We start from the raw sequence: 56,921 nt of genomic DNA, 5'->3' as shown, positions 1-56,921 counted from the left end.
CCGCGGGCATTTCGTGGGCGGGGATCAGATCCACCGTCTGAGCCAGCAGCTCGGCATCCATCTGGCGCAGAGTGGTCTCGACACCGGCGAGCTGCTCGCGTACCTGGGCATCGGGATCCCGCCCCAGCCTGGCCTGCTTGCCCTGGTTTTCCAAGGTCAGGATCTCCAGATCCCGCTGCGCCGCAGCCAGGGCCTGCCGATCCTGGCCCAGCCGGGTATCGGCGTCATCCAGCCAGCCATAGATGCCCATGGCCCCGAGCAGCACGACCCCGGTCAACAGAATGAGGATCCGCTCGCGCAGGCTGAGGGCTGCGATCTGCTGCGCCCATCCCTGCCATTGTGCCTTCATGTCCATCAGGGAGTCTCCCGCGCTATGCCACTGAGCTGGAAGGCAAGCTGGCCCTCCTTGTCCCGACTCAGGGTGAGCTCGCCAAACTGCTTGCCCGCCAGGGAGGGGGTCTGTTTGAAGCGGTTCACCCAGGCGGGCACGTCCTGACTGCGTTCGGCCACACCCGCGAGGTTGATGCGCCCGTCGCTTATCTCGATCCGTTGCAGGGAGAGGCGGGGATCCCGCAGGCGGGCAAGGTCCGCCATCACCCCCGCATAGCCCTGGGATTTTTGCAGGGAGAGGTGGCCAAGCTGCTGCATCAGCGCCTGTTTGGCCCCCAGCTCTTCCCGCTTGTCGGCCAGTTGCCGCTGCAAGTCTGCATTCGCCAGATGGCGCGCCAGCTCCGCATCGAGACGCCTGGCCTCGCCGCGCTGCACGTCGAGCTGTGCCCGCACGCCAGCCAATTCACGATCGAGGCCCTGCTGTTGCCAGCCATAGAAGAGGGTGGCCCCCAGCAGCAGCACCAGGACGCCGCCCCAGACCGACGCCATCTGGGGCAGGCTGGCCCACAGGCGTCTTGGCCGGAATTCGGCGCCATAGAGGTTGATATGGTGTTTCATCAGTCGCTCCTGCCCAGGGCCGCGCCATAGGCACTGAGGTATTCGACTCCCGCCAATACCGCCTTGTTTGCCATGGCCGACACCGGGAAACCGAATGTCTGTTCCAGGTGACGCACCAGTACCCCCATGGCGGAGGAGGCGATGGCCAGTTGCAACTGGCCGGGCTCGGGCAGCTTGAGATGGCCGGCCAGATAATCGATGGATCGCTGGATCTCCAGCGCCAGCGCGTCGAGCTGGTCAGCATCTGGCTCATGGCTGCCGGTGAGGCTCGCAAATCCGCGCAGCTGGCGGGAGAAACAGAGTCCGCCCCGATGGAAGACCAGCAGTTGCAGCTCCTGCCCCCGGGGTTGCCAGAGCAGCATGCGCACCATCTGGTCCGCCTCGTAGAGGGCCGTCATGGCCAGCTCGTCACTGACGATGGCCTCCAGGGTCGCCGCGCCGTTGACCGCATCCGCCACCTGCTGCACCCGGCTCTTGGGCATGCAGACAACGTTGATGCGCGGACGCCCGGCAGGGGGCGTCGGCAGGTCCACATAATCCATGGCGAGCTGCAACACCGGCTCGTTGACGAAATCCTTGATGGCCCAGGGCAGGGCCCCCGCCATCTCGGCATCGGGGACAGCGGGCTTGTCGATCTGGATCTGCTGATAAAGGCTGGCCGCGAGGGCCACCCGCACCTTAGACTTGGCCAGACCGTGCCGGGAAAACAGCTCGGCCAGGGCCTTGGACCAGTCGTGGGGGCCGTTGACAGGCTGGCTGGCAAACACGGGAACGGGGTCCACGCAGGCCAGCAGAATGCGATCGCTGGCCAGCAGGATCCCGACCTGATGGCTGGAGGGAGAACGCCTGAACAGTGACTTCATCTGGATCTTCACCTGGCCGCGTAAAACGGACTAAACCTTAACATAAACAGGCTATTAGCCTCCAACTTTATGACAAACGACGCATCGACGGCCACGCTGGCACCCACGGGAGACGATCCCATGGCGCCCCTTCAGCTCCCCTCCCCCCTGCACCGGATCCGACATCCTCTGCTGGCAGCCCATGACGTCACGCTCTGGTGCAAGCGGGACGATCTGATCCACCCGACCCTCTCCGGCAACAAGTGGCGAAAGCTCAAATACCATCTGCAACAGGCACAGATGCTGGGCAAGGGCCACATCCTCTCCTTTGGCGGCGCCTACTCCAATCACATTCACGCCCTGGCCGCAGCAGGACTCAGACTGGGAGTGCGTACCACGGGCATCATACGCGGTGAAGGGGATACCGTCAGCAATCCCACCCTGAAAGCGGCCAAAGGCTGGGGCATGGATCTCGTTTTTGTCGACCGGCAGGACTATCGCCGGCGCCAGGATCCCGAATGGCTTGCCAGGTTCGAGGATGACGACACCCTGCTGGTACCGGAAGGAGGCAGCAGCCCGCTGGCCATCCCCGGAGTGGCCGAGTTGGTCGACGAGGTGCCCTTCTCGCCGGATCTCTGGGTGCTGCCCTGCGCCAGCGGCGGCACCCTGGCGGGGCTCATCGCGGGCAAGCGGGCGCAGGAGCAGATCCTGGCCATCGCGGTGCTCAAGGGGGCCGACTTCATCACCGGCGAGGTATGCCGGTTGCATCCGGCAGCGGCCACTACTCCGGGCTGGCGCATTGCGCTGGATCACCACGACGGCGGCTATGCCAGGTTCAGTCCGGCACTCTGGCAATGGGTGCAGGCATTCAGTGCCGAAACCGGCTTGCCGCTGGAACCCATCTACAGTGGCAAGGCGATGTGGGGGCTGTTTCGCGAACTGGCGGCAGGCCGCATTGCGCGCGGCAGCAAGATCATCTTCATCCACACCGGTGGCTTGCAGGGGCTGGCGGGCCTGCAGGAGCAGGGCCGCCTGTCACCCCGGCCGGGACGCTAGTCAGGCAGGTTGAGGGGCTCGGGGTCGGCAAACCAGGGACCTTGACCGGCATGCACGCCCAGGTGTCGCAGCATCTTCCACTCGTCGCCACTCTCCACCCCCACCGCGATGACCCGGGCCTGGGTATTGGCACAGCCCCCCACCAGACTGCGTACCGCCATCTGGTTGACCTGGCGAAGGTGGATCTCCCGCACCAGGCTGGGGTGCAGCTTGAGGAAGTGGATCTCGAACTCCTTGATGTACTGGGTGCTCACCACGTCCTGGCCCGCATGATCGATGGCAAGCCTGCACCCCAGCATGCGCATCGCCCGAAGTGGCCGCTTGAGGGCTTCGTAGTGGCGGGTCACCTGGGACTCCGACAACTGCAGGATCAACCCCTCGTTGGTACTGCGCGGCAACTGGAACAGCTCGAAGAAGAGCTCGCGCTGGAACTCGCGGGTGAGCAGGTTCTGGGCGCACAGAGAGAGGCTGATGGGGCAGCTCGATGCCGGTCGCTGGCGCAGCAGTCGCAAGGCTCGGGCCACCACCAGCCTGTCCAGCGGCAGCAGCAGACCGGCCTTCTCCGCCATTGGCATGAAGACCCCCGCCTGCAGTTCCCGGCCCTGCTCGTCGTGAAGTCGGATGAGCAGCTCCTGCTGCAACACCACCTGATCCCGCTCCTGCTGCACAGGCTGAACGTAGAAGTCGATGCCCTGCTCCTCGATGCGACGGCTGATCAGGGTGCGCCAGCGCACCGTTCCCTTGCTGCTCGCCTCCTCGTTGAGGGATTTCTCGAACAGGAACCAGCCGCTGTGTCCTTGCAGGCGTGCGCTCTTGAGCGCCAGCTCCGCCTCTTCCTGCACCTTGAGCAGGGAATCCTGTGCCTGATAGCAGACCGCACCGAGATAGATGGCGGTGTCGGCATTGACCGCTTCGGGCCAGTGCAGTCGTTGCAGACTCTTGAGCAACTGGCTGGCGCCGTCGACCATCTCGCTCTCTGACATGTTCGGCAGCAGCACGGCAAAGACCTGACCGGCATAGCGCGCCTGCAGGGCTCCGCTGTGCTTTCGCACGAAGGCGGCGATGGTGGCGCTCGCCTCCATCAGGAGTTCCTGGCTCGGGCGCCCGCTCAGCTCGGGATCCAGCTCTTCCAGACCGGCCAGCTCGATCAGCAACACGCCGCCGCTGATCACGCTTGCCTCCATGATGGCGCTCTCCAGCCGGTTGTCGAAGAAGAGGCGATTGCCGATGCCCGTCGTCTTGTCGACGAAGGCGTTGCTGCGGATGAAGTTGTCGAAGCGGCTGCGCTCCTTGCGGGCGTCGGCCAGCTCGGTCAGCAGATGGGTGAGGGCCTGACTGGCCGAAACAGGCCACTCTTCGGCAGGGTCATGGGCCAGCTTGGTCAGCTTGCCATCCAGGATCAGCTGGGCACGCTCCGCCAGCAGCTCGGCACCGCGCAACTGCTGACGGAGCCAGCGGATGGAGTACCAGAGCCCGAACACCACGATGAAGATACCCAGAGAGATGCCGAACATCGCCTTCATGGAGTACTCGAACTCCTTGAACGGCCTGTCCAGCTTGAAGTCGGCCCGCATCCCGACCTGATTGGGGATCGCCTCGCTGTAGGCGATCAGCAGGCTCTCGTCCGTCTGCTGCTGCACATCGCGAAACCAGTAGACCCGCTGCTTGTCCTGACGGATCTCCAGCTCCACCACATGGGAGGCCCGCAACAGGGAGGGCAGCCAGCGGGCAAGGGCTTGCTGGTCATCGGTCACCCCGAGCTGCTTGTCGATGATCTCCACCAGGGAGTCGACCCGGTTCTGTTGCAGCTCCATTCCCATCTGGCGGAAACTGAAGACCCCGCCGAGCATCACCATGGCCATGGCCGAGATCACGCACAGCGTAATAAAAGAGACGAGTTGAGTGGTCAGTTTCATGTGCCTTTCCGTAGCCGACAGCATCCATAGGGCATCATGGTATCAGCCCAGACCAAACGCCGCCTATGGATGAAGATCCCGCTTCTGCAAATAAGCGGGCGGATGCGTCATGCGGCGCCGTTGTGCGGGCCGCAAAACAGGCATCAAGGGAGAGAACGAGGGGACACAGGCTGAGGAGCGGACAGAAAAATGGTCCCACAACGGGGACCAAAAGAAACACTCATATCAAAACTAACACTCTGTGCTACTGACAAAAATAGATACAGGAGTATTGAACACACGGTGAGTCAAACCGCACCGCTACTTTAGCCACTTCAGATAAGCTGGACAATTGTCATTTATGACAGGTCAGCGATTGAATCTTGTTCAGGTGTTTAGCCATATCCTTTATTTATCAATTAATTATCGTTTTTGTTCCAAGTGTGACCAACTTGGCTCAAATCGATGCAGCTAATGCTATGATGCTTGAGTCTCAATCGAGTTGTTTCATTTCAGGGAAGAAGGGGGCCCACCATGTCTGCACGATCTCCGTTATGGATTCCTCTGGGCCTCTTCTGTTTGCCCCCGCTGCTGATGCTGTTGCTCACCCCCCTGTTGAGCGACAAGCTGGCTCACCACCTGTTGCAGACAAAGGAAAGGGCTCTGCTCGACTACCAGCAGGAGCGCAACCAGCTCCTGGATCACGATGTCCCCGCTCAACTCGCCCACTTTGCCTTCGATTGCGGCCCCAAAGACATGGCGCTGCTGCGCTCACCCCAGTATTACAACCGCCATATTCGCCTGGCCGGCCTGCAGCTTGCCAACGGGAGCGGCTGCTCCACCCTGGGCCCCGCCCTGCCCCAGCTTGCCGACGCCGGCATACCGGTCTCCCCCGACTTTCATATTTCCAGCACGGCCCCCATGTTCGATACCGAACGCGAAACCCTGGTCTATGCGAGACGCAACGGCAATCTGGCCTATTGGGTGCTCGACAGCAGCTGGAGCCATGAGCTGCTGCGCACCCCCTGCAACGACTGTTTCTACCTGGAGTTCAACCACAAGCACCCGACCCAGTCCGGGCTCTTTTTCCCCCGTGGCAACAAGCACATTCGAGAAGAGGCAAACCCGATGCGGCTGCTCAGTTTCGACCCCCAGCATCAGGTGGAACAGACCCTCTGGGCTGGCGAGGCACTGAAACGCTACGCCCGCTCACAGATACACCGTGATGGCCTCTGGTCGGCCGGGGCGCTGGGGGCGCTGCTGGCGGCCCTCTACTGGAGCCTTAGAAACTACCGGCGCTCCCTCAAAGGATTGCTGCAAAGAGGGCTGGCTCGGCGGGAGTTCATCCCCTTCTATCAGCCCATAGTGGACAGCAGAAACCGAAGGGTGGTGGGATTCGAGGCATTGCTGCGCTGGCAGCGAGGACGGGATTTGGTGTCGCCAGGCACCTTCATCGCCTATGCGGAGGAACAGGGGCTGATCCTGCCGATGACGGATCAACTGCTGGAACGCATCCTGGCGGATCTCCCCGTCCTGGCCCCGCACCAGTGGGTCAGCGTCAATCTGGTGGCGGGCCATATCGAGCAACCTCGTCTGCGCACCCAGTTGCAGCGCCATGGCTGGCCCTCGCCGGCCCGCCTCACCTTCGAACTCACCGAGCGGGATCCCATCAAGCACATCCAGGGGGCCATGGCGGAGATCGCAGCTCTGCAGGAGAGGGGCTATCACTTCAAGCTGGATGACTTCGGCACCGGTTATGGCGGCTTTGCCTACCTGCAACGGCTCGGCATTCGCCAGATCAAGATCGACAAGATGTTCGTGGATACCATAGGCACGGACGACCTCAAGCGCAGCGTGCTGGATGCCACCATCGCCTTCGGCCTCAAATCGGGCATGGAGATGATCGCCGAAGGGGTCGAAACCCAGGAGCAGGTGGATTATCTGCATCGCCACGGAGTCCACCTGATCCAGGGCTACGTCTATGCCAAGCCCATGCCCCTGAGCAAACTGAAGATCTGGCTGATGGCATGGCAAGAGGGCGAGACAACCAGCCCCTCCGACCCGCACTGAGGCGGTATCTTCCCCGCCTCTCACCCTTTGCAACAAAATGATGCTCCGCATGAGGAGCATCTCCCCTTATCATGGGTCTGTGCACCTTGGGTGCACCAAGTCGCTCCATACCCCGTCGGCCGAGGCCGCCCCGAGATGAGAACCACTGCCTATGAAGTCTTTTATCCGACAAGAGATTGCTCTGCCTGCCGGTCTGCTGACCCTGCTCTTCTTCAAAACCCTGGGAAGCGACCTGCTGGCAGAGACAACCCCCCTTGCGGTCTACCTGCCGGTGTCGCTGGCCCTGCTTGCCATCGTGACCTGGGCCATCTTCTCCGTCGTGCGTCACTCTGACGCCCTTGCCATCAAGCTCGGGGAACCCTTCGGTACCCTGATCCTGACCCTCTCGGTCATCTCCCTGGAAGTGGTGATGATCTCCTCCGTCATGCTGACCGGCGATCCCAATCCCACCATGGCCCGGGACACCATGTTCGCGGTGGTGATGCTGGTCACCAACGGTCTGGTGGGCTTCACCCTGCTGTTTGGCGGCTGGCGCTATCACACCCAGAACTTCAATCTGGACGGGGTCAAATCCTATCTGGTGGCCATCATTCCCCTGGCACTGCTCTGTCTGGTCCTGCCGAACTTCACCCAGGGCGGCACTCTGGGCAGCCTCTCCAAGGCCATGTCATGGATGCTGATCATCATCTCCATCCTGCTCTATGGTGTCTTCCTGCTGATCCAGACCCGCAGCCACAGCCACTTCTTCGTCGACAGCGATCACGAGGATCTCGAGGATCACCACGGCCCGCTGCAGAGCAACGTCTATCACACCCTCTTGCTGCTCGCCTACCTGGTGGTGGTGATCCTGCTGGCCAAGACCCTGGCCATCCCCATCAACTACGGGGTACACGTGATGGAAGCCCCGATGGCACTGGGTGGCTTCATCGTCGCTTGTATCGTGCTGGCTCCCGAAGCGGTCGGCGCCATCAAGGCGGCCTTCAACAACCAGTTGCAGCGGGCCATGAATCTCTACTTCGGCTCCGTGCTGGCCACCATCGCCCTCACGGTACCCTCCGTACTTTTCATCGGCTCCCTGATGGGGCAGGAAGTGCGCCTGGGCCTCTCCCCTGCCGACATGGTGCTGCTCATCACCACCCTCATGGTCTGTAAAGTGACCTTCAGCAGCGGCCGCACCCACGCCCTGCACGGCGCCACCCATCTTGTGCTGTTTGTCGTTTACCTGTTCCTGATGTTTGAACACGGATAAGGCTGCCAGCACTCACCCCAGTGCTGTTCGTGGTTTATCTGTTCCGGATGTTTGAACACGGATAAAGCCGCCGCCTCTGTCTGCTGCCACTCTGCGCAGCGCACTTCCGATGGCCCCGACGCGAGGCGCGGGAGACGAAAATGAAAAGACCGCCCCATGGGCGGTCTTTTTTATGGTTGCTCAGGCTCCAATTCAGAGGCTGGGCAGGGTCCCTGCCGGGATCAGGTCGTTGTAGCTGGCACGGCCCAGCAGGGCGGCGGCCGCCTCGATGTCCGGTGCAAAGTACCTGTCCTTGTCATAGAAGCTGACCTCTTCCCGCAGACGGCCCTTGGCCAGCTCGATGAGCTCGGTGGAGCGCAGGGGAGCGCGGAAGTCGAGCCCCTGGGCCGCTGCCAGCAGTTCCACCGCCAGGATACCGCGGGTGTTCTCGGCCATGTCCGCCAGCCGGCGACCGGCGAAGGTGGCCATGGAGACGTGGTCCTCCTGGTTGGCCGAGGTGGGCAGGCTGTCCACCGAGGCCGGGTGGGCCAGGGTCTTGTTCTCGGAGGCCAGGGCCGCCGAAGTAACCTGGGCGATCATGAAACCGGAGTTCACCCCGCCGTTGTTCACCAGGAAGGCCGGCAGGCCAGACATGCGCGAGTCGATGAGCAGCGCCATGCGCCGCTCGGACAGCGACCCGATCTCGGCGATGGCCAGGGCCAGGTTGTCGGCGGCAAAGGCCACGGGTTCTGCGTGGAAGTTGCCGCCGGAGATGATCTCCTCATCCTCGGCAAACACCAGGGGGTTGTCGGAGACCGCGTTGGCCTCGCACACCAGCACCTCGGCGGCCTGACGGATTTGGGTCAGGCAGGCGCCCATCACCTGGGGCTGACAGCGCAGGGAGTAAGGATCCTGCACCTTCTCGCAGTTGTGGTGGGACATGCCGATCTCGCTGCCGTCCACCAGCAGGTGGCGGTAGCAGGCGGCCGCATCGATCTGGCCGCGCTGACCGCGCACCTCGTGGATGCGTGCATCGAACGGCCGGCGGCTGCCGAGGGCCGCTTCAACGCTCATGGCACCGATGGTGATGGCGCCGGCGTAGAGATCCTCGGCATGGAACAGCCCTTCCAGCGCGAAGGCGGTGCTCGCCTGGGTGCCGTTGAGCAGGGCCAGCCCCTCTTTCGGCGCCAGGGCGATGGGCTCCAGTCCTGCAATCTTCAGGGCAGTGGCGGCGTCGATCAGCTCACCCTTGTGACGGGCCTTGCCTTCACCGATCAGCAGGCAGCTCATGTGGGCCAGGGGCGCCAGATCGCCGGAAGCGCCGACGGAGCCCTTCTTCGGCACCACGGGGTAGACCTCGGCGTTGATAAGGGTCATCAGGGCCTCGAGCACCGTCAGCCGAATGCCAGAGAAGCCACGGGCGAGCGAGTTGACCTTGAGCACCATCATCAACCGCACGGTGGCGTCATCCATGTACTCGCCAATTCCTGCCGCATGAGAGAGCACGATGGAGCGTTGCAGCTCGTCCAGCTGCTCCACCGGGATCCGGGTATTGGCCAGCAGGCCAAAGCCGGTGTTGATGCCGTACACCACCCGGTTTTGCTCGATCACCTTGGTGACCACGGCGGCGGAGGCGTGGATCCCCGCCAGGGCAGCCGGATCCAGGCTGACGTGTACCGGCTCGCGGCTGACACGGCGCAGGGTGGCGAGGCAGAGTTTGCCCGGTTGCAGATTGAGTTCGAACATCTTATTTCACCCCTTTGCCGGTGGCGTCGATCATCGGCAGATCCAGTTTCGCCTCATGGGCACAGTTGATGGCAATCTCGTAGCCGGCGTCGGCGTGACGCATCACCCCGGTGGCCGGGTCGTTGCGCAGCACGCGGCCGACCCGCTTGGCGGCATCGTCGGTGCCGTCACAGACGATCACCACGCCGGAGTGCTGGGAGAAGCCCATGCCCACACCGCCACCGTGGTGCAGAGAGACCCAGGTCGCGCCGCCAGCGGTGTTGAGCAGGGCGTTGAGCAGCGGCCAGTCGGAAACGGCGTCGGAACCATCCATCATGGATTCGGTCTCGCGGTTCGGGCTCGCCACCGAGCCGGAGTCCAGGTGGTCACGGCCGATGACGACCGGAGCCTTCAGCTCGCCATTCTTCACCATCTCGTTGAAGGCCAGGCCCAGGCGCACCCGATCCTTGACACCGACCCAGCAGATCCGCGCCGGCAGGCCCTGGAAGGCGATGCGCTCGCGGGCCATGTCGAGCCAGTTGTGCAGGTGGGGATCGTCCGGGATCAGCTCTTTCACTTTCTGATCGGTCTTGTAGATGTCTTCCGGGTCGCCGGAGAGCGCCACCCAGCGGAACGGGCCAATGCCCTCGCAGAACAGCGGGCGGATGTAGGCCGGCACGAAGCCCGGGAAGTCGAAGGCATTCTTGACCCCCTCTTCCAGCGCCATCTGGCGGATGTTGTTGCCGTAATCGAGCGTGGCGGCGCCGCGGGATTGCAGGGTCAGCATGGCTTCGACCTGACGGGCCATGGAGCGGCGAGCCGCCACGTTGACCTCGTCCGGTGCGCTCTTTTGCAGATCGCGCCATTGGGCCACGCTCCAGCCCTGGGGCAGGTAGCCGTGTACCGGGTCATGGGCGGAGGTCTGGTCGGTCACCACGTCCGGCGTGATGCCGCGAGCCACCAGCTCGGCGAAGACGTCGGCGGCGTTGCCGAGCAGGCCGACGGAGACGGCGGTGCCGCTGCGTTTGGCCTCCTCGATCATGGCCAGCGCCTCATCCAGGCTGTGGGCCTTCTTGTCGACGTAGCGGGTACGCAGACGGAAATCGATACGGGTCTCGTCGCACTCCACGGCGATCATGGAGAAACCGGCCATGGTGGCGGCAAGGGGCTGGGCACCGCCCATGCCACCCAGGCCCCCGGTCAGGATCCAGCGGCCTTTGGGCTCGCCATTGAAGTGCTGGTTCGCCACCGCGAAGAAGGTCTCGTAGGTGCCCTGCACGATGCCCTGGGTGCCGATGTAGATCCAGGAGCCGGCGGTCATCTGGCCGTACATCATCAGACCCTTTTTATCGAGCTCGTTGAAGTGCTCCCAGTTGGCCCAGTGGGGCACCAGGTTGGAGTTGGCGATGAGCACCCGCGGCGCATCCTTGTGGGTCTGGAACACCCCGACCGGCTTGCCGGATTGCACCAGCAGGGTCTGATCGTCCTCGAGCCGGGTCAGTACCTCGACGATCTTGTCATAGCAGGCCCAGTTGCGGGCGGCGCGGCCGATGCCGCCGTACACCACCAGGGACTGAGGATGCTCGGCAACATCCGGATCCAGGTTGTTCATCAGCATCCGCAGTGGCGCTTCGGTGAGCCAGCTCTTGGCGGTCAGCTGGGTGCCGTGGGGAGCACGGATCACGCGGCTCGGATCGTGGCGGGGATCCTGGTGTTGTACAGACATAGACACTCCTTGTTTAGCGATGCAATCAGGCGGCGCGGTGCGCCACTACTTGGTCAACTGGTGAACCAGGCGCGCGGCCACGCGGGCACTGCGGTTGTCCTGATCCAGGTTCGGGTTGTACTCGGCCAGATCGGCGAGCCTGAGCTTGCCGCTGGCCCGGATATGGGCGATGAGCGGTTCGATGACCGCCAGCTCCACGCCGCGAGCAGCGGGAGCGCTCACTCCCGGCATCACCGCCGCCGGCAGCACGTCGAGATCGATGGTGAGATAGAGGTGGTCGCAACGGGCGATGAAGGCATCCAGCCCGCCTAGCAAGGCTGGCAGCTCGGTCGGCGTCATCGCTTCGTCCAGCACGTGCCAAACTCCCAGCGCCTCGGCGCGGACAAAGAGCGCCGCGGTATTAGCGGTTTCGGCCACCCCGAGACAGGCATAGTGAAAGGGGGTGCCCTGGGCGGCGCACTGCTCGGCAATCTGGAAGAAGGGGGTGCCCGAGCTCGCCTGCTCCTGTTTCATGCGTAGATCGAAGTGGGCGTCGAAATTGATGATCCCGACCCGCCCTTCGCCACCAAGATGGCGGTTCAGGCCGCTCCAGCTACCGAACGCCACCTCGTGGCCGCCTCCCAGCACCAGGGGGAAGTGCCCCTGATCCAGCGCACTCGCGACCCGTTCGGCCAAGCGCCCGTGGGCGGCATCGAGATCGCCGTCCTCACAGGCCAGATCCCCGCCGTCATAGACGGGGGCGCCCAGGTGCCAGGCCGTGTTGGCCAGCAGCTTGCGCAGCGCCAGCGGTGCACCGGCCGCGCCTACTCGTCCCTTGTTGCGGCGCACCCCTTCGTCACAGGCAAAGCCGAGCAGCACCACACCGGGTTCGCGATTCCCCTGCCAGGGTTGCACCCTGTCGTGCCAGCGCAGGGCCAGCTCGCCGTCTTCGGGATCCTGACGCCCCTGCCAGACCGACATGTCGATCCCGTTGAACTTATCCATGAAGGGTTTCCTCCCCGTTGACCACACGGCTCACCAGCTGATCGACGCCGATGAGGTAGCTGAGCTCGGCCGGATGGCCGCAGTTCCAGACAAGGAAATCCGCCAGCATGCCGACCTTGAGCTGCCCCAGCCGTTCCTGCTCGCCAAGCGCCCTGGCGGCGTGGCGGGTCACCCCGGCCATGGCCTCCACCGGGGTCAGGCCAAACAGGGTGCAGGCCATGTTCATGGCCATGCGCAGGGAGACGATGGGAGCCGTGCCAGGGTTGATGTCGGAGGAGACAGCCATGGGTACCCCCGCCTTGCGCAAGGCGGCGATCGGGGGCAGCTTGGTCTCCTTGAGGAAATAGAAAGCGGTGGGCAGCAGGGTGGCGACCACGCCACGGTGGGCCAGCGCCTGGATCCCGTCCTGATCCAGATATTCCAGATGATCCACCGAGAGGGCGCCGAAGTGGGCGGCGAGCGTGCTGCCCCCCAGGTTGGAGAGCTGATCCATGTGCCCTTTCACCGCGAGGTTGTACTGATCCGCCGCCAGATAGACCTGCTCGGTCTGGGCAAGGGAGAAGCCGATGTGCTCGCAGAAGACATCCACCGCATCCGCGAGACCTGCCTCGGCCGCCGCCGGGATGATCTCCTGGCAGATGGTCTCGACCCAGGAGTCGGGATCGTCGCGATACTCCGGCGGCACCGCATGGGCCGCCAGCAGCGTGGTCTTGACCCGGATGGGCTGCGTCTCTCCCAGACGACGGGCCACCCGCAACATCTTGAGCTCGTCTTCCAGGGTGAGGCCGTAACCGGACTTGATTTCGACTGTGGTGACCCCTTCCCGGATCAGGGACTTGATCCGCGGCAACGCCAGCTCATAGAGCCGCTCCTCGCTGGCTGCCCGGGTGGCGCGCACCGTGCTGATGATACCGCCCCCCTTGCGGGCGATCTCCGCATAGGGGACTCCCTTCTGGCGAAGTTCGAACTCTTCGGCGCGGCTGCCGGCGAAGATGAGGTGGGTGTGGCAATCGATGAGACCGGGGGTGACCAGCTTCCCCTTCATGTCCTGCCAGGAGGCGGCATAGGGGCCCTTGAGATCCTGCATGGGGACCAGAGCGTGGATCTTGCCATCCCGCACGCCAAGGGCATGGGGCTCCAGCAGGCCGTAGTCCGCCAGATCGGGGCGCAGGGTGGCGGGTGTCACGTTGAGCCAGACCCGCTCGCAGTTCAACAGTTCCTTGTTCATACCGACCTCTAAATGTATATACAATAATTTATAGCCGATCTCTGAAAAGAAAGGAAGGATCAAGTTCACATCTTGATAACAGCGACTTTATTAGAGTGTAAGCACAAAAAAGCCCACCGAGAGGTGGGCTTTTAAATGCTTAATTTGTATATACAATTATGCGAGACGCGTCTTGGAGCTCAGCTTGTAGCGGGAACCCGGCGACAACAATCTGGCATAGGAGACCAGAAAGCCGTCTGACCAGGTGCGCCGGTGCAGCAGCAGGCAGGGGGTGTCGACCCTCACTTGCAGCAGTCCGGCTTCACCAGCACTCGGCAACACGGCTTCTACCACGTGCTCCATCTCGGAGAGGGGGCAGATCTCCATCAGATAGCTGTTTGGCGTCTGCTGGGTGAAATCCTGCTCGCCATAGCCGGGCAGTCGCTCGGCATCGACGAAGCGCTCCTCCAGTTGCAGCGGCTCCCCATCGGCCTGATGGACGATGAGGCTGTGAAAGGTGGGCGCCCCGACCCGCAGGCCCAGACGCACCGCTACTTTCTCGTCGGCGGCCTGACGTTGCAGCCGGATCACCCGCGCGCTGTACTCGCAGCCCCGCTCGGCGATCTCGTCTGCAATATTGCGAATCGCCAGGAGCGGCGACTCGGTACGCCTGTCGGCCACGAAACTGCCGGATCCGGCGGTGCGCACCAGCCAGCCTTCGGCCACCAGCTCACGCAGCGCCTTGTTCACCGTCATGCGGCTCACGGCAAACTGCTCGCACAGGGCGGCCTCGGTCGGGATCCGGTCGCCCGCCTGATAGTGGCGTTCGCGGATCCCGTCCAGGATGTGCTGCTTTATCTGAAGGTAGAGCGCAGGAGCCACCGGATGGTCCTCAGCGGCGACGGTGGGGCGGACGCATGTCCGGCCAGGCGCGATAGACGTCCGGGATCTGGTCAGGGCCGCTGATGCAGAGATCGAGATCGTGCAGCAGGCCATCCTTGATGCCGTAGATCCAGCCGTGCACCGCCAGCTCCTGCCCCTTGCGCCAGGCATTCTGGATGATGGTGGTGTGGCAGACGTTGGCGACCTGCTCGGCCACGTTCAGCTCGCACAGGTAGTCGAAGCGCTCGTGCTCATCCTCGATGGCTTCGAGCTGTTCGCCGTATTTGAAGTAGACGTCCTTGATGTTTCGCAGCCAGTTGTCGATGAGACCCAGCTCCTGGTTCTGCATCGCAGCCTTGACGCCACCGCAGCCATAGTGGCCGCAGACGATGATGTGCTTCACCTTGAGCACCTCCACCGCGTATTGCAGCACCGAGAGGCAATTGAAGTCGGTGTGCACCACCAGGTTGGCGACGTTGCGGTGGACAAAGACGTCCCCCGGCAAGAGCCCCATCAGCTGGTTGGCTGGAACCCGGCTGTCGGAACAGCCGATCCAGAGGTACTCGGGTGCCTGCTGGGCGGACAGGGTAGCGAAGAAATTGGGATCCTCGGCCTTGATCCGTTCCGCCCACTCGCGGTTGTTGGTAAACAAGTCGTTCAACAGTTTCACTTCTGCTCTCCCTACTGTGGCAGTGGCGGCAACATACCATACACAAGGGTAACCAAGGCAAGGCCGACCAGATCCCCGCAAAACAAAAACAGGGCCATCAGGCCCTGCTTCTTACCGGAGGAGGCCGTCAGGCATCCATGGCATCTTTCAGCTTCTTCAGCGCGTTTTTCTCAAGCTGGCGCACTCGCTCGGCGGAGACGCCGTAAGTATCGGCCAGCTCCTGCAGGGTGGTCTTGCTCTCGTCATCGAGCCAGCGGGCACGAATGATGTGCTGGCTGCGCTCGTCCAGGGTCGCCATGGCCGCACTCAGACGACGGGTGGCATGGCTGTCCCAGTTGTCGTTCTCGATGTTCGCCGCGAGATCGGAAGATTTGTCTTCCAGATAGTGCACCGGAGCGAAGCCACCCTCGTCTTCATCGTCACCGACCAGATCGAAGGCCTGATCGTAATTGCTCATGCGCGCTTCCATCTCGGTGACGTCGGCAGCGGATACTCCGAGGTCGGCAGCCACGGCCTGCACCTCTTCGTGGTTCAGCCAGCCCAGACGCTTCTTGGACTTGCGCAGGTTGAAGAACAGCTTGCGCTGGGCCTTGGTGGTCGCCACCTTGACCATGCGCCAGTTGCGCAACACATATTCGTGGATTTCGGCCTTGATCCAGTGCACGGCGAAGGAGACCAGACGCACGCCCACGCTCGGGTCGAAGCGTTTGACGGCTTTCATCAGGCCGATGTTGCCTTCCTGCACCAGATCGGCCTGAGGCAGGCCATAGCCGGAGTAGCTCTTGGCCACGTGAACGACAAAACGCAGGTGCGACATAACGAGCTGGCGTGCAGCTTCGAGATCGCCATCCTGCTGCAGACGCATCGCCAGTTCGCGCTCTTCCTCTGCGCTCAGCACAGGGATCGAGTTGACGGCCTGGATATAGCCTTCCAGACTACCTTGCGGAATCAGAGCCATAGTGCGTTGCAATGAAGTTCCCATGTTCTACCTCTTACTTTTCAATCGAATCAGTCTAACACCCTGAGAAGACGTGTCTACCGACCAGGTATCATTCTGCGTGCTGCATCATACATCACCCCAGCATGAACCCGGCCTATCTTAGGCTGACGGCATGAATCATAAATGAACAGTCAAAAAAAAGGGGTCACAGTAAAGGACCCCTGAAAAGTAGCATGCTAAGTCCATTGTTGCGGAGCTCGCAACCTTCACATGCTTGCCAAGTCAGACGAGCAAGGCATAGGGGCCATACCCGTATTCATTCTGCTGCAGTCAATAGACCATTGATAAATCAAAAGGTTCAGAGGATCCACATATGATCCTCGGCGCAGACACCATTCAGATTACTCTGAGAAAGTGGCCCGTGCCAGAAACGGGCCACTCTTTTACTTGATCCAGTTCGCAAAATCCAGCGCTTTAAAATGCTGACAAATTAATCAGGACGGTTCTATGTCGCGAATGTGCCTGTGCACCGAGAACCAGGAGGCGATCAACCCCAGCAGGGCGCCCAGCAATATGAGATTGAAGCCGTCGAACGCCCCCATCCCCACCAGACGGAAGTTGCTGTTGTAGAGCCCCGCCAGCTCCTTCACCACCCCCTCGCTCCAGATCACCATCACCTCGGTCAGCCACCAGGCCAGCATGCCGCCAATGACCCCGAACCAGATGCCCGTATAGAGGAAGGGACGGTGGATGAAGGCATCGGTCGCGCCCACCAGCTTGAGCACTTCAATCTCGGAACGCTGGTTCAGAATGTTCAGGCGCAGGGTGTTGCCCACGATCAGCAACACAGCGGAGAGCAGCAACACCGCGATACCTGTAATGGTGTGGCGCAGCAGGTTCATGATCCCCTGCAACCGGGTCAACCACTGCAGATCCAGCTTGCCCTGCTCGATACCGGGCTCGTTCTCCAGCTTGGCGAGCAGCTCGGCGGCCCCTTCCGGATTCTGCCAGCGCGGATCCGGGATCACGCTCAGCACCGGCGGCAGCGGGTTGCTGTCCAGATAATCCAGGGCATCACCGAAACCGGAGATCTCCCGAAATTCCCTGAGCGCCTCGTCACGGTTCATATAAGTGACGGACTCCACCTCCGGATAGAGCAGGATCCGCTGCTTCATGTCGAGGATGCTCTGCTCCGGCAGATCCTTGCGCAGATAGAGAGAGATCTGGGAGCTGGTCTGCCAGCTCCCCTCTACCACTTCGGCATTCTTCAGCAATACGTGGAAACAGGAAGGCAGCGCCAGACTCACGCCAAGTACCGCCAGGGTCATCAGGGAGGCGAGCGGGTTGCGCCACAGCTCACCCAGGCTGGCAAAGGCCTGACGCACATGATCCACACCATACATCATCAAACGACGCAACGGCGGCTGTTTATGACGAACAATAGCCATCAGCGATCCTCCCCGGACGAATACATGCGACCCGCCTTGAGGGTCAGGGTGCGGTAGCGCATCCGGGCGATCAGCCCCAGATCGTGAGTGGCAATCAGCACGGAGACGCCGAAGCGGTTGAACTCCTCGAACAGGCGCATGATGTCCATGGAAAGCTGGGGATCCAGGTTGCCGGTCGGCTCGTCCGCCAGCAGCAGGGGCGGCTTGTTGACGATGGCGCGGGCGATGCCGACCCGTTGCTGCTCACCACCGGAGAGCATGCGCGGCTGGTAGCGCTCCTTGCCGAGCAACCCGACCTTGTCCAGCGCCGCCGCCACCCGCTTGTTGATGTCCCCATGGCTGTAGCCATCGATCACCAGGGGCAGTGCGACGTTGTCGAACACGGTACGATCCATCAACAGGCGGTGATCCTGGAAGATCATGCCGATCTGGCGGCGCACGTAGGGGATCTGACTGCGCTGGATGTGGCTGACGTCATCGCCGTGGAAGAAGACGCGGCCGTCGGTCGGTCGTTCCATCACGCTGATGAGCTTGAGGAGGGTACTCTTGCCCGCCCCCGAATGGCCGGTCAGGAAGGCCATCTCCCCCTTGCGCAGGTGAAAACTGACCTTTTGCAGCGCTTGATGACCGCCACTGTAGACCTTGCTGACCTTGTCAAAACGAATCATAACGGTTCCCTGAGATTGACAAACCCCGACCGGGATAAAGCATGGGGCGCTCACTCCCCCGTACCGGCACAACACCTGGATGACAACACCGCTCACAACCATGCCGCGTGTCATCCTTCCCCGGATGAGCGATGTCTGCGCCCTCATAGTGACATACCCCGACCGGAGTCGGGGTATGGAACACATGCTTGTCACGGCCGGGCCGACTCATGTCAGCCGGATTTATTCTTCGCGGCTGAAGAGCGCCTCGATGAAGTCGTTGGCGACGAACGGGCGCAGATCGTCGATCCCCTCGCCCACCCCGATGTAGCGGATCGGGATCTGGAACTTGTCGGCCACCGCGAAGATGACACCACCCTTGGCAGTGCCGTCCAGCTTGGTGAGGGTGATGCCGGTCAGGCCCACCGCCTCGCTGAACAGCTTGGCCTGGCTCAATGCGTTCTGGCCGGTGCCTGCGTCCAGAGTCAGCATGATCTCGTGGGGTGCCGCATCGTCCAGCTTCTTCATCACCCGCACCACCTTCTTGAGCTCCTCCATCAGGTTGCTCTTGTTCTGCAGGCGGCCGGCGGTATCAACGATCAGCACGTCAGCCCCGCGGGAGCGGGCTGCCTCGATGGCGTCATAGATGACGGAGGCGGAGTCGGCGCCGGTGTGCTGGGCAATCACCGGAATGTTGTTGCGCTGACCCCACACCTGCAGCTGCTCGACCGCAGCGGCACGGAAGGTATCGCCAGCGGCCAGCATCACGCTCTTGCCCTCGGCCTGGAACTGTTTGGCCAGCTTGCCGATGGTGGTGGTCTTGCCGACGCCGTTCACACCGACCATCAGGATGACGTAAGGCTTCTTGCTGGTGTCGATCACCAGGGGCTGCTCGACCTTGGCCAGCATCTCGCCCATGTCCTGTTTGAGCAGACCGTAGAGCGCCTCGGCATCCTTGAGCTGCTTGCGGTCCGCGTGCTGTAACAGCCCCTCGATGATGCGGGTGGTGGTGTCGACGCCAAGATCGGCGGTCAGCAGCTGGGTCTCCAGCTCTTCGAACAGATCGTCATCGATCTTCTTGCCGCTGAACAGGCCGAAGAAACCGGAACCGATATTCTCCCTGGTACGCACCAGGCTGCGCTTGAGGCGGGCAAAGAAGCCCTCCCGCTGCGGCTTCTCCTGAGTGTCGTCGTCCACCTTGGCGGCCAGTGGCAGAGCGGCCAGAGCGGCGGCCTCAGCCTCCATCGCGGCGACCAGACGCAAATCTTCCGCTCGCTGGGCCTCTTTGGCGACACGAGCTTCCTCGGCAGCCTGAGCTTCGGCGGCAATACGAGCCTCTTCCGCAGCGCGAGCTTCGGCGGCAATACGAGCTTCTTCTGCTGCACGGGCTTCGGCAGCGATGCGAGCCTCTTCTGCGGCGCGTGCCTCGGCAGCAATACGAGCTTCTTCCGCAGCGCGGGCTTCGGCGGCCACACGGGCTTCTTCTGCGGCGCGGGCTTCGGCGGCAAGACGAGCTTCTTCCGCAGCGCGAGCCTCGGCGGCAATACGGGCCTCTTCTGCAGCGCGAGCTTCGGCGGCCACACGGGCTTCTTCTGCAGCGCGATCCTCGGCGGCAACACGGGCTTCTTCTGCGACCTGAGCTTCGGTTGATATCAAAGCCTCATTGACGATGACGGGCTCAAGCTCGCCCTCCGGCTCTTCCACAACCAGGGGGCCTTCGTCAGGGCCGCTCAGCAGCGCTTCGGGCTTGGCGGCGGGGGCATCAGCCGGGGCAACATCGGCGACAGGCGCAGGAACAGCGGCGGCCTGCGACTCGACTACCGCCGGGGTAGCGTCGGGCGCCTGCGATGGAACGGCCTCAGCCTCTTCTTTCTTGCGGCCGAAACCCAGCCAGGAAAACAAACCTTTTGCCATCTAAAAATACTCACATCAAAGGCTGACTGCTAAGATAGCCGTCCCTCGGCGGGTCGGCATAAAAATGAACCGCCTTATACTATCACTTTATTTTCTGACGACGAAACGCGATGCCCAGAGTGAAATCCAGCCGTAACAGCCCGAGCAAGAGCCCGGCCCCCCAGGGGCGAGCGGGCGTGGTACGAATCATCAGCGGCCAATGGAAGGGGCGCAAACTCCCCGTCAGGGATGTGGAAGGGCTCAGGCCCACCACGGATCGCGTCAAGGAGACCATCTTCAACTGGCTGGCTCCCCACGTGCGCGGTACCCGCTGCCTGGATCTGTTCGCCGGCAGCGGCGGGCTGGGGCTGGAAGCCTTGTCCCGCTATGCCGAACAGGTCACCCTGATCGAGATGGACAGAGGCGCCGCCGACCAGCTCAAGAAGAACCTGACGACCCTGGGCAGCAGCCAGGGGCAGGTGATCCAGGCCGATGCCGTGAGCTGGCTGCAAGGCCCGGCCACCCCCTTCGACCTGGTCTTTCTGGACCCACCGTTTCGTCGCGAGCTGCTGCCCCAGGTGTGCGAGCTGCTCGAGCAGCGCGGCTGGCTGGCATCCGATGCCCTCATCTATCTGGAGCGGGAAAAAGAGATGGCCGATCTGGCGCTGCCCGCCAGCTGGAAACTACTCAAGGACAAGCAGGCTGGTCAGGTCTGCTATCAGCTCTACATGTACAGGATCTTTAGCTACAACCAATTGAAATAGATAGAAAAAAGGCTTCGTTTGTGATCTGATTTAATCGCAAAAAAAAACCGACACGCCCGAAGCCATGACTATTATCAATGCAACCCAGTACCTCAAGCAACTTCTTAGCTCTTCTGAACTCAACCGGATCGGTAAATTTACCGGTTTTTGTCAGCGACTCCGGGATATCCAGCCTGCGAGACTACTCCCGGCTCTGCTCTCAGGGCTTGGTTGCGACAAGGTGGATGGTATTGCTGGTTTGCATCGCCATTTCAATGCGTTGCAGCTCCATGATACTGACCAAATAGCGTATAAACCCTTTCACAACCAGTTACGCAAGCAGGGTTTTCCCTTGTTCATGCGCGCACTGGTTGAACGAGCCATCGCCTTACGCCTCAAGGAGTGTCTACCGGACGCCCACGGACTGGCAGGCTTTGAGCAGGTACTGCTGCAGGACGGGTCGTCATTCGCGTTACATCCGCAATTGGCAGAACATTTCCCGGGCCGATTCAATAAGCACAGCCCCGCTGCGGTAGAGTGTCATATGACCATGTCCTTGCTGGACCAGTCGCCGATATCGATGAGTATCACGGCGGATACCGAATCGGAGCGCAAGCATCTTCCGGCCGCAAATTCGTTAAATAACAAACTGTTATTGGCGGATGCCGGTTACATCAGCCGCGAGTACTTTGCTGATGTGACCAAAGCCAAAGGAAGCTATCTGGTCAGAGGGAGTCAAAATCTCAATCCCAAAGTACAGGCAGCTTACCGACAGGACGGCAGGGAAATGCCCAAGTTACTCGGAAAAAAGCTCAAGGATATCGATCGGAGAAGCTGCAGAGCCGAGGTTCTGGATCTGGATGTGAGTTCGGGAAAGTATAAATATCGACTCATAAGACGTTGGTTTGCAGAGGAAAAACGGTTCTGTATATGGATGACCAATCTTCCGCGTGAGCGATGGCCAGCCGAGAAGGTGATGGCATTGTATCGTTGCCGTTGGCAGATCGAACTGTTGTTCAAAGAGCTGAAATCACATAACCGGTTGAAGGCGTTCGCGACACGACAAAAAGCGATAGCGGAAGGCTTGATCTGGGCTAGTTTGCTGGCCTTGCTGGTCAAACGTCGGCTGGCGCTGACGCTGATTGGCAGCGCGGAGTTATCGATGCTGAAGATTGCCAAAAACAGCGCGCTTTGGTTAATGCCGATATTGGCGAGCATCATCCATGGTGCGTGGCAGGAAATAACAGAGAAGTTGGAGTGGGCAATGGTGTATTTATCCAAAAACGGCAAAAAGAGTAGGCAGAGAAAATCCAAGCAAAACAACACGTTAGACGGTATTATTAATTCGCTTGCCGCTTAAGGTTCTGTACATGATCAGCTCTATCTACGGGACACCAAGCATGACGCTGCTGTTTAAAGGGGAGTTGGGTACAGTCCCCTTCTCCGTCAATTTGGACAACGGCTCAAGGACAAGTAGGTCGATCACATCAGGTCTGCTATCAACTCTATGTACGGGAGGTAAACGATGAAGCGGGTGTTTAATCTGTTGGCGATGGGGGTGCTGCTGTTCTTCTGGTTCGGTGTGGCACTCGCCCTGCTGGGCACCCTGCCGGGCAAACTGAACGGCTTTCTGCCGGTGTGCGGCGTCATCGTGATATTGATGCACTGGGTACAGGCCAGCATGATCAAGGCGGCCTGCAAACCCTACTTCGCGGTCACTCGTCTCGAATTCACCCAGGTGCTGATCTTCGGGGTGTTCGGCATGATGGATATCCGCACCAAGCTGCAGGCCATCATAGACGCCAGGAAGAAGGGAGAGACTCCCCCCAGGGCCGACTAGGCCACCCCCGGCCCGACCAGAAGGAGTGATTCGTCACTCCTTTTGCGTTTTTCCGAGGCTGATTCCCAGCTTGATGGAGAGGGCGGCGAGCAGCAGCAGCATGGCAATGAGGGAGAAGAAGTTGCTGCCAAGCTCGGGGTACTGCACCTTGACCAGGGCAGAATGGCCGAACACGCCGATAAAGAAGCAGAGCAGGATGCAACTGGGTGTGTTGCCCACCATGGGCTCATGGCGATAGTGCTGATAGAGCTGGCTGGCCGCCAGCAACAGGGCGATGAGGGGGTAGAAGGAGAAGGGGACGACCGACTCCGTCAAGGCCGACAGGAAGGCATCGCCACAGATACCGATCAGCAGGGCCAGCACCAGGGGCTTCTTCGGAATCGCGTTCGGTTCATGCATGAGGCTGTCCATCCTTGCGTTATGTGAGAGATTCGTGGCGCTTGCGGTTCTGCACCTCGGCGCCCATGGCGATCATCCGCAGCTGGCTGATGGTGCGCTCCGACAGTGCCTTGCACTCTTCCGGGGTCATGTCGAGGGCGTCTGCACCGGCGCTGAAGACGATGGTCACCATGGCCTCGGCCTGGATATAGGCCTCTTCCCGTGGCGCCTGCGTGGTGGCTTCCAGATAATCGGTCAGCTCGGCGATGAAGTGCTGGATCTCCCGGGCCACCGCCTGACGGAATGCAGCCGAGGTGCCGGAGCGCTCGCGCAGCAGCAGCCGGAAGATGTTCGGGTTGTTTTCGACGAATTCCATGAAGGTCTGCACCGAGGTGCTGATGACGCTGCCACCACCGGCAATGCGCTGGCGCGCCTGGCGCATCAGTTGGCGCAGGGTCAGCCCTCCCTCGTCCACCAGCGTCAGCCCCAGCTCTTCCATGTCCCGAAAGTGGCGATAGAAGGAGGTCGGCGCTATGCCCGCCTCTCTGGCCACTTCCCGCAGGCTGAGGTTGGAGAAACTGCGGTTGGCGCAGAGTTGACTGAACGCCGCCTCGATCAGCGTACGCCGGGTTTTTTCTTTTTGTTGCGCGCGAATACCCACGAAAACAGTCACCTTGAGATTAGCGAGGCCAGATGATAACCCGAAGGCGGGGCCGGGATCAGGTTTGTCTCCGACTTTTTTACCATTGACCCGCATTCCGGCTCAATGGAGAATAGTGAACAGCTGTTCGCTGAAAGGAGCCGAGTGAAATGGACCGCCCCCGATCATCATGACCAACACCCTGCTGTTCGCCCTCTCCGGGCTGACGGCACTGATAGCGGTCCCCTGGTATGGACTGAGCCAGGGCTACGACCTCTGGCAGTGGCTCTGCTTCCTGCTGCTGTTCTGCTATTGCGGCATCTCCATCACCGCCGGCTACCACAGGCTCTGGTCCCACAAGGCCTACAAGGCACACCCGGCCCTGCAATGGATCTTCGCCATCGGAGGCGCGCTCGCCCTGCAGAACTCGGCGCTGCACTGGTCCTCGGATCATCGCCGCCACCACCGCCACGTGGATGACAACCAGAAGGATCCCTACAGTGCGGGTCGCGGCTTCTGGTACTCCCACATCGGCTGGATGCTGCGGGAATACCAGCGCGATACCTACCACGACTACAGCAATGTGCGCGACCTGCAAAACAACCCCGTGGTCGCCTTCCAGCACAGGCACTATCTGGCCCTGGCTCTTGTCACCAACATCGGCATTCCGCTGCTGCTCGGCCTCCTGCACGGGGATCTGCTCGGCATGATGTTGCTGGCCGGGGTGCTGCGCATGGTGATGACCCATCACACCACCTTCTTCATCAACTCCCTGGCCCACATCTGGGGCAGCCAGCCGTTCACGGATCGCAACAGCGCCCGGGACAACGGCATCCTGGCCTTCTTCACCTTTGGCGAGGGCTATCACAACTTCCATCACCTGTTCGAGAACGACTACCGCAACGGTATTCAGTGGTGGCAGTTCGATCCCACCAAGTGGCTGATCCGCACCGCCGCCTGGTGCGGGCTCGCCAAAGACCTGAGATCCTGCCCGGAGGAACGCATCGAACAGGCCAGGCTGGAGATGCAACTCAAGCGCGCCCAGGCCAGAGTGCACAAACAGGACGACAGGGAACGCTGGCAGGCACTGCTGCAGGAGGAGTACGACAAGCTGAGCCTGCAGATCCAGCACTACTATGCCAGCCGCAAGTCACTGCTGGAGCAGCGCAAGCGCACAGCCCTCGCACGCTACGACAGGCTCAGGCTGCAACTGGAGTACCGCACGTTGCGAGACGGTTTCCTCGTTGCCAAGCGCAACTGGAGTCGTCTGCTGGCGGGCCTCGCCTGATCGCCGAGACATCACGCAAAAGACCGCCAGCAGGCGGTCTTTTTGATTGGGCAAACGGACGGCGGGCATAAAAAAATGGGGCAACATTCGCATGTCACCCCCTCGCAAATAGCATGTTCCATATTGGGCTCCCGCAACCACGGGGGTCTGTCTGGCATCACGGGTTTCCGCTCCCGATCCGCCTCGCCTGCCGGAGCAATCCGGTTGGCCCATTTCCCCTGTTGCCGTCACCCACACGGCAGACCAGCCGCCGTGTTTGTCCTTGCACTCGAGATACTACGCAGTTAAATAAAATAAAAAACCGTTCTACACGCACCTCTATGCAGTCGAGGCCCCTGGATTGTTACTGCACTCTTAATATAAATCGATTAAAAACAATACTATACAATCCAGTCCCGCCTTTGGATGGCAAACGTTATCCTCGAAGGCGCACAAGGCTTTGCGAGATCTCGCACAAGGCGGATCCCACTCACAACCAACGATGCAAAGGTAACCAATCGCTCAATTGCGCCAGCAGGCGCCGCCATGCAGAGGGGGACGCCACCACCGGGTGCACGGCCTGCTGCAACCAGCCATCGATGAGTTGCTGCAACTCGTCGCACAGCGTCGGGCTATGGAGGTGCAGCATCAGCTCGGTGTTGAGCATCAGGGAGCGGGGATCCAGGTTGAAACTGCCGAGCAGCGCCTCCTCCTTCCCCATCAGGATCAGCTTGGCATGCAGACTGAACGCCTCCGTCGTCAGCTCGAACAGGGTGACCCCCTGACGCTCGAGCCAGGGGCGGTGACGTCGATAGGCGCCATAGACCAGGGGTACGTCCGTGCTGGCCAGGGAGTTGGTCAGGATCTCGATGTCGACCCCCTGCCGTCGCTGCCCCTTGAGCCGGCGACGCAGCCCCCGTGTCAGGATCAGGTAAGGGCTCACCAACCTCAGGGCCCCCTGATTGCTCGCCAGCATGCGTCCCAGCAGGGGCGCCGTGGTCGGCCGGGCGACCAGCCCCTTGCCGGGGCGATCGAACCAGCACTGCCCTCGCCCGGGATGCCAGCAAAGGGGAATGGGGCACTCATCAAACAGAGTGGCCGGCAGATCATAGGCGGCCGCCATGGCGGGGTCGGTCAGGGTCAGCAGGAAGTCGTTCAGGGCCCGGATTTCGGCTGGCAGCAAGGGGCGTTTCAACAGACGACGGACCGGGTGGCTCCAGCGACTGTGCCAGAACAGCGCGAACCCCTGCTCGGCCTGCTGACAGAGGGGGCCGCGGCAGAGCAGATCCAGGTCGATGAAGTGAGGCGACATCCCCAGCCCGAAGTAACGATCACCGATGTTGCGCCCGCCGATCACCGCCTGGCTGCCATCCACCAGCAGCAGCTTGTTGTGCATCCGGTGGTTGATGCGGCGAAAGCTCAGCACCCCTTCCAGCAGCAAGGTAAGGGGACGCCAGCCCCGCAGCCAGAAGGGGTTGAACAGGCGCACCTCGATGCCCGGTTCCGCCGCCACCGCCTCCAGAAAGCGGTTCTCCCCGCCGTAGAGATCGTCGATGAGCAGTTGCACTACCACTCCGCGCCGGGCCGCCCGCACCAGCTCCGCCAGCAGCAGCTTGCCGCTGCCGTCCTCTTCCCAGCTGTAATACTGGGCGAGGATCCGGTGGCGAGCCTGGCGGATCAACTGGCATCGGGCCTTGAGGGCGGCGCCGGGATCGGCGAGCAAGGCAAACTCGGCGGGGATCAAGGGTCATCTCCCTGTCATCTGGTGGTGGCATAACCCAGACAACCGCCCCGATAGCCCAGTGTCAAGGAGCCGATGATGGAACTGCGCGACCACCCCTCCCTCAGTCAGAGACCCCATGCCAGCCAACCGGATCCCACCCCGGCCAGGCTGTTGATGCCCTGGTACCAGCAGCACCGGGATCTGGGCTGGGAGCCCCTTGCGCAGCATCACGAGGATCCCCTCCCCGGCCAGCATTGACAGGCTCAGGGCTGCACCGCCTCGATGGCCTCTGACTTGCCCTCCAGCTGGGGCAGGCTGAAACGGTAGGCTACGTAGTATTTGTAGATGGTGCCAACGTAGTTGATGGGCCCCTGGCCCACGTCGTTGGCCACCAGCTGCTCCACGTTGCCGAACCAGACGTTCGGATCCAGCCCCTTGTCGGCCGCCTTGGCCTGCAATGCCTGGACACGGTTCGGACCCGCATTGTAGGCGGCCAGGGCGAACAGATGGCGATTGAGCCTGTCCATCCCGGGATCATTGAAGTAGGTGTCTAGGATGAGCCGCATGTAGCGACAGGCCGCCTCCACATTGCCCTCCAGACTGGTGAGTCTGGCGCCTCGGATCCCCACCTCCTTGCCGGTACTCGGCAGCAGTTGCATGATGCCGACGGCCCCCCGGTGAGAGCCGACATTGGGATTGAGCCCCGACTCCTTGTAAGCCAGCGCGGCCAGCATCAGCCAGTCCAGCTGATACTTGTCCGCCTGGGCCTCCAGTACCTTGCGAATGGTCGACAGGCGCCCCAGCGGGTCCGGCGCCAGTATGTTGCTCATGCGGTCGCTTTGCGCCAGCAGGCGGCGCAATGTCATGTCACTGTAGAGGGTCCGCTTGCTCGACTCCGAGATGTAGGCATTCACCGCCTTGAGCAGCTCCGGGCTGTTGTTGCGCAGGGCCCAGGCGCTGCGCCCCTTGTCCCGCAGCGGTATCAGCCTGTGGGCCTTGAGGCCGCCAATCATGTCGAGCCAGATCCGCCCCTTGAAGCTGTCGGTGACCGTCAGCGGAATGATCCCGGCTGACACCATCTCCAGCAGGTCCCCATCCTGCAGGTATTCGGGAACCGTCTCGATGTAGACCGGGGGCAACCCCAGCTCCCGAAACAGCCAGTTGAGCTGGTGCAGGCTCTCGAAATAACTGGAGCTGGCTCGCACCCAGACCCGCCGGCCGGACAGCTGGGTGATGCGATTGAAGGCAGGGAGATCCCGCTGGCTCACCACCCACTCCTCGATGGGGGCGATCAGCGGCTGGGAGAAGGTCACCTGCTCGCGCCGGGTGGGGGTGACCGTCAGGTTGGCGGCCACCAGATCCCCGCGCCCCTCGGCCAGATAGTCCAGCAGCTTGTCCTGGCGCACCGGGATATAAATGATCTTGAGCTTGAGCTTCTCCTTGGCCAGGTAGGTCTGGTTCAACCAGCGCTCGAATCCCTGAAGCTGATTGACCAGGATGCCGTACTGGGCTCCCTTGTCAAAAAAGAAAAACCCCCGCTCATAGACCACCAGGGCCCTGAGCTCTTTTTTTTGCAGGATGTGTTCGAGATCACCGGCCTGGGGCAGCAACTGCGGCTTGAGATCCGCCGCCAGCAGAGGGAGAGAGCAGAGAGCCAGCAGGGCCCAGATCCATCGCCGCATCATGATTTAACCACCTCGCTGTGGGCCGGTGCGCACCGTCGGGTCTGTCAGAGAAGGCGCCTGCGCCAAGTCATGGGGCGTCGCGGGATCTTCTGCCGATCGGCGCATGCCGGACGGAAAACGGATCGTCCGTGGGATAACTCACTATACAACGCAAAGGGAGGGAAAAAGCGAGGGGCAGAGCAAGACGGCAGGCAAGCCTGCCGTGTCATCACGATCTCAGAGGGAGCGGGCGCGCATCTCGAAGATCAGCTTCTCGGCGGTGCAGGTGAATTGCAGGCGGGCCTTCAGGATCACGCCATCCGGGCCCCGGCTCAGCTCGCTGCTGCTTTTGGCTTCGGCAGTGACCTGCTTGGCCAGCGCCTCGTAAGCTGCAAATTTCTCGCGGGCGTCGGCTTCGGCCGCGGCCTCGATCACCAGCTCCATGACGTCGTCACCTTCGCCGATGATGGTGCCGATTTCGGCGAAACAGCCGCAACTGTCACAGGTCTCGTTCAGTTCCACTTTCTCGTCTACAGACATACGTTCACTCCTACTTATTCCGGATATTGTCATCGTCGCGCAAGGCGCTGCGAAAATCCCTGATGGCAGTGCCCAGATCCTCACCGGCGCCAGCCAGGCGTTTGCTGCCAAACACCACGACGACGACCACGAGCAGGATCAGCAGATGCCAGATATGAATGCCACCCAGTCCCATAGGGAGACTCCTGACTGTTAGATACCTGGAGGTTGTATCAAAAGAAAGCGTATCGATTGTTGGGCAAAATCAAGGCAGGTGCAAGTTGGCGAAAAAATCGCGCAAAAACGGCGACGAGGCGCAAAAAAATACGGCGACCATGGGCCGCCGTATGAGTCGGTGCTACTTGTCCCCTCAACCGCTACATCCTGTACCAGCCGCCACCAGGGCGAGAGACCCGTCGAGCATAGGATCGCCAAGATATGAAAACAAATGGTATATATTCATCTAGGAATTGAAGAGGATTCATATCATGTTGCTGGAACAGCTTGCACGCATAGACCTTAATCTGTTGATAATCCTGCAAGTCTTGCTGGAAGAGCGCAACGGCAGCCGGGCTGCACGCCGTTTGCACCTGAGCCAGTCCGCCGTCAGCAAGGCCCTCGGACGGTTGCGGGAGACCTTTGACGATCCCCTGTTCGTGCGCTCGGCCTACGGGATGGATCCCACTCCCCGCGCCCTGGATCTCCAGCAGCAGCTACAACCCATACTGCTCTCCCTGGACAACCTGATCCAGCCGCCGGACTTCGATCCCGCCAGCACGGAGCGGGAGTTCGTCATTGCCAGCATGGACAGCGCCTTCACCCTGTTTGCCCCCCTCTACCTGAGCGAACTGAAGCGTCAGGCCCCTGGCATCCGCCTGCGCTACGAGGAGTGGACCGAGCACAGCCTGACCGAGATGAGCCAGGGCCAGGTGGATATCGCCTTCACTGTGCGGGAGAACTGCATCAATTCGGATTTTCGCCTCGACACCCTGCCCAACGCCATCTGCCAGCGGTTGCTCACCATCGACGATCTCACCTGCCTGGTGCAGCGGGATCACCCTGCCTTGCAGGAGCCCGAGTGGGATCTCGCCCGTTACCTCGCCTACCCCCATGTGCAGACCTACTGCGAGGGGCGGGATCGCTGGATGCTGGATCACAAGCTGGCGGAGCAGGATCTCTATCGCCGCATCGAGGCGACCGTGCCCTCCTTCGAGGCGGCCCTGCGCATGGGCATGCACTCGGACATGATAGTGACCCTCTCCCGGCTCTATGCCCGCCACGCGACCCAGGTCTATCCCCTGGTGCCGCTGCCGCTGCCCATCGCCCTGGACAGCATCTCCCACCTGCTCATCTGGCATCAGCGCCACGAGGAGGATCCGGGCCATCGCTGGCTGCGGGAGACCCTGCTCGCTCTCATCATGGGCAAGCTGGAAACCTCGGCGGACGGCCCGGCCGCTGCTGCCTGACGCGCAAAAAAACGGGGCTCAAGAAGCCCCGTTTCACGTTGACATCAGCATTCGCCCCGTCAGTTCTGACCCGTCACCGCCAGATAGTGGTGTACCCCGTCCAGCAGCATCTGCACCGAGATCATCACCAGCAGCATGCCCATCAGCCGCTCCACCGCGGTGAGTCCTCGCTCACCCAGCAGCTTGTTGAACAGCTCGTAGAACATCAGGATCACGGCGCTGGCCCCCCAGGCCATCAGCAGGGCCAATGACCAGTCCACCATCCGGGTCGGCTCCTGGTTGGCCAGAAGCAGCAGGGAAGCCAGGATGGAGGGGCCCGCAATCATGGGGATGGCCATGGGCACCAGGAAGGGCTCCTCCCCCGCCGCCAGCCCGGTCACGCCACCGGGGCTCGGGAAGATCATCTTGATGGCGATGAGGAAGAGGATGATGCCCCCCGCGATGCTGACCGCCTCCTGACGCAGGTTGAGGAAGCTCAGGATCTGCTGACCGGCGAACAGGAAGCCCATCATGATCACCAGTGAAAACAACAGCTCCCGCAGCATTACCTTGCGTCGACGCTTGGGGTCGACATGGCGCAGGATGGAGAGGAAGACCGGCAGGTTGCCCAGCGGATCCATGATCAGAAACAGCATGACGGCAGCGGAGAATGTGTCCATAGAGCGCCCGGGCAGAACCTTTCAACAAGAGGGGAAGGAGGGCGAAATATAACAAAGGTGGTGGGATTCGGCGAGCGCACCACCGCGCTCGCCGCTGGCGATCATCCGTGGTTGCAGATCTTGTCGGCGCGGGTCTGGAACCCTGACTCCGAGTCGATGAACTTGCCGCGCCTGGCCAGGAAGTCGATCAGGGCGTCGGCGTCCATCTCGCTGGCGCTGCAGGTGTGGAACCGGGCCTCGGCACCAAAGCGCGAGGCGATCGCCGCCCTGAGGCTGGCCCGGGTAAACGGACTCTCCTGCTCCAGCATCATCTCCATCACTTCGTGACCGTGTATCGATTGGGACATCTCGAACCTCTTTAATCATCATGTCAGATGACAATTAAAGCCCGAAGCCCGGAGAGGGTTCTTGATATAGGCCAACAAAACGCCTTTTTTAACGCCAGCGGGCTGGTCGTGAGCGCCGCTTTGTCGATAATGTGGCAACCTGACGGGGGGATGGCTACACTGTCGCCCCTTTTTGCCACCGCAGACAGAAAATAAGGACATTGGCGTCATGCTGTTCCATGGATTGGTCTTCAAACCCTGGCGGATCTGGACCCGTCGCCCGCTCTGGTTGAAGACCCTGCTCGGCATGCTGACCGGGATAGGTCTGGGGCTCTGCTTCAGCGAGCAGGCCCTGCTGCTCAAGCCCATCGGCGTCCTGTTCGTCAACACCATCCAGATGCTGATGGTGCCCCTCATCGTAAGTATTCACCGGAACAGTATTGACACAGGAAAAATGAGACGATCGTCTCTTGATCCCACTTTCCTGCTTGCTTGATCCTGCTCCTTAGATACGCTCCCCCCATGAGCAAAAACACCATGCATTCCGCGGGAATGCCCACCACTCTGGAGCAGGCCAACGAGCTGATTTATAAGCTCCTCGACCGCATCGCCGAGCTGGAGGACCGCCTCAATCAGCACAGCGGCAACTCCTCCAAGCCGCCTTCCAGCGACGGCCCCGGTGCACCGCCGCCGGCCCGCAAGCGTCCGGCGTCCGGCAAGCAACGGGGGGCGCAGCCCGGTCACAAGGGACATCGCCGCGAGCGGCATCCGCTTGATGCCCGCCTGACCCTGGTCCCGCATTACCCTGCCGCCGATTGCGCTTGCTGTGGCGGGGACATGGTGGCCCATGCCAAACCCTATCAGGTTCATCAGGTGTTCGAGCTGCCCGAGGTGAGCTATCTCGTCACCGAACACCAACTGTATCGTGCGACCTGCTCACGGTGTATCGGCACGACCCAGGCCGCACTGCCAGACAACGTCAGCAGCAGCCAGATGGGGGCCAATCTGCTCAGCTACATCGCGCTGCAAAGCGGCCAGTTTCACCAGAGCGTCAGCCAGATACAGCAGCAGCTCAAACAGCATTTCGGCCTGAGTTTTAGCCGGGGCGCCATCAGTGAGGCGCAGGGGCGGGTGAGTGCCATGCTCACCCCGACCTACCAGGCCATCAAGCAGCAGGTGCAGACGGCCACCCACGTTCATGCCGATGAGACCCGGCATCAGCGGGGTGGAGAGCGCCGCTGGATGTGGCTGGCGCTGAGCAAGATAGCCGTCTGCTTCATGACGGCCTATGGCCGTGGTCAGGAGGCGGCCAAGCGGCTGCTGGGCGCCGAGTTTGACGGGGTGCTGGTGACCGACCAGTACGCCGGCTACCGGTTTATCGACGCCGACCAGCGGCAACTGTGCTGGGCCCACGTGGCCCGCAATCTCGCGGCCATCGCCGAGAGTAGCGAGCAGTGCAACCAGCCCATCGGTGCCCGGTTGGTCTTGCTGGCGGATGCGGTGTTTCGTACCCGGCACCGTTGGGAAAGCGGTGCGTTGAGCAAGCAGAAATACCTGCGCAGGCTCGCGCGTTACCGGCAAAGCTGGCGAAGCCAGTTGGAGCGCGGCGCCCTGTTGTGCAGCAAACGCTACCGTGGACGATGCCAGTTGCTGCTGCGGGATGACGAGATGCTGTGGCGGTTTATGACTGACGACGAAATAGCGCTGACCAACAACGAGGCGGAGCGGGCGCTGCGTGGCTATGTGCTCTGGCGCAAGGGTAGCTACGGCGTGTGGTCTCACCGGGGCGAGCTGTTTCGCCAGCGCATCCTGTCGTTGGTGGAGACCGGCAAGCGATTGGGCCGCTGCCCACAGGAGTGGTTGAGGGCCGTGGTCAGGGCGTGCATCGAGAAGACAGATTATCCCATCCCGGCAGAACTGATGCCGTCAACCCCGTCCTGGTGAATAGATACCCCTCATCTTCTGTTCCGTCCTGGCAGGCCTCACCGCCCTGCTCAAGGGCAAGCGGCTCGACCGCATCGCCGGCAAGGCCATCGGCTTCTATCTCTGCTCCACCGCCGTCGCCATCTGCATCGGCCTGATGATGGGCTGGCTGCTGGAGCCGGGCATGGGCGCCAACATGGGTCCTTATGAACGGGGCGCCATGGCGCAGCAACCTACCCTGGCCAGCGTGCTGAGCCACCTGGTGCCGCGCAACCCGGTGCAGGCCATGGGCGATGGCAAGATATTGCAGGTGATCGTGTTCGCCGTGGCCCTCGCTCTCGCCCTCAACGCCACCGGGCGACGCGGCCGCCCCGCCATCCTGTTCTTTACCTCATTGGCGGAGGGAATGTTCAAGCTGACCCAGATGGTGATGGCCCTGGCCCCCTATGGCGTCTGCGCCCTGATGGCCTGGATGACCGGCAAGTACGGCGTCAGCCTGCTGTTGCCGCTGCTCAAGGTGATCGGCGCCGTCTACCTCGGCTGCCTGCTCCACGTGCTCGGCGTCTACAGCAGCCTGCTGCTCCTGATGGCGCGCCTCAACCCGTTGCACTACTTCAAGAGCATCGTCGATGCCCAGGCGGTGGCCTTCACCAGCAGTTCAAGCAGCAGCACCCTGCCCATCAGCCTGGCCTGCGCCGAACGCAGGCTCGGGGTCTCCCCCGCCATCACCGCCAAGGTGCTGCCCATCGGCGCCACCATCAACATGGATGGCACCGCCCTCTATCAGGGGGTCACCGCCCTGTTCGTGGCCCAGGCCTTCGGGGTGGATCTGCATCTGGTGGACTACCTGACCATCATCAGCATCGTCACACTGGCCAGCATAGGCACGGCGGGCACACCCGGTACCGGGCTGATGCTGCTGACCCTGACCCTCACTGCCGTGGGACTGCCGCTGGAAGGGGTGGCGCTCATCGCCGGCATAGACCGGATCCTCGACATGGCGCGCACCACGGTCAACGTCTCCGGCGACATCCTGGTCTCCGTGCTCATCGCCCGCAGCGAGAAGGAGCTGGATCTCGCCACCTACCACGATGCCCATGCGGGGGATGACATCGACTTCACCCTGCGCTGAGGGCGCGAGGGGCGTTCAGTGATCCTGGGGATCGTGATGGCAGCGCCAGCAGATATCGAAGTTGGCGCCGTTCTCCTCCCCGCACTGGCCGCACAGCCAGCCGTTGCCCTGGCGCTGCTGGTAGCGCTCGATGATCCGGCCCGCCCGCTGACGATCCCGCTCGTTCACCATCAGGGTCACTTGCAGCAGATCCACCGGCAGCTCCCCGAGCGCGCCGGAGAGTCCTTCGCCGCTGAGGCGCACCCTGACTCCCTCTACCTCCAAGGCCCCTTTCAGGGCATGCGCCTCCAGGGAGTGAGAGGCGCGATACAAGTTAATCCACTGATCCATACGTTGTCCTCGAAACCCTTGCCAGTGCCGTCATCACCAGCACTACCATCATTCCAGGGCGAGCATCTTCCGGGAGCGAGATGCCCGATACAGATTCATCCACCGCTCCATACGTTGTCCTCGAAGCCCTTGCCAGTGCCGTCATCACCAGCACTACCATCATTCCAGGGCGAGCATCTTCCGGGAGCGAGATGCCCGATACAGATTCATCCACCGCGCCATACGTTGTCCTCGAAACCCTTGCCAGTTCAATCATCGCCGCATCGGGCTCTTCACAGCAGCTTGTCGATGCCGTAAGCCGGGCCGTTGGCCACCAGAAAATCGATGAATGCCCTCAGCTTGCGCGGCATCAGGCGCCGCTCGGGAAACAGCAGGTAGATGGGTACCCTGGGTTGCTGCCACTCCGGCAGCAAGGAGACCAGCGTCCCGTTCGCCAGCTCATCATGGCACAGCATGGCGGGCAGGGAAGCCAGCCCCAGCCCCGCCTTCGCCGCCTCCCTGGCACAGGTGATGTTGTTGACCTGGAAGCGGGACGGGGGATCCACCAGCACTTCACGATCATCCAGCTCGAAACACCAGTGCGAGGCGAGGAACCCCGTGCTGACCGCGATCCGCTCGTGATGCACCAGATCGGCGGGCCTCTGGATCACCGGGTGGCGCGCCAGATAGTCCGGGCTGGCACACAGCAGCCGCTCGGTGCTCCAGAGACGCCGCGCCGCCAGGTTGGAGTCGCTCATGTCGCCGACCCGCACGATGGCATCCAGCCCCTCGCTGATGGGATCCACGATGCGGTTGGTCAGCTCCAGCTCCACCTTCATGCCCGGATAGGCTTGCAGGAAGTTCGCCACCAGCCTGCCCACTACCAGCTGTCCCGTCTCGATGGGCACCGCCAGCTTGAGGGTCCCCGTCACCTCCTGCTGGCTGGCACTGAGCATCAGCTCGGCCTGGGCCAGCTCCTCCACCGCCTTGCTGCAGCGTAGATAATATTGTTCACCGGCTTCCGTCAGGGTGAGCTGCCGGGTGGAGCGATAGAGCAACCGCGCGCCGAGACGCTGCTCCAGCTCGGCAATGCGGCGGCTCACCGTCGCCTTGGTCATGCCCAGCTCCTGGGCAGCGGCGGTAAAGGAGCCCTTGTCGACGATACGAACGAGGATTAAGGCAGCATTCAGGTCCATTGTTTCACCAGTGAAACTGTATATCTCATGAATGGATACTAATCGAAACAGTTGCACGATGTTAGCCTGCCCGCCACAGTTCAGGAAAACCAATATCATGAGTCAACACAAGAAGATCCCCCTGCTGGCCGCCCTGGTGCTGGCCCTGCTCGGCCTGCTGTTTGCCGGTTACTGGTATCTGCATGGCCGCTACTTCGAGAGCACCGACAACGCCTACCTGCAAAGCGAGGTGACCGGCATCGGTTCCAAGCTCTCCGGCTACATCAGCGAAGTACTGGTGACCGACAACCAGGCGGTGAAGGCCGGCCAGCTCATCGCCCGGCTCGACGACCGCGAATACAGGACCAAGGTGGCGGAGGCCGAGGCCGATCTGCACCTCAACCAGGCGACGGCGGATAACCTCGCCGCCACCCGTATCCAGCAGTTGAGCCTCATCCGCCAGGCCGAGGCAAAAGTCAGCTCGGCCAATGCCGAGCAGGTCCGGGCCCAGCAGCAGGTGCGCCGGGTCAGCCAGCTCAATGAGCGTCACTACAGCTCCCAGGACAGCCTGGACGAGGTGCGGGCCGGCTTGCAGGTCAACCAGGCCCAGGCACTGGAGGCCAAGGCCGCCCTGCAGGCCGCCCGCGAGCGGCTGCTGGTGCTGGATGCCGAAGCCAAGCAGAACCAGGCCAGGCTGGCATTGAGCGAGGCCCAGCTTGAACAAGCCAGGCTGGAACTCGGCTACACCGAGCTGCGAGCCCCGGCTGACGGCATCATCGGCAAACGCAGCCTGCGGGAAGGGCTCTACGTCCAGTCCGGTATGCAGGTGGCCAGCCTGGTGCCCCTGAGCCAGGTGTGGGTCGAGGCCAACTTCAAGGAGACCCAGTTGCAGCACATGCAGCCGGGCCAGAAGGTGGAGGTGATCCTGGATGCCTATCCGGATCAACCGGTCGAGGGGATCATCGACAGCCTCTCTCCGGCCACCGGCGCCAAGTTCGCCCTGCTGCCGCCGGAGAACGCCACCGGCAACTTCACCAAAATCGTGCAGCGGGTACCGGTCAAGATCCGCATCCCGGATCCGGGCTCCCTGGCGGGCAAGCTGCTGCCCGGCCTCTCCACCGAGGTGATCGTCGACACCCGCACCCCTGATCCCGTGGTGGCCGCCCACTGATGGACGCCATACCACGCCGCAACTGGATCGCGGTCATGGGGGGCCTCATCGGCGCCTTCATGGCCATCCTCGACATCCAGATCACCAACGCCTCCCTGAAAGACATTCAAGGGGCGCTCTCGGCCACCCTGAGCGAGAGCTCCTGGATCTCCACCTCCTATCTGGTGGCGGAGATGATCGCCATACCGCTGAGCGGCTGGCTGAGCCGGGGACTGAGCGTGCGGCGCTACCTGCTGTGGACCACGGGCGCCTTCATCGTCGCCTCCGTGCTCTGCTCGTTCAGCTGGAACCTCACCAGCATGATCGTCTTTCGGGCGCTGCAGGGCTTTACCGGCGGGGCCCTGATCCCCATGGCCTTCTCCCTCATCGTCAGCTTGCTGCCGCTGCACAAGCGAGCCACCGGCATGGCGCTGTTCGGCCTGTGCGCCACCTTCGCCCCCGCCATCGGCCCGACCCTGGGGGGCTGGCTGACGGAGCAGATGTCCTGGCACTACATCTTCTATCTGAACGTGCCGCCCGGCCTGCTGGTGATGGCCATGCTGGCCCACGGGCTGGACAGGAAGCCGGTGGACTGGGAGGTGATCAAGCGGGTGGATCTCATCGGCATCCTCACCATGGCGGTGGGGCTCGGCCTCCTGGAGGTGGTGCTGGAAGAGGGCAACCGGGAGGACTGGTTCGGCTCGAGCTTCATCGTGCGGCTCACCGTCATCTCGGTGGTGGCCCTGGTGTTCTTCGTCATCAGCCAGTTGCTGCGCCGCCACCCCCTGGTCAACCTGCGGCTGCTGCACAACCCGCGCTTCGCCCTGGCCTGCTTCGCCTACCTGGTACTCGGTATGGGGTTGATGGGCTCCATCTATGTGCTGCCCCTCTACATGACCCAGATCCACAACTACAACGCCCTGGAAATCGGTGAAGTGCTGATGTGGATGGGGTTGCCCCAGTTGCTGGTGCTCCCCCTGGTGCCCAAGCTGACCCACAAGATAGATCCGCGCTATCTGGTGAGCTTCGGCTTTCTGGTCTTCGCCATCAGCTGCTTCATGAACGTGAACATGAATGCCGACTACGCCGGGCCCCAGCTGATCCAGTCCCTCATCGTGCGGGCCCTGGGGCAGCCCTTCATCATGGTGCCCCTCTCCCTGGTGGCGACCGCCAGCCTGACGCCGGACGAGATCCCCTCTTCCTCGACCCTGCTCAACGTGCTGCGCAACCTGGGGGGCGCCTTCGGCATCGCCATCATCGCCACCCTGATCGACAACGACACCCGGACTCATGTCAGCCAGATCAGTAGCACCCTGGCCGCCACCAGCATCGAGGGGCAGGCCTATCTGATGCAGTTGGCCCAGACCATGATGGCCCAGGGAGCCGGGCCGGAGCAGGCCCAGTTGCAGGCCCGGGCCATGCTGTCGAACACCATCAGCCGCGAGGCGGCCATCATGGCCTACAACCAGGTGTTCTACGTGATGGGTATCTTCCTGCTCGTCGCCAGCGCCCTGATGCTGCTGCTCAAGCAGCCTGCCCCGAGGGACCCTGACGCAGAACCGGTCGAGGCGTGAAAGGTGGGGCTCACATAGCAAAACGGGCCAGAAGGCCCGTTTTTCATGGCTGCCCGCCGGTCAGCCCGCCAGGGAGGCGGCGATCAGGAACTGTGCCGCGAAGTAGCTGCTCATGATCCAGGCCGTGGCATGGGGGAAGGGGCGGCGGAATCTGTCCAGCGCCAGCATGCTGTCGGAGAAGAGGAACATCAGCGCCCCCACCAGGGCGGCGGCGCTGCCGGCAGTGAGAGAGGCATGCCAGGCACCGGCGGCCACCCAGGCCATGGCGATGATCACCAGCATGTAGCAGAAGACGGGGATCCTCATCTCGCCGAGCTGGCCCCACAGGAGCCCGAACACCATGCCGGCCACCAGCAACAGCAGCAGGCCGTCCACCAGCTTGAGCACCAGGGGCCCCTGGGCGAAACCGACGATGTAGCAGAGGTGAGCGACAAAAAATGCCGCCAGCCCCTGGATGAAGCGATCCCGTGGCAGCATCAGCAGCACGTCCCCCGCCAGCGACAGGCAGAGACCGAGCAGGATCCAGGCGTGGGAGCCGTTGTGATCGTCGCCCTGGTAGCCAAACGCCAGGGCGATGATGAACAGCATGGTCAGGGGTTTGCTGATGTAGAACTGACGGGAGTCTGAGCCGTAAGCCGCGCGGATGTGCCACCAGCCCGATGCGATGATCAAGAAACTCAATAACATGCCCTGCTCCTCACCGGCTGCTCACCCTGGGGCGGCAACCTCTTTAGTGCCCGCAAGAGTAGCAAATTCCCCCGGCCAGTGGCAGAGGCTGAAGCAGATGGCACCCTACACCTAAAGTCTAATTGCCCCCATCCCCGCCCTCGGGCATAAGAGACAATTCTGGAGGATCACCATGGAAGACGCTATGACCAACTACCTGCCCGCTATCGACATCATGATGTGCCATCTTGGCATCAGCTTTGAACAGGCCTGCGAGCAGCTTGGCCTCAGCCCGCAGGAGCAGCAGACCCTCGACCAACTGCAAAAACAGAAGCAGACCCAGTCCAACTGATGCCCCGGACTGATGGCCCGAAGCGGCCGGCATCACAGCCCAGCATAAAAAACGGCGCCCGAAGGCGCCGTTTTTTATTGGGTGATGATCAGGGTCGAGCGACCCGGCGGCGTTGCAGCCAGACCACGGCCCCAAACAGCAGGAAGCCCGGCAGCCACATCAGCTCCTTGGGCCAGCGCTCGGTGGGCGCCTTGACGCTCAGGATCTGCTGATCCATCTCCAGCCCCAGATCGGCGGCCTGGCTGCCGAAGGTGACGGTGTCGATCAGGATCTTGCCGTCCTGCTCATAGGTCTGGATCCCCAGCTTGGCCAGACGGTCCTCACCACTGGCGCCCTCCGGCACCGGCAGCAGCACGGTGAAGCGGCGCAACTTGCCCACCGCATCTTCCCCTTCCATCCGCAGGCGCAGGGTGCTCTCGGCCTCCACCTGACCCATGGTCTGGACCAGCTCGGCCGGGGCGGTGTCGCGATACGGGTCGTGCAGCAGATCCATCCAGAAGCCAGGACGGAACAGGGTGAAGGCCACCAGCAGCAGCAGCACGCTCTCGTACCAGCGGCTCTTCACCAGGAAGAAGCCCTGGGTGGCGGCAGCGAAGATCAGCATGGCGATGGTGGCCACGAAGAAGATCAGCACGCCGTGGGAGAAGTCCACGTTGATGAGCAGCAGATCCGTGTTGAAGATGAACAGGAACGGCAGCGCCGCGGTACGCAGGCTGTAGTAGAACGCCGTGATCCCGGTCTTGATGGGGTAGCCCTTGGAGACGGCGGCCGCGGCGAACGAGGCCAGCCCCACCGGCGGGGTCACGTCCGCCATGATGCCGAAGTAGAAGACGAACAGGTGAACCGCGATGAGCGGCACGATGAGGCCGTTCTGCTGACCCAGGGTGACGATCACCGGCGCCAGCAGGCTCGATACAACGATGTAGTTGGCAGTGGTCGGCAGCCCCATGCCGAGGATGAGGCTCAGCAGGGCGGTGAGGATCAGCATGAGCAGCAGGTTGCCCATGGAGAGGAACTCCACCAGATCCGCCAGTACCAGGCCAACGCCGGTCTGGGAGACGGCACCGACGATGATGCCGGCAGTGGCAGTGGCAATGCCGATGCCGATCATGTTGCGGGCACCGGCAATCAGCCCCTCGCGCAGGTCCACTACGCCATCGGTGAAGGAGCCGTAGTCATGCTTGCCGTCGGTGCGCAGCCAGTTCAGCAGCGGTCGCTGGGTCAGCAGGATGATGATGAGCATCACCGAACCCCAGAAGGCCGACAGGCCGGGGGAGAGGCGCTCCACCATCAGGCACCACACCAGCACCACCACGGGCAGCAGGAAGTGCAGGCCGGAGAGCAGCACGGCGCGGGTCTCGGGCAGCTCGTCCAGTGGCTTGTCCGGGTCTTCCGCCGGCAGCGGCGCGTTGCTGGCGGCGATCTTCAGCAGTCCCAGGTAGGCGACGGCCAGCAGCACGCTGATCCCCGGCAGGGCATAGTCACCCAGCACCGGCTTGAGCCAGCCCAGACCGTAGTAGACCGCCATGGAGAGGCCGCTGATGAGGGCGGCACCGAAGGCGAAGCCGGTCAGGCGACGCAGCCAGGGGCGCGGCTGACGGTTGCCGATGGGCTGCATCCCGAGCTTGAGCGCCTCGAGGTGCACGATGTAGAGCAGGGCGATGTAGGAGATGGCCGCCGGCAGGAAGGCGTGCTTGATGATCTCCACATAGGGGATGCCCACGTACTCCACCATCAGGAAGGCCGCAGCCCCCATGACCGGCGGCATGATCTGGCCGTTGACCGAAGAGGCCACTTCCACCGCGCCGGCCTTCTCCTTGGAGAAGCCGACCCGTTTCATCATGGGGATGGTGAAGGTCCCCGTGGTCACCACGTTGGCGATGGAGGAGCCGGAGATGACGCCGGTCAGTGCCGAGGCGACCACGGCCGCCTTGGCCGGGCCGCCGCGCAGGTGACCCAGCAGGCTGAAGGCGAGCTGGATGAAGTAGTGGCCCGCACCGGCACGCTCGAGCAGGGCGCCAAACAGCACGAACAGGAAGACGAAGCTGGTGGAGACCCCGAGGGCGATGCCGAACACCCCTTCGGTGGTGATCCACTGGTGGTTGGCCAGCGCATGCAGGCTCACCCCGCGGTGGGCCAGCAGGGAAGGCATCCAGGGACCGGCCAGGCTGTAGGCCAGGAAGACGATGGCGATGACCGCCAGGGCCGGGCCCAGGGCACGGCGGGCCGCTTCCAGCAGGAGCGGAATGCCGACGCAGGCCACCGCAAAGTCCATGGTGGTCAGGTTGCCGGGACGCTGGGCAAGCTCCTGGTACATCACGAACAGATAGCTGGCGACGGCGGCACCGACGAGGCCGAGGGCGATGTCGGCAAGGGGAACCCTGTCTCGCGGTGAGCTGCGCATGGCAGGGAACACCAGGTAGGCGAGCAGGATGGCGAAGGCCAGGTGAATCGAGCGTGTTTCAGTGTCGTTGAGGACGCCGATGCCGAGGGAGAAGGGCAGCGGCGAGGCAATCCAGAGCTGGAACAGGGACCAGATCAGCGCAAGACCCGCGATGATCCAGCTCATGGGGCCGACGGGCAGCCTGGCGCCGACGTCCTGGGCGATCAGCTCCTCGGCCGAGAGCGCCTCTTGTTGTTGTGTTTGCTGCATAGTGTGACTCTGTAGGTACTGCAATAAATGAGACTCGCTCCCCCGAAGGAGGAGCGAGTCCGGGGCACATCCGAAGACGCAGCCGGATTACATCCAGCCACGTTCCTTGTAGTAACGCACAGCGCCTTCATGCAGCGGAGCGGAGAGACCCACCTTGATCATGTCGGCTTCCTTCAGATCCGCGAAGGCCGGGTGCAGGCGCTTGAAACGGTCCAGGTTGTCGAACACGGACTTGACCAGCTGGTAGACCACTTCCGGGTCAGCCTTGGCGCTGGTGGAGAGCACCGCCTTGCCACCGATGGACGGGGTCGGGTTCGGGCTGCCCTTGTAGAGACCACCCGGGATCTCGGCCTTGCTGTAGTAGCTCTTCTCGGCCAGCAGCTTGTCGATCTCGGGGCCGGTGACCGGTACCAGCACGGTGTCCGTGGTGGTGGAGGCTTCCTGGATGGCGCCGTTCGGGTGGCCGACGAAGTAGCTCATGGCGTCGATGTTGTTGTCACCCAGGGCAGAGGCCTGCTCGGCGGGTTTCAGTTCGGAGACCAGGCTGAAGGCGGATTTGTCCCAGCCCTTCACGGTCATGATCTCTTCGAAGGTGTCACGCTGACCGGAACCCGGGTTGCCGATGTTGACGCGCTTGCCCTTCAGGTCGTCGAAGCTGGCTACCTTGGCGTCCTTGCGGGCCAGGATGGTGAACACTTCGCTCTGCAGGGAGAAGACGGCGCGGATGTCATCCATCGGACCTTCGGCCTTGAACGGCTCGACGCCCTTCATCGCCTTGTACTGGTGGTCGGACTGCATGATGCCGAAGTTGAATTCGCCGGAGCGGATGCCGTTGACGTTGGCAACACCACCGCCACTGGCCGGGGCGTTGCACTTGATCTGGTGATCGGCGGCGCCGCGGTTGAGGAAGCGGCAGATGGACTGGCCCGCCACGTAGTAGACGCCGGTCTGACCGCCGGTGCCTATGGTCACGAAGCGCTCCTGCGCTTGCACCGGACCACCAAACGACACACCGACCAGAGCCGCCGACAAGGCGCACGCCAAGGATAATCCTTTCATGTTCTTCATCCTTTTCATTGATTTATTTCACCCGTTTCCCGGGAGAATATGAGACAGACCCGCACCAATACTGGGTTCGCCTATACGACCTCGTACGAGGAAATGGTCGAGCAGCACGCGCCCTTCCAGAAGCCACCATCATCCTGCAGTGAGATAATCAGCGTCATGCCGATCGGAGGTGATCTGACCAGAAACGGGTCAGTTCAAAAGCATTAACGCCCCGATTAAGCACATAACACCAACATAAATCAAACAAAACAGCAAAATGGCGGATTTAAATAGCGAGAAGTTTGAAGCGGATCATTAATTTCTCAAGGGCAGATTAATTACATGAACTATCAAAGGGAAGCAATAAAAAGCACGCCCAGATTCTTTCGCAACCCTTGACTGGCAAGGATTAGAAACCTGGTCCGTTATATTGCGAAGTGCTTACTGAACAGCATAAACACGACGTTAATGACGCTTTTGTCGCCAAGATGCAAAAACCCCGATCCGGGGCTGCCGGAACGGGGTTTGGTAACAAGCTGATTTCATTTGGGCCCGGCCATCACGCCTTGCTGCCAGCCAGCTCCAGAATGAAGGCGAACTCCAGGGCGATGTCCTCATAGGCCTTGAAACGGCCCGACTTGCCGCCGTGACCGGCCTCCATGTCGGTGCTGAGCAGCAACTGGTTGTCGTCCGTCTTCAGCTCACGCAGCTTGGCCACCCACTTGGCCGGCTCCCAGTATTGCACCTGGGAGTCGTGCAGCCCCGTGGTCACCAGCAGATTCGGGTAGGCCTGGGCCTTGACCTGATCGTAGGGGCTGTAGGCCTTCATGTAGTCGTAGTAGCGCTTCTGGTTCGGGTTGCCCCACTCGTCATACTCCCCTGTGGTGAGGGGAATGGACTCGTCCAGCATGGTGGTGACCACGTCGACGAAGGGCACCTGGGCCACCACGCCGCGATAGAGCTGGGGCGCCTGGTTGATGACGGCCCCCATCAGCAGGCCGCCGGCGCTGCCTCCCATGGCATAGACCTGATCCCTGGCGCCGTAGCCTTGCGCCACCAACGCCTCGGTCACGTCGATGAAGTCGTTGAAGGTGTTCTGCTTCTTGAGCAGCTTGCCCTCTTCATACCAGGTGCGGCCCAGCTCCTCGCCACCCCGGATATGGGCGATGGCGTAGACGAAGCCCCGGTCCAGCAGGCTCAGGCGTGAGCTGCTGAAGTCCGGGTCCATGCTGGCGCCGTAGGAGCCATAGCCGTAGACCAGCAGGGGATTGGTGCCTGCCCCCCCCCCTGCCTTCTTGAACTTGTCCTTGCGATAGACCAGCGACACCGGCACGGCCACGCCGTCACGGGCGGTGATCCAGAGCCGCTCGCTGGCATATTGCGCAGGCACGAAGCCCGCCACCGGCTGCTGCTTGAGCAGAGTCCGCTTGCCGCTGTCCATGTCCAGCTCGTAGGTGGAGGACGGCGTGGTCATGGAGGAGTAGCCATAGCGCAGGGCGCTGGTGTCCGGCTCCGGGTTGTAGGCAAGCCAGGTGACATAAGCGGGATCGTCGAAGGCGATCTCCTTCTGTTCGCCGCTCTGCCAGTTGACCTGACGCAACCGGGTCAACCCCTGGCTGCGCTCCTCCAGCACCAGCCAGTCCCTGAACAGGGCATAGCTCTCCAGCAGCACGTCCGGATTGGGGGCGATCACCGCCTTCCAGCGATCCACCGGGCTCTCCTTGGTCTCATAGAGGCCGAAGTTCTTGCCGTCCTTGTTGGAGCGCACATAGAAGCGACCACGGTAGTGATCCAGGCTGTATTCGTGATCCACCTGACGGGGCAGGAACAGGCGTGGCGTCTGGCCCGGCACATTGGCATCAATGAGGCGCGCCTCGCTGGTGGTGGTGCTGGAGAGGGAGATGACGATGAAATCTTCCGAGGTGGTGGCGTAGAGGCTCACATAGAAGGAGTCGTCCTTCTCCTCGTAGACCAGGATATCCTTCGCGGGGTCCGTGCCCAGCTCGTGGCGATAGACCTGGTAGGGCAGCAGGGTCTTGGGGTGCTTGCGCACGTAGAAGACCGTCTTGCTGTCGTTGGCCCACACCAGGTTGCCGGAGGTGTTCTCGAGGGTGTCGGCGGCCCAGGCGCCGCTCTCCAGATCGAGGAACTGGATCCTGTATTGACGGCGGGAGAGATAATCTTCCGCCACCGCCAGCCAGCGGTTGTTGCGGCTCACCTCGAGCGCCCCCAGGGCATAGAACTCGTGGCCTTCGGCGCGCTGGTTGCCATCCAGCAGCAGGGCGGGCGCCCCGTCCCCTTCCACCTTGCTGCGGGAGTAGATGGCGTACTCCTTGCCCGGCTCGTAACGGGTCTGATAGCGGTAGCCGTTCTTCACATAGGGGACAGACTCGTCCTGCTGGGGAATACGGGCCACCATCTCCTTGTAGAGCTGCTCGCGCAGCGGCTTGATCGGTGCAAGCATGGCCTCGGTGTAGGCATTCTCTGCCTTGAGATAGTCCAGCACCTCGGGCTTCTGCCGCTCGTCGTCACGCAGCCAGTAGTAGTTGTCGACGCGCGTGTCCCCGTGTTTTTTCAGGGTATGGGGGTGCTTGGCGGCCACCGGGGGGACAATGACAGGCTGGGTGGAAGTATCGCTTGTAGGCATGGCGGACTCTTCGTTGGCATGGGAACAGGGCACAGCAAGCAGGCAAGCCAGCAGCAACCCCCGGGAAAAGGTGAACATGTCGCATCCTTTGCGCTGTCACAGGGCCGCCCCTCCCGCTGGTGCTGCACGCATCCAGACGGCACACCGGCAGGCAGCGGGAAAAGCGTCCCTGAGAAAATAAAAATTGGCGATCAATCTGCCCCTTGTCGCCCGGGGTTGCAAGGGCTCCCCGGACATTCCCCCCCAAATCGACGAAAAAGGGCCGCCATCTCGCAATGGCGGCCCTCCTCCCTGACCGTGAGCGACACGGGTTCGCTCAGGTGTGCCTCACATGATGGAAGTGTGTCTGCTCACGGTCAGCATCCATCAGCCGGGGTAGCTCGACCAGACTTTGGTCGCGCCCTCGTCACTGATGCTCAGCACCTGATAGGGCTGACCCGGAATATCCATGCCCGGCGCACTCTGGGGCATCCCCGGAATGGTCAGACCGCGGATCGCCGGTTTTTCCTTGAGCAGCTTCTGCACGTCGGCAGCGGGCACATGCCCCTCCACCACATAGCCGTTCACCACCCCGGTGTGGCAGGAGGCCAGCTGCGGGGTGATGCCATGCTGCTGCTTGATCGGGTCAAGCTGCTCGGTTTCCACGACCTTGACCTCAAAGCCGTTCTCTTCCATGTGCTTGATCCAGGTCTTGCAGCAACCGCAATACTGGGACTTGTAGACGGTCATCTGCCCGGTTGCCAGAGCAGAAAAACTGACGGTACCGGCCAGCACGGCCAGTAACAGGGACTTGTACATATCTCACCTCGGTTAAGAAGAAATGCCCGGAAAGGGAAACTCGACTCAGCCGTGGTGACGGGGCGGACGCTCGAGACGCTTCAGGGGCGCCTCCGGCATGAACAGAGAGGGAGAGAGGTATGTCGGCCTGTCGGGCTCAAGCCGGGCAACCGTCAGGCTGTCGCTGGTGAGCACCGTCATGGCGAGCGCCGAGGTGAAGCTGCCGCAGGGCATGGCTTTTTCCAGGGTACGCTCGCTCTGGCTGCAATGGGGCGTCAGGGTACAGAGATCGGCGGCCGCACGGCTGCCAAACGACATCAGCACCAGCACCAGACTCCACAGGGGGAGCCAGCGGCGGGCGCGAGCGAGTTGGCGACGGGTCAGGACCATGAGACGACTCATTGACGAAAGAGGGCCTATGGTAACCCTTGGCCCAGGGGGAGGGTCAACCCCTCCCCCGTCTGCATCAGGGTTGCTGACGGGTGGCCGCCAGCACGATCTCCCGCACGCAGACGTTGGCCGGCTGGTGCCAGGCGTAGAGCATGGCGTCGGCGATCACCTCGGGGGCAATGACGCCTCCCATCTGATCCTTCCAGTCGTGATAGCCCGCCTTGATGCGCTCGTCCGTGGTGTGGCTGAGCAGCTCGGTCTCCACCGCGCCCGGAGCGATGGTCACCATCCGCACGCCCACATCGGCCACCTCTTCCCGGATATTTTCGGTCAGGGCGTGAACGGCGAACTTGGTGGCGCAGTAAGCGGCATGGTTCGGGAAGGTCTTGCGACCGGCGATGGAGCTGATGTTGATGATGGTGCCGCTGCGGCGGGCCTTCATGCCGGCCAGTACCGCATGCACGCCATTCAGAACCCCCATCACGTTGATGTTGAGCATCTGCTGCCACTCGGCGGGATCCTGCACGTCGGCCTGTCCCAGCAGCATGACGCCGGCATTGTTGACCAGACATCCCACCGGGCCGAATTGCGCCTCCGCCTGCGCCACGGCGGCCTTCATGGCGGCGGTGTCGGTGACATCGACCCCGATGCAGAGGGTATCGGGCAGGTTCAGCGCCTGCATGGGCTCGACCCGGCGGGCCAGCAACAGCAGCGGATGGCCGGCGGCGGAGAAGGCGCGGGCAATGGCGGCACCGATCCCGGCGGACGCGCCGGTGATCACCACGAGGGACTTGGACATGGAGTTTTCCTTCTGATGCGTTGAAATGGGCGTCAAACAAGGGCTGGCCAGCACGGGACCCAGTCACTATAGTCGCTACATCCATCGGCGATAAATATAGTTTTCCGCTGGTTATCATCTGAATTAACTATGGTATCCCCATGCTGGACCTGAGATTGCTGCGCTTCTTCATCGCCATCTATGAAGAGAAGAACATCACGGCGGCGGCAGCCCGCTGCCACGTGAGCCAACCCTCCCTCTCCGCCGGCCTTCGCCAGCTCGAAGAGAGCCTGGGGGACAGCCTCTTCATCCGGGGCAAGAAGGGGGTGGAAGCGAAGGATCCGGCCCACTATCTCTATCCCCACGCCGTCAAGCTGGTGGAAGAGGCGCGTCGCCTGCCGACCCTGTTTCGCCAGAAGGCGACGCGTGCGAGACTCAACATGGCCATCATGCCCGACCTCAGCCGCCGTCGGCTGGCGGGATTGCTTCGGCGGGTGCAGGGGGTACTGCCCGAGCTGGATCTCACCCTCTCCGATTACGGCACCCCGGCCGACTGCCGGCTGACCCTGGATGCCCTGCGCCGGGAGGACGAGATCTTCCTGCCGCTCTGGGAAGAGGAGTACGTGCTGTGCGTTCCCAGGGGACACCCTCTTGCGGGCAGGGCGCGTATCGAGCTGGCTGAGTTGCAACATTATGATTTTATTGAGTGCCCACCCTGCGAAGCCCATCAGCAAACCATAGGCCTGCTGGCCTGTGACCGGCTCACCCTCAATCTGGTGGCCAAGGCCGAGAGCAAGGGGCTGGTGATGGCGCTGGTGCTGGCCGGTGTGGGCATCAGTTTCCTGCCCGACGGGCTGGTGGAGGACGAAGCGGGCCTGTGCACCCTGCCCGTGAGCGGCCCCCGGATGTTCCGCCGCATCGGCCTCTGCTACCCCGCCCACCAGACCCTGAATCCGGCGCTGCGCGCACTGATCCCGGAACTGGCGGGCCAGGGAGCTTCTTGATAACGTTTCAGCTCACAGTCTGTCGCATGTGCCGGCAGCAGACCCTCTTCAGGAATCCCATGAAACGCATTCTGATCATCTTTTCACACCCGGCACTGCAGAGTTCCCGGGCCAACAAGCAACTGCTGCACGCCATCGAGGGGCTGGAGGGGATCACCCTGCACGATCTCTGCCAGCGCTATCCGGACATGTTCATCAACGTGAAACGGGAACAGGCCCTGCTGGCGGAGCACGACATCATCGTCTTCCAGCACCCCTTCTACTGGTACTCCTGCCCGGCCATCATGAAAGAGTGGATGGACCTGGTGCTGGAGTACGGCTATGCCTACGGCCCCGAGGCCCATGCCCTCAACGGCAAGCAGTGGCTCAGCGCCATCACCACGGGGGGCGGCCCCGAATCCTACTGCCGCGCTGGCTACAACCAGCGCCCGCTGCTCGACTTCCTGCTCCCCTTCCAGCAGACCGCACAGCTGTGCGGCATGCGCTGGCTGCCCCCTTTCGTGCTGCACTCCTTCCACAAACTCGAGGATCCCGAGGCGCTGGGCCGCTGCGGCCAGGACTATCGCCAACTGCTGTGCGCCCTGCGTGACGAGCAGCTGACCCCGGCCCAGCTGGCCGAGAGCCCCTATCTGCGCGATCTGCTGGGGGTACTCCCATGACACACACTCGATCCGGGCGCAGGCCCGGCCAGCCCTCACCGGCATTCATCATGTTAAGGAGGAGCCGCTGATGGGACATGGATTGCTGTTTGATGCCCTGATCTACCTCTCGGCGGCGGTGATCGCCGTCCCACTGGCCAAGCGGTGGGGGCTGGGCTCCGTCCTTGGCTACCTGCTGGCGGGGATCATCATAGGTCCCTTCCTGCTTGGTCTGGTGGGCGAGCAGAAAGACGTGATGCACTTCGCCGAGTTCGGGGTGGTGCTGATGCTGTTTCTGGTCGGTCTGGAGCTGCGCCCGGCCCTGTTGTGGCAACTGAAAGGGCCCATCCTCGGCACCGGTGGTCTGCAGGTGCTGCTCACCAGTGTCGCCCTGACCGGGGTGGGTTATCTTTTGGGTCTGCCCTGGCAGCAGGGGCTCGCCATCGGTCTCATTCTTGCGCTCTCCTCCACCGCCATCGTGCTGCAGAGCCTGCAGGAGCGCAAACTGATGCAGAGCGAGAGCGGCCGCTCCGCTTTCGCCGTGCTGCTGTTCCAGGACATCGCCGTCATCCCCATCCTGGCGATCCTGCCGCTGCTGGCCATCGCGCCGGTCGCCAGCAGCGGCAGCTCAGAGCTGGCAGGCTGGCAGCACGGCCTGCTGGTGGTGGCCGCCATCGCCGGCATCGTGCTGGGTGGTCATTACCTGATGCGGCCGGTGTTTCGCGCCATCGCCCAGTCCCACATGCGGGAGATCTTCGTCGCTGCCGCCCTGCTGCTGGTGATCGCCATCGCCGTGCTGATGGAATCCGTCGGCCTCTCCCCCGCCCTCGGCTCCTTCCTCGCCGGCGTGGTGCTGGCGGACAGCGAATACCGCCACGAGCTGGAAGCGGACATAGAGCCGTTCAAGGGGTTGCTGCTCGGCCTCTTCTTCATGTCGGTGGGTGCCGGCATCGACTTCAGCCTCTTTGCCGCCCATCCCCTGTTGATCCCGGCACTGGTGATCGGTCTGATGGTGCTCAAGTGGCTGGTGCTGATGGGGCTCGGCTTTGTCATTCGCCTCTCCCCGAACCAGCGCTGGACCTTCGCCCTGGCCCTGGCCCAGGGCGGGGAGTTCGCCTTCGTGCTGTTCTCGTTCGCCGCCCAGAACAAGGTACTGCCGGGCAGCACCATCTCACTGCTGACTCTGGTCGTCGCCCTCTCCATGGCGCTGACACCGCTGCTGCTTATCCTCAACGATCGGGTGATCCAGCCCTGGTTCGACTACCGCAACCAGAGTGACACCCCCGAACATGAACAGCCCGAGCTGGTGGAACACCCGGTCATCATCGCCGGCTTCGGTCGCTTCGGTCAGATAGTGGGGCGCCTGCTCCACGGCCATGGTATTGGCACCACCATCCTGGAGCAGGATGCCAGCCAGATAGAGATGCTGAGAAAGTACGGCTACCAGGTGTTTTATGGGGATGCCAGCCGACTCGACCTGCTGCACGCGGCCGGCGCCCACAAGGCCAAACTGCTGGTGCTCTCCCTCAATGACCCGGCCACCTCCCTCGAAGTGATCGAGATGGTGAAAAAGCACTTCCCGCACCTCAGAATACTGGCCCGTGCCCAGGATAGACCCCATGCCCACGAGATCCTGCGCCACGGGATAGACAGCGTGCACCGCGAAACCCTGGGGTCGGCCGTGGATCTTGGGGTAGAAGCACTCACCCTCTTGGGATTCAGGGCCAATCAGGCCTGGCGTGCGGGGCAGATGTTCAAGCAGTATGACAACCGGCTGCTGCGGGAACAGGTCAACTACCTGGACGACGAGCACACCTATATCAACAAGAGCCTGCAATACCGCGACATCCTCTCCGACCTGCTGCAAGACGATCAGGAAGGACAGGAGCGTACCCACGCCCATCAATGGAACAGCGGTCTGCCCGACAACGACAAGGAAGCAACATGATTGCCTATTACCCCATGCTCAAACACCTTCACATGACCCTGGCCCTGGTCAGCCTGCTGCTCTTCCTCTACCGCTGGAGCCTGGCGCTGGCGGGCAGCGGGCGGCTGCAACAGAAATGGTTGAAGGTGCTGCCCCACATCAACGACACCTTCCTGCTGCTGTTTGGCGTGCTGCTGGCGGTGACCCTGCAGATGAGCCCTGGCCAGCAGCCCTGGTTGATGGCCAAGCTGATTGCCCTGGTGATCTACATCGGCCTGGGCGCCATGGCGCTCAAGCGCCCTGCCCGCGGTCAGAAGCTGGTGGCCGGAGTGGCCGCTCTCGCAGTATTCGGCTACATGGTGGGCGCAGCCATCACCAAATCAGCCTGGTCCTGGCTGGCATAACGACGTGTCGAGGTGGGGGCCCGTCCCCCACCTCCTTCCCACCTCCCCCTCCTTACTGCTTCCATTTCCTTCCTGTCACCCTGGTCGCGAGCATCCTCGCAAGGCTTGTTTTCAATAAAAAAAGGGCTCAAACAACCCCTTTTGCTTGTTGTTTTGTTTTATTTATCAATGGCTTGATTCTTCATGTATGAAAATGGCGACAGTTGTCGCAGCAAAACTTGCGACATAGACTGTCGCAGGCCATGGCTAGGATACACTCAACGCTAAACCAGTGAAGGCATGCACCATGAGTAAGAAGCTGTTACGACAACTGACCTTGGCGCGTTGCATCCCGCACCGCCCTTACAAGCTGACCGCCAGCCAACTCCAGGTAAAACTGGAAGAGGAAGGCATTCACGTCAGTCTCCGTACCGTGCAACGGGACCTGGAAGAGATGTCCGGCATGGGACTGTTCGACCTCACCTCCGATGAGCGCAGCAAGCCTCATGGCTGGTGCTTCGAGCGCCATGGTCTCAATGACTTTGCCAACATCATGCCGCTCTCGCTGGCAGTGGCCCTGAAAACCTGGAGCGACCAGGCAAGCCAACTGTTGCCGGCAAGCGTGCTGACCGAATTGAACCCGCTGATCGACAAGGCTGGTCAGGTGATCCGCGACAGCCAGAGCGAACTGGCCGAGCGCTGGCTGGAGAGCGTGCACCAGTCACCTCGCCCCTTCGCCGGCAATCTGGAGATCCGCCGCAGCACCCTGATCCGCGACGCCCTCTGGCGTGGCCGCAAGTTCAGCGCCGAGATCCAGCGTGTCATCAAGGAGCGTACTGTCTGGCTCTGCTATGACCGCATCAATCCCCTCGGCATCCTGAACCAGCCCGATGGCCCCATCCTGCTCTGTACCCTGTCCGAGCTGGATCCCAAGGTCTACGGCATTCCGTTCGATCACATCAAGAACGTGGAGTTGACCAACTTCAGCGCGACCCAGCCGAAGGACTTCAATATCCAGAAGCTAATCCGCGACCAGGGTTATCAGGACGTCAGCGGTCCGATCCGCTTCGTCGGGCGCATCGATGCCAACTGCCCGACACTGATCGATGGACAAATCCCGGGACATAACCCGCGCATGACCCGTTACGACAAGCGCAGCGTGGTGGTGGAGACCGAAGTGCAGGATACGCCCGAGTTCCGCTCCTGGCTGAACAACATGAGCGGCAACCTGGAGGTGCTTGCACCCGAATCACTGCGCAAGGCCTACCCGACTCCTGGGACAAGGGTCAGCTAAAGAAACCAGCAGACAATACAAAGCCGAGATTTATCTCGGCTTTTGTCTACTTTTAAAGCATAAGTATTCAATTAATTTTGAACTCTTACACCCCTGATTGAAGCGGCTGTACCATCGTTTTCCTACCGATTTCTGCTTGTAAGAGATCTGCCATTCCCCCTGTAAGACCCCTCAGTGTTGAACCGTACGTGAAGCCATCCCGCACTGGGTATGCTTTCCATGGAAACTATCTAAGCAACTGATAAACTTAGATAATATTCCACACAAGCCCATTTCTGCACCGCATGTCACGGAACCCAAGCCGAATGCACACCTTGTTCGAGCCCGTAATTGCCTTAGTATGGGTCTCACAAGGACGAGCTGATTCGGCAGGATGCAGAAACAGCGCATAAACAAGGAATAGCCTGCAGGATGTGGGCAAGGAACACCTCGGGATGGGGTTGATAGCCAGGATGGTTATCACAAGGATCGACAGGACAACCGCAGGATGCGGTAGTTGGATACCTCGGGATGAGGTTGAGTGGCACGGATTGTCGCTCATCAAGGATGAAAGGACACCGCAAGACGCGGTCAGGAACAGCTTCAAGATGAAGCGTGATAGCCAGGGTGGTTATCAGTCAGGATGACGCAGGAACACCACGGGATGTGGTAATGGACACCTCCAGGAAGGAGAGGGTGAAGCAATCAGGACAGATTGCCAGGCTAGGAAGGCCACAGGACACCCCAACGGATTGGGAAGGGGAATTTCCAAAGGAAAGGATAGCGTCAAGGATTGCAGGGAGCATGGCAGTTCAGGGAATGGACGAAATGACTTGAGGGGACAGCATCTGCTGTCCCCTTTTCTTTTGTGCACCCCATGCCCGCGACACAACAGAAAATGGAATCAGCCTGAGCGGTCCTACAACATCACGCTTTTACCAGATATCCTCTGCTGAATCGCTCCCAGTTCCCTAGACACCTCACAGCCTTAAAATGAGGCAACTATTGGAGGTGTTATGACCCGTCAGCGTTATCCAGAAACATTCAAAATCGAAGCCGTTAAACAAATCACCGAGCGCGGGCGGCCGGTGGCTGACGTTGCACGTGCCATCGGGGTATCCAGCCACAGCCTGTATGCATGGCTCAAGCAGTACGGTAAGCCTGCTGACCAGCAGATAGAAGAGTCTGCCTTGCAAGCCGAGATCCGCCGCCTGAAAACTGAACTGCGCCAGGTCACCGAGGAGCGCAATATTCTAAAGGAGGCCGCCGCGTACTTTGCCAGCGAGTCAAGGAAAGGTACGCGTTCATAACCTCCCGACTCGACCGGCACAGTGTCGTTACCCTGTGCCAGACCCTGGGGGTTCACCGAAGTGGCTTCTACGCGTGGTTGAAACAGCCCACATCGCCACGACAGCAGGAGGACGAACGACTGACCGGATTGGTCAAGCAATCCTGGCTGGAAAGTGGTGCTGTCTACGGTTATCGCAAGATCCATCGCGACCTTCGTGACGCAGGGGAAGCCTGCGGCAAGCACCGTGTGGCCAAATTAATGAAGCGGGAGGGACTGCGTTCGCAAACGGGCTATCAACGCCGCAAGGGGCATTATGGAGGCAAGAGCACGCAAGCTGCCCCAAACACGCTGGCACGTCAGTTTAAGGTGCCAGCCCCCAACATCACCTGGGTGACTGACATTACCTACATTCGCACTCAAGAAGGGTGGCTGTACCTGGCGGTGGTGCTCGACCTGTTCTCTCGCCAGATCGTCGGCTGGGCGATGAAGTCACGCATGACGGCAGACTTGGCGGTTGATGCGTTATTGATGGCCGTCTGGCGGCGCAAACCCAAGCAGCCGGTACTGGTGCATTCAGATCAGGGCAGCCAGTTTACCGGTGGTGAATGGCAGGACTTTCTGAAGGCCCACAACCTGAGTTGCAGCATGAGCCGACGGGGTAACTGTCACGACAACGCGGTCGCCGAGAGCTTCTTTCAGTTGCTCAAACGGGAGCGGATCAAGCGCAGGATTTACGCGACAAGAGACGAAGCCCGCAGCGATGTGTTTGATTATATCGAGATGTTTTACAACCCAATCAGGCGTCATGGTTCCAATGATGGGCTGTCGCCGGTAGAGTTTGAAAGGCAGTTTATTTTTCAGCAACAAAGTGTCTAGAAAACCAGGGGCGATTCAGCATCCTGGATAACCCCATCAGACTCAGCCACAGTAGCGCACCTTACCTTTCCTGCGCCCTCCCTCGTCTATGCTCAGCGACATCCACTAGGCCCTCAGAACGCAGCAGATCAGCCGCAACCAACCAGCCAGGATATTTCCTGGCGACTAACTCCAGGTAACGATGGCCACTGACTTCTGCTCAGCCAGGCAGATTGTTGAGTCATCCCTGAACTGTCTATATGTGTGACCACGAATGAAGCGTGGATGCCATTCGGCAAGGCGGAGATGGTCGTGTAGGGAGGTGAGGATAACCCGGCCAAGCCACCTGGCACTGAGGATGAGGGATTGGGTAAATGTCAGAAAGCAAAAAGGCCTTCCCGATAGGGAAGGCCTTTCAATTTAGTGGCGGAGCGGACGGGACTCGAACCCGCGACCCCCGGCGTGACAGGCCGGTATTCTAACCGACTGAACTACCGCTCCGCATTCGGTTAGCTTTCGCTAAATCTTTTGCCGCTTATTCTGAGGTGTCATCCTCGCAGCTGGTCATGTCTTTCACATCACCGTTTAATTGGGTGCCTGGCAGTGTCCTACTCTCGCATGGCGAATGCCACACTACCATCGGCGCTACAGCGTTTCACTTCTGAGTTCGGCATGGGGTCAGGTGGTTCCACTGCGCTATTGCCGCCAGGCAAATTCTTAATCCAGAAAGCTGATGTGTATAACGACTTCGCTAGTTTGCGTTGTCATTACCACTGAATTCGTAAGTAGTTCGCTCATTCGCTACAAGGCCAGAAACACTTCTTGGGTGTTGTATGGTTAAGCCTCACGGGTAATTAGTATGGGTTAGCTCAACGTATCGCTACGCTTACACACCCCACCTATCAACGTTGTGGTCTCCAACGGCCCTTTAGGACCCTCAAGGGGTCAGGGATGACTCATCTCAGGGCTCGCTTCCCGCTTAGATGCTTTCAGCGGTTATCGATTCCGAACTTAGCTACCGGGCAGTGCCACTGGCGTGACAACCCGAACACCAGAGGTTCGTTCACTCCGGTCCTCTCGTACTAGGAGCAACTCCCTTCAATCATCCAACGCCCACGGCAGATAGGGACCGAACTGTCTCACGACGTTCTGAACCCAGCTCGCGTACCACTTTAAATGGCGAACAGCCATACCCTTGGGACCGACTTCAGCCCCAGGATGTGATGAGCCGACATCGAGGTGCCAAACACCGCCGTCGATATGAACTCTTGGGCGGTATCAGCCTGTTATCCCCGGAGTACCTTTTATCCGTTGAGCGATGGCCCTTCCATTCAGAACCACCGGATCACTATGACCTACTTTCGTACCTGCTCGACCTGTCCGTCTCGCAGTTAAGCTGGCTTATGCCATTGCACTAACCTCCTGATGTCCGACCAGGATTAGCCAACCTTCGTGCTCCTCCGTTACTCTTTGGGAGGAGACCGCCCCAGTCAAACTACCCACCAGGCACTGTCCGCGAGCCCGATTCAGGGCCCTGCGTTAGAACATCAAACATACAAGGGTGGTATTTCAAGGACGGCTCCAGCGCAAC

50 protein-coding genes, 1 tRNA gene, 2 rRNA genes and 2 pseudogenes (2 of these 55 only partly in view) are annotated in these 56,921 nt (G+C 61.6%); 21 read left to right on the top strand and 34 right to left on the bottom strand.

Going from position 1 to position 56,921, the window contains the following annotated elements:
• The 3 genes in view from H7R73_RS01300 to H7R73_RS01290 are tightly spaced (each overlapping or abutting the next) and all read right to left on the bottom strand, a layout consistent with a single transcriptional unit that may run on beyond the window.
• Positions 1–355, bottom strand: partial view of an MSHA biogenesis protein MshJ gene (locus tag H7R73_RS01300; RefSeq protein WP_103259363.1) — the 5' portion only. Its footprint begins 293 nt before the window's first position; 355 of the gene's 648 nt are visible here — the first part of the coding sequence; it begins with the start codon at positions 353–355; the stop codon falls past the left edge of the window.
• On the bottom strand, positions 355–948 hold the full coding sequence (locus H7R73_RS01295) for a PilN domain-containing protein (RefSeq protein WP_048208876.1): 594 nt from the start codon (positions 946–948) through the stop codon (positions 355–357). The genes H7R73_RS01300 and H7R73_RS01295 overlap by 1 nt, the downstream gene beginning before the upstream one ends.
• On the bottom strand, positions 948–1,811 hold the full coding sequence (locus tag H7R73_RS01290) for a hypothetical protein (protein ID WP_041214302.1): 864 nt from the start codon (positions 1,809–1,811) through the stop codon (positions 948–950). Before H7R73_RS01290 ends, H7R73_RS01295 begins: the two co-directional genes overlap by 1 nt.
• 120 nt (positions 1,812–1,931) lie before the next feature.
• Here H7R73_RS01290 and H7R73_RS01285 point away from each other — a divergent pair, with 120 nt between their 5' ends.
• Complete coding sequence (locus H7R73_RS01285) at positions 1,932–2,846, top strand: 1-aminocyclopropane-1-carboxylate deaminase/D-cysteine desulfhydrase (protein ID WP_042015307.1); 915 nt, start codon at positions 1,932–1,934, stop codon at positions 2,844–2,846.
• Here H7R73_RS01285 and H7R73_RS01280 read toward each other — a convergent pair.
• Positions 2,843–4,762 carry an EAL domain-containing protein gene (locus tag H7R73_RS01280; RefSeq protein WP_103259362.1) on the bottom strand — a complete coding sequence of 640 codons (1,920 nt, stop codon included), beginning with the start codon at positions 4,760–4,762 and terminating at the stop codon, positions 2,843–2,845. The genes H7R73_RS01285 and H7R73_RS01280 overlap by 4 nt on opposite strands.
• A 513-nt stretch (positions 4,763–5,275) precedes the next feature.
• Here H7R73_RS01280 and H7R73_RS01275 point away from each other — a divergent pair.
• Entirely contained in the window at positions 5,276–6,811 is a 1,536-nt protein-coding gene (locus H7R73_RS01275) for an EAL domain-containing protein (RefSeq protein WP_103259361.1), read from the top strand.
• A 151-nt stretch (positions 6,812–6,962) separates the two neighbouring features.
• Positions 6,963–8,060 carry a calcium:proton antiporter gene (locus H7R73_RS01270; RefSeq protein ID WP_010672612.1) on the top strand — a complete coding sequence of 366 codons (1,098 nt, stop codon included), beginning with the start codon at positions 6,963–6,965 and terminating at the stop codon, positions 8,058–8,060.
• Positions 8,061–8,252: 192 nt separating this feature from the next.
• Here the strand turns inward: H7R73_RS01270 and hutH are convergent, their stop codons facing one another.
• The 10 genes from hutH to ftsY form a co-directional block, all read right to left on the bottom strand.
• Positions 8,253–9,785 carry a histidine ammonia-lyase gene (gene hutH, locus H7R73_RS01265; RefSeq protein ID WP_010672611.1) on the bottom strand — a complete coding sequence of 511 codons (1,533 nt, stop codon included), beginning with the start codon at positions 9,783–9,785 and terminating at the stop codon, positions 8,253–8,255.
• A 1-nt stretch (position 9,786) separates the two neighbouring features.
• Positions 9,787–11,490: a urocanate hydratase gene (hutU, locus tag H7R73_RS01260; RefSeq protein WP_042015303.1), complete on the bottom strand. Its 1,704-nt coding sequence runs from the start codon at positions 11,488–11,490 to the stop codon at positions 9,787–9,789.
• 45 nt (positions 11,491–11,535) lie between these two features.
• The gene (hutG, locus tag H7R73_RS01255; RefSeq protein ID WP_103259360.1) at positions 11,536–12,474 is read right to left on the bottom strand and encodes a formimidoylglutamase; all 939 of its coding nucleotides are present in this window, start codon (positions 12,472–12,474) and stop codon (positions 11,536–11,538) included.
• A complete protein-coding gene (gene hutI / locus H7R73_RS01250; protein ID WP_010672608.1) occupies positions 12,467–13,702 on the bottom strand; it encodes an imidazolonepropionase in 1,236 nt (411 codons plus the stop codon). Before hutI ends, hutG begins: the two co-directional genes overlap by 8 nt.
• Positions 13,703–13,858: 156 nt before the next feature.
• Positions 13,859–14,563, bottom strand: a complete 705-nt coding sequence (gene hutC, locus H7R73_RS01245; protein ID WP_103259359.1) for a histidine utilization repressor — start codon at positions 14,561–14,563, stop codon at positions 13,859–13,861.
• A 10-nt stretch (positions 14,564–14,573) separates the two neighbouring features.
• Positions 14,574–15,233 carry a carbonate dehydratase gene (can, locus tag H7R73_RS01240; protein ID WP_010672606.1) on the bottom strand — a complete coding sequence of 220 codons (660 nt, stop codon included), beginning with the start codon at positions 15,231–15,233 and terminating at the stop codon, positions 14,574–14,576.
• Positions 15,234–15,360: 127 nt separating this feature from the next.
• Positions 15,361–16,215, bottom strand: a complete 855-nt coding sequence (gene rpoH, locus H7R73_RS01235; RefSeq protein WP_029313526.1) for an RNA polymerase sigma factor RpoH — start codon at positions 16,213–16,215, stop codon at positions 15,361–15,363.
• 452 nt (positions 16,216–16,667) lie between these two features.
• Positions 16,668–17,621 carry a permease-like cell division protein FtsX gene (ftsX, locus tag H7R73_RS01230; protein ID WP_029313524.1) on the bottom strand — a complete coding sequence of 318 codons (954 nt, stop codon included), beginning with the start codon at positions 17,619–17,621 and terminating at the stop codon, positions 16,668–16,670.
• The gene (gene ftsE / locus H7R73_RS01225) at positions 17,621–18,289 is read right to left on the bottom strand and encodes a cell division ATP-binding protein FtsE (RefSeq protein ID WP_010672603.1); all 669 of its coding nucleotides are present in this window, start codon (positions 18,287–18,289) and stop codon (positions 17,621–17,623) included. The genes ftsX and ftsE overlap by 1 nt, the downstream gene beginning before the upstream one ends.
• A 222-nt stretch (positions 18,290–18,511) precedes the next feature.
• Positions 18,512–20,182, bottom strand: a complete 1,671-nt coding sequence (gene ftsY / locus H7R73_RS01220) for a signal recognition particle-docking protein FtsY (RefSeq protein WP_103259357.1) — start codon at positions 20,180–20,182, stop codon at positions 18,512–18,514.
• Positions 20,183–20,292: 110 nt separating this feature from the next.
• On the opposite strand from ftsY, the gene rsmD reads away from it, so the two are divergent.
• The 3 genes from rsmD to H7R73_RS01205 all read left to right on the top strand — a co-directional run bounded on the left by rsmD (position 20,293) and on the right by H7R73_RS01205 (position 22,744).
• Positions 20,293–20,925, top strand: a complete 633-nt coding sequence (rsmD, locus tag H7R73_RS01215) for a 16S rRNA (guanine(966)-N(2))-methyltransferase RsmD (protein ID WP_182951451.1) — start codon at positions 20,293–20,295, stop codon at positions 20,923–20,925.
• 64 nt (positions 20,926–20,989) lie between these two features.
• Positions 20,990–22,264 (top strand): IS4-like element ISApu2 family transposase, encoded by a 1,275-nt coding sequence (locus tag H7R73_RS01210; RefSeq protein WP_011191341.1) that lies wholly within the window; start codon positions 20,990–20,992, stop codon positions 22,262–22,264.
• Positions 22,265–22,429: 165 nt separating this feature from the next.
• Positions 22,430–22,744 (top strand): DUF1145 domain-containing protein, encoded by a 315-nt coding sequence (locus H7R73_RS01205; protein WP_010672600.1) that lies wholly within the window; start codon positions 22,430–22,432, stop codon positions 22,742–22,744.
• Between the two features lie 33 nt (positions 22,745–22,777).
• Here H7R73_RS01205 and H7R73_RS01200 read toward each other — a convergent pair whose 3' ends face one another.
• Both H7R73_RS01200 and fabR read right to left on the bottom strand, forming a co-directional pair.
• On the bottom strand, positions 22,778–23,143 hold the full coding sequence (locus H7R73_RS01200; RefSeq protein WP_010672599.1) for a YijD family membrane protein: 366 nt from the start codon (positions 23,141–23,143) through the stop codon (positions 22,778–22,780).
• 19 nt (positions 23,144–23,162) lie between these two features.
• On the bottom strand, positions 23,163–23,783 hold the full coding sequence (fabR, locus tag H7R73_RS01195) for an HTH-type transcriptional repressor FabR (protein ID WP_010672598.1): 621 nt from the start codon (positions 23,781–23,783) through the stop codon (positions 23,163–23,165).
• Positions 23,784–23,952: 169 nt separating this feature from the next.
• Between fabR and H7R73_RS01190 the strand changes: the two genes are divergently transcribed.
• Positions 23,953–25,050, top strand: coding sequence for a fatty acid desaturase (locus tag H7R73_RS01190; protein ID WP_103259356.1), 1,098 nt, complete (start codon positions 23,953–23,955; stop codon positions 25,048–25,050).
• 469 nt (positions 25,051–25,519) lie between these two features.
• On the opposite strand, the gene H7R73_RS01185 is transcribed toward H7R73_RS01190, so the two are convergent.
• Entirely contained in the window at positions 25,520–26,773 is a 1,254-nt protein-coding gene (locus H7R73_RS01185) for a phospholipase D-like domain-containing protein (protein ID WP_103259355.1), read from the bottom strand.
• A gap of 75 nt (positions 26,774–26,848) precedes the next feature.
• Between H7R73_RS01185 and H7R73_RS01180 the strand changes: the two genes are divergently transcribed.
• Positions 26,849–27,010 (top strand): hypothetical protein, encoded by a 162-nt coding sequence (locus H7R73_RS01180; protein WP_010672595.1) that lies wholly within the window; start codon positions 26,849–26,851, stop codon positions 27,008–27,010.
• Positions 27,011–27,015: 5 nt separating this feature from the next.
• Here H7R73_RS01180 and H7R73_RS01175 read toward each other — a convergent pair whose 3' ends face one another.
• The 3 genes from H7R73_RS01175 to tatA form a co-directional block, all read right to left on the bottom strand.
• A complete protein-coding gene (locus H7R73_RS01175) occupies positions 27,016–28,437 on the bottom strand; it encodes a lytic transglycosylase F (protein WP_103259354.1) in 1,422 nt (473 codons plus the stop codon).
• Positions 28,438–28,653: 216 nt separating this feature from the next.
• Positions 28,654–28,956 (bottom strand): YfcZ/YiiS family protein, encoded by a 303-nt coding sequence (locus H7R73_RS01170; protein WP_010672593.1) that lies wholly within the window; start codon positions 28,954–28,956, stop codon positions 28,654–28,656.
• A gap of 10 nt (positions 28,957–28,966) precedes the next feature.
• Positions 28,967–29,131: a twin-arginine translocase TatA/TatE family subunit gene (gene tatA / locus H7R73_RS01165; protein ID WP_182951450.1), complete on the bottom strand. Its 165-nt coding sequence runs from the start codon at positions 29,129–29,131 to the stop codon at positions 28,967–28,969.
• A 292-nt stretch (positions 29,132–29,423) separates the two neighbouring features.
• Here tatA and H7R73_RS01160 point away from each other — a divergent pair, with 292 nt between their 5' ends.
• The gene (locus tag H7R73_RS01160) at positions 29,424–30,401 is read left to right on the top strand and encodes a LysR substrate-binding domain-containing protein (protein ID WP_010672591.1); all 978 of its coding nucleotides are present in this window, start codon (positions 29,424–29,426) and stop codon (positions 30,399–30,401) included.
• 59 nt (positions 30,402–30,460) lie between these two features.
• Here H7R73_RS01160 and H7R73_RS01155 read toward each other — a convergent pair whose 3' ends face one another.
• Positions 30,461–31,060, bottom strand: coding sequence for a YhgN family NAAT transporter (locus tag H7R73_RS01155; RefSeq protein ID WP_010672590.1), 600 nt, complete (start codon positions 31,058–31,060; stop codon positions 30,461–30,463).
• Between the two features lie 101 nt (positions 31,061–31,161).
• Positions 31,162–31,407, bottom strand: coding sequence for a YecH family metal-binding protein (locus tag H7R73_RS01150; RefSeq protein WP_039040405.1), 246 nt, complete (start codon positions 31,405–31,407; stop codon positions 31,162–31,164).
• Positions 31,408–31,615: 208 nt separating this feature from the next.
• Between H7R73_RS01150 and H7R73_RS01145 the strand changes: the two are divergent.
• From H7R73_RS01145 to H7R73_RS01135, 3 genes and pseudogenes are all read left to right on the top strand, one after another.
• Positions 31,616–31,804, top strand: a pseudogene (locus tag H7R73_RS01145) (cation:dicarboxylate symporter family transporter); the annotation flags it as partial.
• A 104-nt stretch (positions 31,805–31,908) separates the two neighbouring features.
• On the top strand, positions 31,909–33,330 hold the full coding sequence (locus H7R73_RS01140; protein WP_043155065.1) for an IS66-like element ISKpn15 family transposase: 1,422 nt from the start codon (positions 31,909–31,911) through the stop codon (positions 33,328–33,330).
• Between the two features lie 4 nt (positions 33,331–33,334).
• Positions 33,335–34,441 (top strand): annotated as a pseudogene (locus H7R73_RS01135) (dicarboxylate/amino acid:cation symporter); the annotation flags it as partial.
• Between the two features lie 15 nt (positions 34,442–34,456).
• Here the strand turns inward: H7R73_RS01135 and H7R73_RS01130 are convergent.
• Positions 34,457–34,771: a putative signal transducing protein gene (locus H7R73_RS01130; RefSeq protein WP_010672587.1), complete on the bottom strand. Its 315-nt coding sequence runs from the start codon at positions 34,769–34,771 to the stop codon at positions 34,457–34,459.
• 272 nt (positions 34,772–35,043) lie between these two features.
• A complete protein-coding gene (locus H7R73_RS01125; protein ID WP_010672586.1) occupies positions 35,044–35,946 on the bottom strand; it encodes a LysR family transcriptional regulator in 903 nt (300 codons plus the stop codon).
• A 97-nt stretch (positions 35,947–36,043) separates the two neighbouring features.
• Here H7R73_RS01125 and H7R73_RS01120 point away from each other — a divergent pair, with 97 nt between their 5' ends.
• Complete coding sequence (locus tag H7R73_RS01120; RefSeq protein WP_043154430.1) at positions 36,044–37,096, top strand: HlyD family secretion protein; 1,053 nt, start codon at positions 36,044–36,046, stop codon at positions 37,094–37,096.
• Positions 37,096–38,649: a DHA2 family efflux MFS transporter permease subunit gene (locus H7R73_RS01115; RefSeq protein ID WP_103259353.1), complete on the top strand. Its 1,554-nt coding sequence runs from the start codon at positions 37,096–37,098 to the stop codon at positions 38,647–38,649. The genes H7R73_RS01120 and H7R73_RS01115 overlap by 1 nt, the downstream gene beginning before the upstream one ends.
• 60 nt (positions 38,650–38,709) lie before the next feature.
• Here the strand turns inward: H7R73_RS01115 and H7R73_RS01110 are convergent, their stop codons facing one another.
• The gene (locus H7R73_RS01110) at positions 38,710–39,336 is read right to left on the bottom strand and encodes a lysoplasmalogenase (protein ID WP_039040401.1); all 627 of its coding nucleotides are present in this window, start codon (positions 39,334–39,336) and stop codon (positions 38,710–38,712) included.
• 172 nt (positions 39,337–39,508) lie between these two features.
• Here H7R73_RS01110 and H7R73_RS01105 point away from each other — a divergent pair, with 172 nt between their 5' ends.
• Positions 39,509–39,667 carry a hypothetical protein gene (locus tag H7R73_RS01105; RefSeq protein WP_005332188.1) on the top strand — a complete coding sequence of 53 codons (159 nt, stop codon included), beginning with the start codon at positions 39,509–39,511 and terminating at the stop codon, positions 39,665–39,667.
• 88 nt (positions 39,668–39,755) lie between these two features.
• On the opposite strand, the gene H7R73_RS01100 is transcribed toward H7R73_RS01105, so the two are convergent.
• From H7R73_RS01100 to H7R73_RS01075, 6 genes are all read right to left on the bottom strand, one after another.
• Positions 39,756–42,320: a TRAP transporter permease gene (locus H7R73_RS01100; RefSeq protein ID WP_103259352.1), complete on the bottom strand. Its 2,565-nt coding sequence runs from the start codon at positions 42,318–42,320 to the stop codon at positions 39,756–39,758.
• 87 nt (positions 42,321–42,407) lie between these two features.
• Positions 42,408–43,379 carry a TAXI family TRAP transporter solute-binding subunit gene (locus H7R73_RS01095; RefSeq protein WP_029313514.1) on the bottom strand — a complete coding sequence of 324 codons (972 nt, stop codon included), beginning with the start codon at positions 43,377–43,379 and terminating at the stop codon, positions 42,408–42,410.
• Between the two features lie 547 nt (positions 43,380–43,926).
• Positions 43,927–46,092 (bottom strand): S9 family peptidase, encoded by a 2,166-nt coding sequence (locus H7R73_RS01090; protein ID WP_103244094.1) that lies wholly within the window; start codon positions 46,090–46,092, stop codon positions 43,927–43,929.
• A gap of 288 nt (positions 46,093–46,380) precedes the next feature.
• Positions 46,381–46,812 (bottom strand): DUF411 domain-containing protein, encoded by a 432-nt coding sequence (locus H7R73_RS01085; protein WP_010672577.1) that lies wholly within the window; start codon positions 46,810–46,812, stop codon positions 46,381–46,383.
• A 45-nt stretch (positions 46,813–46,857) separates the two neighbouring features.
• Positions 46,858–47,181 carry a hypothetical protein gene (locus H7R73_RS01080; RefSeq protein ID WP_103244093.1) on the bottom strand — a complete coding sequence of 108 codons (324 nt, stop codon included), beginning with the start codon at positions 47,179–47,181 and terminating at the stop codon, positions 46,858–46,860.
• Between the two features lie 76 nt (positions 47,182–47,257).
• Positions 47,258–47,980 carry an SDR family oxidoreductase gene (locus tag H7R73_RS01075; RefSeq protein WP_103244092.1) on the bottom strand — a complete coding sequence of 241 codons (723 nt, stop codon included), beginning with the start codon at positions 47,978–47,980 and terminating at the stop codon, positions 47,258–47,260.
• Positions 47,981–48,120: 140 nt separating this feature from the next.
• Between H7R73_RS01075 and H7R73_RS01070 the strand changes: the two genes are divergently transcribed.
• From H7R73_RS01070 to H7R73_RS01045, 6 genes are all read left to right on the top strand, one after another.
• Positions 48,121–48,963, top strand: a complete 843-nt coding sequence (locus H7R73_RS01070) for a LysR family transcriptional regulator (RefSeq protein WP_042015287.1) — start codon at positions 48,121–48,123, stop codon at positions 48,961–48,963.
• Between the two features lie 59 nt (positions 48,964–49,022).
• Complete coding sequence (locus H7R73_RS01065; protein ID WP_103259351.1) at positions 49,023–49,622, top strand: NAD(P)H-dependent oxidoreductase; 600 nt, start codon at positions 49,023–49,025, stop codon at positions 49,620–49,622.
• Positions 49,623–49,692: 70 nt separating this feature from the next.
• A complete protein-coding gene (locus tag H7R73_RS01060; RefSeq protein ID WP_010672573.1) occupies positions 49,693–51,549 on the top strand; it encodes a monovalent cation:proton antiporter-2 (CPA2) family protein in 1,857 nt (618 codons plus the stop codon).
• Positions 51,546–51,932, top strand: a complete 387-nt coding sequence (locus tag H7R73_RS01055; RefSeq protein WP_103259350.1) for a SirB2 family protein — start codon at positions 51,546–51,548, stop codon at positions 51,930–51,932. The genes H7R73_RS01060 and H7R73_RS01055 overlap by 4 nt, the downstream gene beginning before the upstream one ends.
• Before the next feature lie 286 nt (positions 51,933–52,218).
• Complete coding sequence (locus H7R73_RS01050; protein WP_182951449.1) at positions 52,219–53,205, top strand: helix-turn-helix transcriptional regulator; 987 nt, start codon at positions 52,219–52,221, stop codon at positions 53,203–53,205.
• Positions 53,206–54,200: 995 nt separating this feature from the next.
• Positions 54,201–55,351, top strand: a protein-coding gene (locus tag H7R73_RS01045; RefSeq protein ID WP_103259347.1) for an IS3 family transposase whose coding sequence is annotated in 2 segments (ribosomal slippage) — positions 54,201–54,438 and positions 54,438–55,351 — 1,152 coding nt in all. Because the reading frame shifts where the segments join, the coding sequence is not laid out codon by codon here.
• 403 nt (positions 55,352–55,754) lie between these two features.
• On the opposite strand, the gene H7R73_RS01040 is transcribed toward H7R73_RS01045, so the two are convergent.
• From H7R73_RS01040 to H7R73_RS01030, 3 genes are all read right to left on the bottom strand, one after another.
• Positions 55,755–55,831, bottom strand: a tRNA-Asp gene (locus H7R73_RS01040).
• A 94-nt stretch (positions 55,832–55,925) separates the two neighbouring features.
• Positions 55,926–56,040 (bottom strand): 5S ribosomal RNA (gene rrf / locus H7R73_RS01035).
• 123 nt (positions 56,041–56,163) lie between these two features.
• A 23S ribosomal RNA gene (locus H7R73_RS01030) occupies positions 56,164–56,921 on the bottom strand (it continues 2,131 nt past the right edge of the window).

Origin of the sequence: Aeromonas sp. WP2-W18-CRE-05 (assembly GCF_014168615.1) — a bacterium.
Lineage (GTDB): Bacteria > Pseudomonadota > Gammaproteobacteria > Enterobacterales > Aeromonadaceae > Aeromonas > Aeromonas caviae.
The sequence above is the reverse complement of the archived record's forward strand: the minus strand, read 5'-3'. Positions and strand labels throughout refer to the sequence as shown.

Bases quoted from the DNA above. Each gene is read 5' to 3' on its own strand.
- H7R73_RS01295 (WP_048208876.1), bottom strand. From the start codon at position 948: ATGAAACACCATATCAACCTCTATGGCGCCGAATTCCGGCCAAGACGC.
- H7R73_RS01290 (WP_041214302.1), bottom strand. From the start codon at position 1,811: ATGAAGTCACTGTTCAGGCGTTCTCCCTCCAGCCATCAGGTCGGGATC.
- H7R73_RS01285 (WP_042015307.1), top strand. From the start codon at position 1,932: ATGGCGCCCCTTCAGCTCCCCTCCCCCCTGCACCGGATCCGACATCCT.
- H7R73_RS01280 (WP_103259362.1), bottom strand. From the start codon at position 4,762: ATGAAACTGACCACTCAACTCGTCTCTTTTATTACGCTGTGCGTGATC.
- H7R73_RS01275 (WP_103259361.1), top strand. From the start codon at position 5,276: ATGTCTGCACGATCTCCGTTATGGATTCCTCTGGGCCTCTTCTGTTTG.
- H7R73_RS01270 (WP_010672612.1), top strand. From the start codon at position 6,963: ATGAAGTCTTTTATCCGACAAGAGATTGCTCTGCCTGCCGGTCTGCTG.
- hutH (WP_010672611.1), bottom strand. From the start codon at position 9,785: ATGTTCGAACTCAATCTGCAACCGGGCAAACTCTGCCTCGCCACCCTG.
- hutU (WP_042015303.1), bottom strand. From the start codon at position 11,490: ATGTCTGTACAACACCAGGATCCCCGCCACGATCCGAGCCGCGTGATC.
- hutG (WP_103259360.1), bottom strand. From the start codon at position 12,474: ATGGATAAGTTCAACGGGATCGACATGTCGGTCTGGCAGGGGCGTCAG.
- hutI (WP_010672608.1), bottom strand. From the start codon at position 13,702: ATGAACAAGGAACTGTTGAACTGCGAGCGGGTCTGGCTCAACGTGACA.
- rpoH (WP_029313526.1), bottom strand. From the start codon at position 16,215: ATGGGAACTTCATTGCAACGCACTATGGCTCTGATTCCGCAAGGTAGT.
- ftsX (WP_029313524.1), bottom strand. From the start codon at position 17,621: ATGGCTATTGTTCGTCATAAACAGCCGCCGTTGCGTCGTTTGATGATG.
- ftsE (WP_010672603.1), bottom strand. From the start codon at position 18,289: ATGATTCGTTTTGACAAGGTCAGCAAGGTCTACAGTGGCGGTCATCAA.
- ftsY (WP_103259357.1), bottom strand. From the start codon at position 20,182: ATGGCAAAAGGTTTGTTTTCCTGGCTGGGTTTCGGCCGCAAGAAAGAA.
- rsmD (WP_182951451.1), top strand. From the start codon at position 20,293: ATGCCCAGAGTGAAATCCAGCCGTAACAGCCCGAGCAAGAGCCCGGCC.
- H7R73_RS01210 (WP_011191341.1), top strand. From the start codon at position 20,990: ATGACTATTATCAATGCAACCCAGTACCTCAAGCAACTTCTTAGCTCT.
- H7R73_RS01205 (WP_010672600.1), top strand. From the start codon at position 22,430: ATGAAGCGGGTGTTTAATCTGTTGGCGATGGGGGTGCTGCTGTTCTTC.
- H7R73_RS01200 (WP_010672599.1), bottom strand. From the start codon at position 23,143: ATGCATGAACCGAACGCGATTCCGAAGAAGCCCCTGGTGCTGGCCCTG.
- H7R73_RS01190 (WP_103259356.1), top strand. From the start codon at position 23,953: ATGACCAACACCCTGCTGTTCGCCCTCTCCGGGCTGACGGCACTGATA.
- H7R73_RS01180 (WP_010672595.1), top strand. From the start codon at position 26,849: ATGGAACTGCGCGACCACCCCTCCCTCAGTCAGAGACCCCATGCCAGC.
- H7R73_RS01175 (WP_103259354.1), bottom strand. From the start codon at position 28,437: ATGATGCGGCGATGGATCTGGGCCCTGCTGGCTCTCTGCTCTCTCCCT.
- H7R73_RS01170 (WP_010672593.1), bottom strand. From the start codon at position 28,956: ATGTCTGTAGACGAGAAAGTGGAACTGAACGAGACCTGTGACAGTTGC.
- tatA (WP_182951450.1), bottom strand. From the start codon at position 29,131: ATGGGACTGGGTGGCATTCATATCTGGCATCTGCTGATCCTGCTCGTG.
- H7R73_RS01160 (WP_010672591.1), top strand. From the start codon at position 29,424: ATGTTGCTGGAACAGCTTGCACGCATAGACCTTAATCTGTTGATAATC.
- H7R73_RS01155 (WP_010672590.1), bottom strand. From the start codon at position 31,060: ATGGACACATTCTCCGCTGCCGTCATGCTGTTTCTGATCATGGATCCG.
- H7R73_RS01150 (WP_039040405.1), bottom strand. From the start codon at position 31,407: ATGTCCCAATCGATACACGGTCACGAAGTGATGGAGATGATGCTGGAG.
- H7R73_RS01140 (WP_043155065.1), top strand. From the start codon at position 31,909: ATGAGCAAAAACACCATGCATTCCGCGGGAATGCCCACCACTCTGGAG.
- H7R73_RS01130 (WP_010672587.1), bottom strand. From the start codon at position 34,771: ATGGATCAGTGGATTAACTTGTATCGCGCCTCTCACTCCCTGGAGGCG.
- H7R73_RS01125 (WP_010672586.1), bottom strand. From the start codon at position 35,946: ATGGACCTGAATGCTGCCTTAATCCTCGTTCGTATCGTCGACAAGGGC.
- H7R73_RS01120 (WP_043154430.1), top strand. From the start codon at position 36,044: ATGAGTCAACACAAGAAGATCCCCCTGCTGGCCGCCCTGGTGCTGGCC.
- H7R73_RS01115 (WP_103259353.1), top strand. From the start codon at position 37,096: ATGGACGCCATACCACGCCGCAACTGGATCGCGGTCATGGGGGGCCTC.
- H7R73_RS01110 (WP_039040401.1), bottom strand. From the start codon at position 39,336: ATGTTATTGAGTTTCTTGATCATCGCATCGGGCTGGTGGCACATCCGC.
- H7R73_RS01105 (WP_005332188.1), top strand. From the start codon at position 39,509: ATGGAAGACGCTATGACCAACTACCTGCCCGCTATCGACATCATGATG.
- H7R73_RS01100 (WP_103259352.1), bottom strand. From the start codon at position 42,320: ATGCAGCAAACACAACAACAAGAGGCGCTCTCGGCCGAGGAGCTGATC.
- H7R73_RS01095 (WP_029313514.1), bottom strand. From the start codon at position 43,379: ATGAAAGGATTATCCTTGGCGTGCGCCTTGTCGGCGGCTCTGGTCGGT.
- H7R73_RS01090 (WP_103244094.1), bottom strand. From the start codon at position 46,092: ATGTTCACCTTTTCCCGGGGGTTGCTGCTGGCTTGCCTGCTTGCTGTG.
- H7R73_RS01085 (WP_010672577.1), bottom strand. From the start codon at position 46,812: ATGTACAAGTCCCTGTTACTGGCCGTGCTGGCCGGTACCGTCAGTTTT.
- H7R73_RS01080 (WP_103244093.1), bottom strand. From the start codon at position 47,181: ATGGTCCTGACCCGTCGCCAACTCGCTCGCGCCCGCCGCTGGCTCCCC.
- H7R73_RS01075 (WP_103244092.1), bottom strand. From the start codon at position 47,980: ATGTCCAAGTCCCTCGTGGTGATCACCGGCGCGTCCGCCGGGATCGGT.
- H7R73_RS01070 (WP_042015287.1), top strand. From the start codon at position 48,121: ATGCTGGACCTGAGATTGCTGCGCTTCTTCATCGCCATCTATGAAGAG.
- H7R73_RS01065 (WP_103259351.1), top strand. From the start codon at position 49,023: ATGAAACGCATTCTGATCATCTTTTCACACCCGGCACTGCAGAGTTCC.
- H7R73_RS01060 (WP_010672573.1), top strand. From the start codon at position 49,693: ATGGGACATGGATTGCTGTTTGATGCCCTGATCTACCTCTCGGCGGCG.
- H7R73_RS01055 (WP_103259350.1), top strand. From the start codon at position 51,546: ATGATTGCCTATTACCCCATGCTCAAACACCTTCACATGACCCTGGCC.
- H7R73_RS01050 (WP_182951449.1), top strand. From the start codon at position 52,219: ATGAGTAAGAAGCTGTTACGACAACTGACCTTGGCGCGTTGCATCCCG.